This is a genomic window from Dactylosporangium sucinum, assembly GCF_014647515.1.
Taxonomy (GTDB): Bacteria; Actinomycetota; Actinomycetes; order Mycobacteriales; family Micromonosporaceae; genus Dactylosporangium; species Dactylosporangium sucinum.
In genome coordinates, this window is record NZ_BMPI01000017.1 from 115,344 (window position 1) to 171,908 (window position 56,565).

A 56,565-nucleotide genomic window follows, 5' to 3' on the forward strand; every position below is an offset into this window, starting at 1 on the left:
GCGCCGGGTCGGCGACCAGCGGCCCGAGCAGCTCGTTGAGCGACGCGGAGCCCGACAGCGGCGGCAGCCAGACCTGGTGCGCCGGCGCGCCCCGGCCGGCCAGCCGCTCGACGATGATGTCGAGCAGGCTGTCGCCCGCCGGCGCCTCGACCGGCGGCGGGTCGGCGACCGCCTGCGGCGGGGGAGGGACGAACCGGGTGCCGAACTCCCGCACGCGCAGCTCCCCGCCCGAGCTGAGCGGCGCGGACGCCTCGCCGGCCCGGCGGTGGCGCCCCGACACATATGCCGCCTTGAAGCGCGTCAGCGGCTCGGTGCCCGCCTTCAGGTAGCCGTGACCGGGCGTGCGCGGCAGCTCATACGCATCGGGCACGCCGAGCACGGTGCGCGACTCCAGCGACGAGAACGTGCGCAGGCCGAGCCGATATGAGAGGTGGGTGTCGAGCCCGCGCAGCCGCCCCTCCTCGAGCCGCTGCGAGGCCAGCAGCAGGTGCATGCCCAGCGACCGGCCGACCCGGCCGATCTGCACGAACAGGTCGATGAAGTCGGGCTTGGCCTCCAGCAGCTCGCTGAACTCGTCGCAGACGATGAGCAGGGTCGGGAGCGGGGCGAGGGCCGCGCCGCCGGCCCGGGCGCGCTCGTAGTCGAGGACGGAGTCGAAGTCGCCCGCCCGCCGCAGCACCTCCTGCCGGCGGACGACCTCGCCGTTGATGGCGTCGGTCATCCGGTCGACGAGCGGCAGCTCCTTGCGCAGGTTGGTGATGAACGCGGCCACGTGCGGCAGCCGGTCCATCCGGGCGAACGTCGCCCCGCCCTTGAAGTCGATCAGCACGAAGTTGAGCGTCTCGGACGAGTGGGTCGCGGCGAGCCCGAGCACGAGCGTGCGCAGCAGCTCGGACTTGCCCGAGCCGGTGGCGCCGATGAGCAGGCCGTGCGGGCCCATGCCGTCCTGCGCCGACTCCTTGAGGTCGACGTCGACCGGCTGTCCCTGCTGGCCGATGCCGATCGTGACCCGCAGGCGGTCGCGGTGCGGGCGCGGCGCCCAAGCGGTGGCGACGTCGAACGCCCGCGGGTCGCCCAGGCCAAGCAGCTCGGCGAGGTCGACCGTCGCGCTGAGGTCGCGCGCGCCGGCCTTGTCCTTGTCGCCCGCCGGCGCCGCCAGCCGCACCGGCGCGAGCCGGCGGGCGATCGCCTCCACCTCGGCGAACTCCAGCTGGTCGGGCACGCCGACCGAGGTCCGCACGTCGGCCGGCTCCGAGTCGGCGGAAACTGTCGTCAGCCGGCCGCCGGACGGCTCCAGCACGATCGCCGAACGGTCGAGCAGCCGCGGCGGCGGCCCGTCGAGGTCGATCACCGTCACGCCGGCGAGCCCGCCCGGCGTGACGAGGTGGCGACTGCCGGACAGGTCGCCGCCGTCGAGCACGACGACGATGTGCGGACCGGCCGCGCGGTCGCCGCTCGGCTCCCCGTCGAACCGGCCCCGGCTGCCGAGCAGGTCGTCGAGGCGCTCCTCCAGCTCCTTGGCGGACTCCGCGAACAGCCGGACCGGCCCGAGCGCGTCGGTGCGGGCCGGGTGCTGCGCGTGGGGCAGCCACTTCGTCCACTCCCACTGCGCTCGCCGGCGTGGCGCCGCACAGACCGCGATCAGGAGATCCTCGGCGGCGTGGAAGGCGATGAGCTGCGCGACCATCGCCCGCACCAAAGCGCGTCCCGGATCCTGAAAACTCGTCACTCCCGTCGGATCGACCAGGTCGACGGCCACGTTGAGCACGTGGATCCGGGCGAAGCTGCGCAGCGAGATCGCCACCGGCAGGTCGGGCACGACCGAGTAGGCATCGAGGAACCGGCGCAGCGCGGCCGCGGTCGTCGGCTCCAGCTCCTCCGGCGGCCGGGCCGGCGGCGGGATCAGGGGCGTGGCCAGGGTCTGCGGGCCGGCCGCCACGCGCACGACCGCGAAGTCACCGTCGGACGGGCGCCGCTCCCACAGCCGATAGCTGTCCACTGTGGACCACAGCGAGTGCGGGTCGGGATGGCGGTAGTGCAGGCCGGTGCGCTGCTTCGTCGCCGTCTCGCGGACGCGGTCGCGCAGGGCGGCGAGCTGTCGCAGGTAGGCGCGGCGGGCGGCCGTCATCTCGGACTTGCGCGGCCCGCCGGTGCCGCCGGTCAGGAGCATGCCGAGTGTGGAGAAGCCGAAGATCGCGCCCACCACATATGCATAGGTGCCGCCGTCGCGGCCCGCGAACAGGAACGCCGTCGCGATCGTGCCGGTGAGCATCGGCACCACCTGGATCAGCTGCTGCCAGCGCGAAGCCGGCGCCTGCGGGACCTCCGGAGGCGCGGGCACCGGCAGCTCGCCGCTCGGGATCTCCGGGGCGGGGCGCCGTGGCGATCGATTGATGACGACCGTGTTCACGCGGGGAACTCTATGGGCCGGGTCCGACAGTTTTTGGACCCGGTTCTCAGATGGTGATGATTTGGCTACTTGACGTGAGATAGATGGGGGTCGGGACGACGCGGATCGGATCGGCGTGGTACCTCTAGGCCATGACCGCGGCGGCCGGCCTGGCCCGCGTGACGATCAACGCCCCGCACCGGCGCGTCGACGTCACGCTCCCCGATGCTGTTCCGCTGGCCGAGCTGCTTCCCGACCTGCTCCAACACGCGGGCCCCGGCCTCGCCGACGAAGGGGAGCGGCACGGCGGATGGCTGCTGCGCCGCGCCGACGGCACCACCCTTTCGGCGGCCGTGGGACTGGCCACGCAGGGCATCCGCGACGGCACCGTCCTGCATCTCGTGCCGGCCCGGACCGGATGGCCCGAGCTCGAGTTCGACGACATGGTCGAGGCCATCACGGCCGCCGCCCGTCGGCAGGGCGCGCCGTGGAGCCCGGCGGCGACCAGGGTCACCGCGCTCGCGGCGGGCGGCGTGGCCTTGAGCGTCGCGCTGCTCGCGACGCTGCGCTTCGGCGTTCCCGCGGTCGGCGCCGTCGCGGCGGTGGTGCTCGTCCTGGCGGGCGCGCTCGCGTCCCGGGCGTATGGCGACGCGGAGGTCGGCGCGGTCGTCGCCGCGTACGGGATGCCGTTCGCGGCGGTCGCCGGCTGGCTGTCGACGCCCGACCGGGCCACCGGCGCCGAGCGGGCGCTCGTCGGCGGCGCCGCACTGCTGCTGGCCGCGGTCGCCGGAGCGATCGCGGCCGCGCACTTCCTGAGACTCTTCGCCGCGGGAGCGGCGGCCGGCGTCCTCGGCACCGCCGGGGCGGGGCTTGCGATGCTGACCCGCCCCGCCGCGGGCGCCGCCGTCGTGCTGGCGGTGCTCGTCCCGGGGGTCGCCGCGGTGCCGCTGCTGGCCATCCGGCTCGGCAGGCTGCCCGTTCCGATCGCCGCGCTGCCGGCCGACCTGGCCAGCGGCGGGCGGGCCGCGGGTGGGCCGGAGCGGGCGCGGGTGTTCGCCGCGGTGGCCCGGGCCGACGAGATGCTCGCCGGACTGCTGATCGGATGGGCGGTCGCGACCGGCGGGGCGGCGTTCGTGCTGGCCCGGTCCGGTGACGTGTCGGGGATGGTCCTGGCCGGCGTCGTGGCCGTCGCCATGCTCCTGCGGGTGCGGACGTTCGTGACGGTCCGGCACCGATTACCGCTGATCGGTGCGGGGCTGGCCGGGTTCGTCGCGCTGGCCGTGTTCGGGCCGGGGCCGCTCGGCGGCGGGCTGACGTTCGCCGCGGGGGTCGCGGTGGCCGGGCTCGTGATCGTCGTCGCGGGGACGCGGGCGGCGGTCAGGCAACCGTCGCCGTACGTCAGCCGGGCCGCGGACGTGCTCGACATCCTCTGCGTCGTGTCCGTGGTGCCGCTGGCCTGCGCGGTGCTCGGCCTCTACGGGCTGCTGTCCTGACCGCACCGGGAGGGGGAGGGTTCAGGGACAGAGAACAACCAGGAACCGGCCCAGAACCGGAAGGGAAGGCCAGGCGCCGGAAACGAACGCCCGGAAACGAACGCCCGGAAACGAGGGGCCCGGAAACGAGGGGCCCGGAACGAACGGGCCGAACAGTGGGCGGCCGACGAGCGGCCGCGGGTGACCAGGGCCGCGGTCGGGTCGCGGTGCAGGTCGCCCACGGCGGGAGTTGGCGGACAAAGCGGACCGGAGTCCGTGCGCGGCCGGGCCGCGAAACGGCCCGGCCGGCTCGTAGGTAACGGTGGGTTACTCCGTCGGGCGGGCGTTGGGAGCGACGCCCGGGTCGTGGTACGTGCCGTCGGCGATCGCCTGCTGGTAGCGGCGCCGGGACTCGACGATCTCCGCCTCGGCCTCGACGCGGCCGACCCAGGTGGCGCCCTCGACGCTCTTGCCGGGCTCCAGGTCCTTGTATACCTCGAAGAAGTGCTGGATCTCCAGCCGGTCGAACTCGCCGAGGTGGTGGATGTCGCGGAGGTGTTCCAGCCGCGGGTCGTCGGCCGGGACGCACAGGACCTTGTCGTCGCCGCCCTTCTCGTCGGTCATGCGGAACATGCCGATGGCCCGGGAGCGGATCAGGCAGCCGGGGAAGGTCGGGGACTGGACCAGCACCAGCGCGTCCAAGGGGTCCTCGTCCTGACCCAGTGTGCCCTCGATGTAGCCGTAGTCGGCCGGGTACTGCGTGGAGGTGAACAGCGTCCGGTCCAGCCGGATGCGGCCTGTGGCATGGTCAACCTCGTACTTGTTGCGTTGACCCTTCGGGATTTCGACCGTGACGTCGAAGTCCATCTGATGACTCCTCACCCTCGCACCGCTGCGCCGACCATTAGTCTCGCGTACAGCAACTCGGCGTGGAACGGGGAGGGTCGGGTGGGGAGGGAAACACCACAGGGCGGCGGCCGCGGCGGCAGGATCGCCGGTGTCGTCGCGGTGGTCGTCGCGCTCGTCGCGGCGCTGAGCGCTGTCCTCGCCGGGCCCGGCATCGTCCGGGCGTTCGGGGCGGGCGGCGGCCAGTCGACGGCGTGGCAGGCGGGAAAACCGCCCGAGGCGCCTCTCGCGGTGCTGCCGGCGATGGACACCCAGGCGCCCATGCCGGCCGAGGCGGCCCTCGCGGCGGCGCTCGGTCCGCTGCTGGCGGTGCCGGCGCTGGGCCCGCACATCACCGCGTCGGTGGTCGACGTCGCCACGGGTCAGGTGTTGTACTCGTCCGAGCCCGACGCCGCCATGACCCCCGCGTCCACGACGAAGGTCGTCACCGCAGCGGCGGCGCTGGGCGCGCGAGGCCCGGCGTACCGGATCACCACCCGCGTCGTCCAGGGCGCCCAACCCGGCGAGGTCGTGATCATCGGGGCGGGCGATCCGACGCTGGGCGTGTTCCCGACGGCGTACTACCCCGGCGCGCCCCGGCTGGACGCCCTCGCGGCGCAGGTCAAGGAGGCGCTGGGGGGCACGCCGCCGACCCGGGTGATCTACGACCAGTCGGTGTACACCGGGCCCGGCGTGGGGCCGGCCTGGGACGACGACTCGATCACCAACGGCTCGGGCGCGGTGATCACGGCGCTGATGACCGAGGGTGGCCGGACCAAGCCGGAGAAGTACAGCGGCCGGTATCCACAGCCGGACGTGCAGGCCGCGCAGCAGTTCGCGCGACTGCTCGGGCTGCCGAACAGCGCGATCGCCGCTGGCACCGCCCCGCAGGGCGCCAAGGAGCTGGGCAAGGTCGAGTCGCCGCCGATGGTGCGGATGGTCGAGTTCATGCTGCAGGAGAGCGACAACGTGCTCGCCGACGCGCTCGCCCGCCAGGTGGCGATCGCGAAGGGGCAGCCGGCGTCGTTCGAGGGCGGCGCCGCCGCGATGAAGATGGTCCTGGAGGAGCTCAACCTCCCCGTCACCGGCTACGGCCTGGTGGACGGCAGCGGCTTCTCGCGCAACGACCGCCTCTCCCCGGCGCTGCTGACCAGCATCCTGGCGATGGCCGCGCGGGCCGACCACGCCGACCTGCGCGGCATCTTCAGCGGCCTGCCCGTCGCGGGGTACAGCGGCACCCTCGCCTCCCGTTATGTCAAGGCCCAGGAAGGCGCCGCGGCGGCCGGGCTGGTCCGCGCGAAGACCGGAACCCTGACGGGGGTCAACTCGCTCACCGGGATCGTCGTGGACGCCGACGGCCGCACGCTTGCGTTCGCGTTCATGGCGGACCAGACGACCAACGGCAACCAGGCCGTGATCGCCCTCGACCGGGTGGCCGCTGCCCTCGCGGCCTGCGGTTGTAGATGACACGACCGCGGAGCGTCATCAGGGTTTACTCGGGGTAGCGGAGTCCGCCGCCGGTGGTCGGACGCGGGTACGGTTGGTTCATGGCGCAGTTCGTCGATTGGGATCTGGCCGCAGCGACCGCAGCGGCGTTGGGCAAGAGCGGCCCCGCCGTTTCCTACGAAGAAGCCGCCGCTGCCGTCGCCGACCTGCGGGGTCTGGCGGACGAGGCGGCCGACCACGTCACGGCCTTCACGGGTCTCCGCGCCATGGTCCAAGGGCCGCCGGTGCGGGTCGTCGACCGGCGCGACTGGGCCGCCACCAACATCGAGGGTCTCCGGCAGGTCATCCAGCCCCTCGCCGAGCGGCTGGCGGGCGGCAAGCAGCCGGGCGCCGTCGTCAGCGCCATCGGCTCGCGGTTCACCGGCGTGCAGGCGGGCACCGTGCTGGCCTACCTGTCGGGGAAGGTCCTCGGGCAATATGAGGTGTTTGCCGCCGACCCCGGGCAGTTGCTGCTCGTCGCGCCGAACATCGTCGAGGCCGAGCGCCGGCTGAACGCCGACTCCCGTGACTTCCGGCTGTGGGTGTGCCTGCACGAGGTGACCCACCGGGTGCAGTTCACCGCCGTGCCGTGGATGCGGGGTTACTTCCTGGGTGAGGTGGGCGCCTTCGTCGACGCCTCGCAGCTCAATCAGGACCAGCTCGCCGAGCGCGTCCGCCGCGGCATCGGAGCGCTCGCCGACGTGGTCCGCGACCCCAACAGCCGGGTGTCCGTCCTCGACCTCGTGCAGACCCCCGGGCAGAAGGCCGTGCTCGACCGGCTGACCGCGCTCATGACGGTGCTGGAGGGGCACGCCGAGTTCGTCATGGACGGCGTCGGCCCCGAGGTGATCCCGAGCGTCGAGGAGATCCGCGCCAAGTTCAACCGCCGCCGCGAGGCCGGCAACCCGCTCGACCGCGTCCTGCGCAAGCTGCTGGGTGTCGACGTCAAGCTCCGCCAATACGCGGAGGGCCGCAAGTTCGTCCACGCCGTGGTCGAGCGGGTCGGCATGGACGGGTTCAACAAGCTCTGGCAGTCGCCGCTGACCATTCCGCGCCTCGACGAGCTGGGCGATCCGGAGGCCTGGATCGTCCGGGTGCTGGGTTCGCGCGCCCTGACCCGGCCGGTGCCGATGCCGCCCGCGCCCGTGTCGGCCGCCGCGCCGGCCACCGAGGTGCCGCCCGCGCCGGTGCCGACCGTGCCCGATCCGGTCGACGAGGCCCCCGCGGAGGCCGGCGTCGCCGAGACGACCGAGGTGGCGGGCCTGTCGCCCGCCGAGTCCGCCGCCGCCCCGATCACGCCGGCCACCACGGAGGTGGTCGCCGACGTCGAGCCAGCCGCCGACGCGCCGGCGCCGGTCGACGTGGAGCCGGCCGGCCCGCCGGTCGCCGAGGACCCTCCGGCGGAGGTCGAGCCGCTGGCCGAGCCCGCCGCTGCCCCCGGTGCCACTGACGGGAAGGTCGTCGTCGAGCCGGCCGTGGAGGCGGCCGCGGCGGATGCCGGGGAGGTGCCGGAGCCTGTCGGGGCGTTCGACGAGGGCGTTTCGGCGCAGGCCGGGCACGCGACCGACGGCGAGGGCGGGGACGGCGAGCGGCCGGACAAGCCGGCCGGCACCGGCTGATCCCGGCCGGACGAGGCCGGGAATGGCAGCGTTGGCGCCCGCCGTGGCGGCCGTGCGCAACGCCGTCCGGCGGAGCCTGGGCGCGGCCGAGCCGAGGCTCGATCCGGGTGACGTCGTGCTCGTCGCCTGCTCCGGCGGAGCCGACTCGCTGGCGCTGGCGGTTGCGGCGCGGTTCGTGACGCACCGGATGCGCGTGCGGTGCGGTCTGGTGACCGTCGACCACGGGCTGCAGGACGGCTCCGCCGACCGGGCGGCGCGGCTGGCCGGGTGGGCGCGCGAGCGCGAGTTCGCGCCGGTGGACGTGCGGAGCGTGACGGTGTCCGGGCCGGGCGGGCCGGAGGCGTCGGCGCGCGATGCGCGGTATGCGGCGCTGGTCGCCTCGGCCAAGGCCCACCGGGCGGCGCTGGTGCTGCTCGGCCACACCCGCGACGACCAGGCGGAGACCGTGCTGCTCGCCCTCACCCGCGGCTCCGGGCCGCGCGGCCTGTCGGGCATGCCGCCACAACGGGCGTGGCACGGCGTGACGTTCGTGCGCCCGCTGCTCGACGTCAGCCGGGCCGTCACCCGGCTGGCCTGCGAGGCCGACGGCCTGACCTGGTGGGAGGACCCGCACAACAGCGACCCGGCGTATGCCCGCTCGCGCCTCCGCCCGGTGGTCGACGCCCTCGGCGAACGGGTCGTCGACAACCTCGCCCGCACGGCGCGGCTGGTGGCGGCCGACACGGAGTATCTCGACGAGCTGGCCGCCGACGCCCTGGAGAAGGCCCTCGACGGCCCGGCGGCGCTGTCGGTCGCGGAGCTGGAGCGCTTACCCGGGCCGGTGCGCACCCGGGTCCTGCACGCCTGGGCGCGGCGCCTCGGCGTGCCGGGCGGCCTGCTGTCGCACCGGCACGTGGCCGCGCTCGACGCGCTCGTCACCGACTGGCACGGCCAGGGACCGGCCGCCCTGCCCGGCGGCGTGAGCATCGCGCGGTCCGCGGGCCGCCTCCGCCACGACCACTGACCAGGGCCGGGCCACGAACAACGGGCAGGCGGCTACCGGAGGCTCGCGATCCCGGCCAGGATGAGGTCGACGCCGGCGAGGAACTGGGCCCGGTCGTCGTGGTCGCGCAGCTGGGCGGCGACGTTGCGGATGAACGGGTAATCCTCGGGGTCGAGGTTCGCCCACACGGCCGACTCGGCGCTGAGGACGTCGGCGCGGCTTGTGCCCGGTGGCTGGGTGCGGGCGTTCGCCGCGTTCTGGCCCGCTACCCCCAGGATGTAGTTCAGCAGCGCCGACGCCGAGTCGAACTGGGCGTTCTCCGGGACGCCGAGCGCCTGGACCTGCCGTCCGATGCATTCGAAGAGCCGCAGCGTCGTCGACATGGACGCGACCCGGGCCAGCTGCGCGCCGAGCCACGGGTGGGCATCGATCGCGTCGAACACGCCGAGTGCCACCGCCCTGACCGCGTTCTCCGGCGTCCCGGGGGCGTCGCCCGCGAGCGCGGCGGTGTCAGCCGTCAACGCATCGGTCAGGACCGCGTCCGTGGCGGCGGCCAGCAGCTCGTCCTTGTTCGCCACGTGCCAGTAGATCGCGCCGGGGCCGGTCCGCAACTGCGCGCTGAGCGCCCGGAAGGTCAAACCCCCCTCGCCCGCGACGTCGAGCAGCTCGACGGCGGCCTCGGCGATGCGCTCCCGGGACAGAGCCTCCTCGCGTCGCTCTGTGTGCCGCGTCCTGGTTGTCATGCACCCATCTTGACATGTCTGGAACGTCATTCCAAACTAATCATGGAACGCCATTCCAGAGATATGTCCAACAAGACGGTAAAGCGGCGAAAGGGGGGCCCGATGAGTGCCGACGTACTGGACGTGCGCGAGCAGGCGCGCGCCACCTCGCTGCGGGCCGTGTGGCCCGCGATCCTCGGGCTGTCGGTCGTCTTCCTGGTGGAGATGCTCGACAACTCCGTGCTGAACGTCGCCCTGCCGACCATCGCCCGCGACCTGAACGCGTCGGCCTCGGACCTGCAGTGGATCGCCTCCGGGTACTCGCTGCTCTTCGGCGGCCTGATGATCGCGTTCGGCGCCGTCGCCGACCGCTACGGGACGCGCCGGGTGATGCTGATCGGGCTGAGCCTGTTCGCGCTGGCCAGCCTCGCCGTCCTCGCGGTGCGGACGCCGGGCGGGCTCGTCGCCGTCCGGGCCGCGATCGGCGTCGCCGCCGCCATGACCGCGCCCGGGACCATGGCCCTGTGCTTCCGGCTGTTCGACGCCGACAACCTGCTGATGCGCGCGACCGCCCTGATCTCCACGGTCGGCCTCGTCGGCCTGGCCGTGGGGCCGACCCTGGGCGGCCTGGTCCTCCAGGTCCTGCCCTGGCAGGCGCTCCTGGTGCTCAACGTGCCCGTCGCCGCGCTCGCGGCGATGTGCATCCGCTTCGGCATCCCGGCCGACGACCCGGCGCACCGCAACCGCGCACCGCTCGACCTGCCCGGCGCCCTGCTCGGAACGGCGACGATCATCCTGGCCCTGTGGACGGCCACCCTGGTCGTCGAGGACGGCTGGAGCCGGGCCACGCCGTGGCTGGCCGGCGCCGCCGCCGTCGTCAGCGCCGTCGGCTTCGTCGTGCGCGAGCGGCGCACGGCCCACCCGATGTTCGACTTCGCCCTGATCAAGCGCCCGCGGGTCGCGGCCAGCCTCGCGTACCAGGCCGCGCTCGGCCTCGGCATGGCCGCCCTCGCCTACAGCGTCTCGCTCCAGCTGCAGCTCGTCTGGGGCTGGTCGCCGGCCGAGGCCGCGCTCGGCAACCTCCCGCAGGTCATCACCATGATCGCGATCGGGCCGTTCGTGGAGAAGTTCGTGGAGCGGTTCGGCGCCGGCCGCGCCGGCCCGATCGGCGCGGCCGCGGTCATCGCCGGCCTGCTCAGCTACGCCCTCCTCGGCCGGTACCACTACGCGTGGATCGCCGTCGCCCTCGTCCTCGCCTCCGCCGGCATGCGCGTCGTCATGATCATCGCGACGGTGGGCGTCATGCGCGGCCTGCCCGAGGACCGGACCGCCATCGGCGCCGCCCTCACCGACACCAGCCAGGAGGTCGCCACCAGCGTCGGCATGGCCGTCACCGGCACCATCGTCGCCGCCGCGCTCACCGGCTCGCTCGCGAACGTCGGCGCCAGCGCGGCCGGCGTCCGCACCTTCGAGAACGCCGTCACCGTCGCGACCCTGGCGCTCACCGTCGTCTGCGCCGCACTCGTCGCCTGGGCCGCCCGCCGAAGCGCCAAAGCCGAATAAGTATCGACAACTGCGGATGCGCAGCGCCCGCGGTACACCTAAGATCATTCGGTGTCGAAAGATGCTCATCCGCGCCAGGCGCTGTTCGCTCCGCGCGGCGCCGTGGCCACCACGCAGCCGCTGGCCGCGTCCGCCGGGCTGGCCGTGCTGCGCCGCGGCGGGAACGCCATCGATGCGGCGATCGCCACGGCCGTCGCCCTGACCGTCCTCCAGCCGGGGTCGAACGACATCGGCAGCGACCTGTTCGCCCTGGTCTGGGACGGTTCCAGGCTGCACGGCCTGAACGCGTCCGGCCGCTCGCCGGCCCTGCTCACGCGCGAGCTCGTCCTCGAACGCGCGCCGGAAGCGCGGGCCACGGGCGCGCTCGGCGGCGCGCAGGCCACCGCGGAACGGGTCATGCCGGCCCGCGGCTGGCTGCCCGTGACCGTCCCGGGCGCCCCGGCCGGCTGGCGTGACCTGCACGAACGCTTCGGCAACCTGCCCTTCGCCGACCTGTTCGAGGACGCGATCGCCTACGCCGAGCACGGGTACCCGGTCTCGCCGATCGTCGCGCATCACTGGAGCCGGGCCGCCGACGTCGTGCACGCGGCGCTCGACGGGCCGGAGTTCACCGAGTGGACCCGCGTCTTCACGCCCGGTGGCCGAGCGCCACGCGCCGGCGAACGCTTCCGCAACCCGGACGCCGCCCGCTCGTTGCGCTCCATCAGCGGTACCGCCGGATCCTCCTTCTACTCGGGAGAGCTGGCGGAGGCGCTCGTCCGCCACGCCGAGCGCACCGGCGGGCTGCTCAGGGAGGCCGACCTGACCGGCCACGAATCGACCTGGGTCGAGCCGATTTCCATGTCGTACCGCGGGCACGAGGCCTGGGAGCTGCCGCCGAACGGGCAGGGCATCGCGGCGCTGATCGCCCTCGGCCTGCTCGACGGGCTCGACGGGCCGGCGGGCCTCCACCAGCGGATCGAGGCGATCAAGCTTGGATTCGCCGACGCGCACGCGTACGTGGCCGACCCGGCGTTCCACCCGGTGCCGGAACTGCTCGACCCGCGGTACATGAGCATCCGCCGCCAGCTCATCGGCGAGACGGCCGGCGAGCACCCGGCCGGGCGGCCGCAGCGGGGCGGCACGGTCTATTTGTGCACGGCCGACGCCGACGGGCGCATGGTCAGCCTCATCCAGTCCAACTACATGGGATTCGGCTCCCACGTCGTGGTCCCGGGCACCGGCTTCTCGCTGCAGAACCGAGGCGCCGGGTTCGTGCTCGACGCCGGCCACCCGAACGTGGTCGCGCCCGGCAAGCGGCCGTTCCACACGATCATCCCGGGCTTCCTGACCCGCGGCGGGGCGCCGGTCGGGCCGTTCGGCGTGATGGGCGGCCACATGCAGCCCCAGGGGCACCTCCAGGTCGTGCTGTCGACCGTCGACGACGGGCTGGACCCGCAGGCCGCCCTCGACCGGCCGCGCTGGTACTGGCACACGGGCCGGCAGGTGCAGGTCGAGCCGGGGCTGGCCGGCGAGATCGACGAGCTGCGGCGGCGCGGGCACGAGGTCACCGTCGTCGACGCTCCGGGGGCGTTCGGTTACGGACAGGCTATCTGGCGGACGGATGTCGGATATGTGGCTGGTTCGGAGCCGCGGGCCGACGGCGCCGCGCTCGGGTATTAGGCCACAGTCGGGCGACCCGGCGTCGATCCGGTTCCGCCGATGCGGCAGGCTAACGGCATGGCCGACGGCACCACCTGGCACTCGTCCGACATCGACCACATCATCGTCACCGAGGAGCAGATCCGGGAGAAGACGGCGGACCTCGCGAAGCAGGTCGCCGCCGACTACGCCGATGCCGATTCCGTGCTGCTGGTGGGGGTCCTGAAGGGCGCCGTCATGTTCATGGCGGACTTCGCCCGGGCGCTCGGGCGGGTCGGGCCGCCGGTGGAGCTCGAGTTCATGGCCGTCTCGTCGTACGGGCAGGGCACGACCTCGTCGGGTGTGGTGCGGATCCTCAAGGACCTCGACCGGGACATCGCCGGACGCCACGTGGTCGTCGTCGAGGACATCGTCGACTCGGGGCTCACGCTGTCCTGGCTGCTGAAGTACCTCGAGAGCCGCTCGGCGGCGCGGGTCGACGTCGTCGCGCTCCTGCGCAAGCCCGACGCCCTGCGCGTGTCCATTCCGGTGCGGTATGTCGGATTCGACATTCCCAGCGAGTTCGTGGTCGGATACGGCTTGGACTACGCAGAGCGGTACCGCGAACTGCCCTTCGTCGGAGTGCTCAAACCCTCTGTGTACGGGCGCGGTTGACCGGGTTTTTCCTGAGAGTCTGCTGAGAGCCCTTCCTGGCGGCCCGACGCCGATCCGCGACTGTCGGTGCCACGGTGTACCGTCAAATGGTCGCGAGCGTCTTCGCGGACGCTTTTCGGCATCGCGTCGGCACAGTGGGTCCGGCGCGGTTGACGGCCTTACGGATGGAGGGGCCGGGCGCCGCGTGCGCCCGACGACAACATGGAACGTACCCGTTTGTTCCGGCGGCCGGTGGTCTGGATCCTCCTGGTGATCATCGGTGCCATCGTGCTGAGTTCCTTCTTCACGTCCGGCCCGAGCTACACGAAGGCGGACACGTCTCGCGTCATGCAGGAATTGCAGTCGGGCAACGCCACCAAGGCTGTGATCCAGGACAAGGAACAGACGCTCAACCTCGATCTGAAGAACAAGATCGACATCAAGGGCACCAAGACGAACAAGATCCAGGGGCAGTTCTCCGCCCAGAGCGCCGACGAGCTGCAGAACGAGCTCGCCCGGCTCAAGGCGGACGGCAAGCTCCAGGATTACAACGTCAACGTCACCCAGGACAACATCTTCATCAGCCTGCTGATCAACCTGTTGCCCATCGCGGTGCTCGTGGTGCTGTTGCTGCTGTTCATGTCCCAGATGCAGGGCGGCGGCTCCCGCGTGCTCAACTTCGGCAAGTCCAAGGCGAAACTCATCTCCAAGGACACGCCCAAGACGACGTTCGCCGACGTCGCCGGCTCGGACGAGGCCGTCGAGGAGCTCCACGAGATCAAGGACTTCCTGCAGGCGCCCGCGAAGTACCAGGCGCTCGGCGCGAAGATCCCGAAGGGCGTCCTGCTCTACGGCCCGCCCGGCACCGGTAAGACGCTGCTGGCCCGCGCCGTCGCCGGTGAGGCCGGCGTGCCGTTCTACTCGATCTCCGGCTCCGACTTCGTCGAGATGTTCGTCGGTGTCGGCGCCTCCCGGGTCCGCGACCTGTTCGAGCAGGCCAAGGCCAACGCGCCCGCCATCGTCTTCGTCGACGAGATCGACGCCGTCGGCCGTCACCGCGGCGCCGGCATGGGCGGCGGTCACGACGAGCGCGAGCAGACGCTCAACCAGTTGCTCGTCGAGATGGACGGCTTCGACACCAAGGGCGGCGTCATCCTGATCGCGGCCACCAACCGGCCCGACATCCTCGACCCCGCGCTGCTGCGCCCCGGCCGCTTCGACCGGCAGATCGCCGTCGACCGGCCGGACATGGAGGGCCGCAAGGCGATCCTGCGGGTCCACGCGAAGGGTAAGCCGTTCACGCCCGACGTCGACCTCGACGCGGTCGCCCGCCGCACGCCAGGCTTCACGGGTGCCGACCTGGCCAACGTGATCAACGAGTCGGCGCTGCTGGCCGCGCGCAACGACAAGCGCGCGATCACCAACGACTACCTCGAAGAGGCCATCGACCGGGTCATCGCCGGCCCGGAGCGCCGCACGCGCGTCATGAGCGAGCACGAGAAGAAGGTCACCGCTTACCACGAGGGTGGCCACGCGCTGGTCGCCTGGGCGCTGCCCCACTCGGCGCCCGTCCACAAGGTGACCATCCTTTCCCGCGGTCGTTCGCTCGGGCACACGCTGGTGCTGCCGACCGAGGACAAGTACACGCAGACCCGCTCCGAGATGATCGACACGCTGGCCTACGCGCTGGGCGGCCGGGCAGCCGAGGAACTGGTGTTCCACGAGCCGACCACGGGCGCCGGCAACGACATCGAGAAGGCGACCGCCCTCGCCCGCGCGATGATCACGGAGTACGGCATGAGCGCCAAGCTGGGCGCCGTCAAGTACGGCACCGGCGAGGGCGAGCCGTTCCTCGGCCGCACCATGGGCCACGAGCGCGACTACTCCGAGAAGGTCGCCGCCGAGATCGACGCCGAGATGCGCTCGCTGATCGAGATCGCGCACGACGAAGCCTGGGAGATCCTGGTCGAGTATCGGGACGTCCTCGACAACATCGTCGACGAGCTGATGGAGAAGGAGACCATCTCCCAGAACGACATGGCCCGGATCTGCGCCCGCGTCGTGAAGCGGCCGCCGATGGCGCCGTACAGCGGCAACGGCCGCCGCCGGCGCGGCGAGCCCGGCGCGAACGGCTCCGAGGTCACCCAGCCGGTCAGCCTTGCCGGCGAGGCCGAAGCCGTGCGCATCGTGAGCGGCGGCGACAACCCGGACGGCAACCGCTGAGCGAGATCAGCAGCACCGAGCCCGACGCCGAAGATCTTGGCGCCGGGCTCGGTGCTGAACTGGACCATGTCGCCGCCCGCCTGGTCAGCGGAAAGCTCGGCGGCGTCGAGGTCGAGCGCAACGTCGACCTGAAGCGGATCGAGGCCGCCGTCCGCGAGATCCTGCTCGCCGTCGGCGAGGATCCCGACCGCGACGGCCTGCGCAAGACGCCCTCCCGGGTGGCCCGCGCCTACGCCGAGCTGTTCGCCGGCCTGCGGGTCGACCCGGCGCACGTGCTGCTCACGACCTTCGAGGCCGACCACGAGGAGCTCGTGCTCGTCCGCGACATCGAGGTCATGTCGATGTGCGAGCACCACTTGCTGCCGTTCCACGGGGTGGCCCACATCGGGTACATCCCCGGGCACGACGGGCGGATCACCGGGCTGTCGAAGCTGGCCCGGCTGGTCGAGGTGTATGCGCGGCGGCCACAGGTGCAGGAGCGGCTCACCTCCCAGATCGCCGACCTGCTGATGTCGCAGCTCAACCCGCGCGGCGTCATCGTGGTGATCGAGTGTGAGCACCTGTGCATGTCCATGCGGGGCATCCAGAAGGGCGGCTCGCGCACCATCACGTCGGCTGTCCGCGGGCTGCTTCGCGACGACGCGAAGTCGCGCGCCGAGGCGATGTCGCTGATCCTGCGCGGCTGACGCCGCTGCTCGCGGGTGGCGTCCTGCCTCGGCTCCGGGTTTGTCAGGCCAGGAGCAGGACGCCCCCGAACACCAGGAGCGGGATCAGCGCGAGCAGGCTGATCACCAGCCCCAGGACCGGTGTTCGCGAGGTGGTGCGCCGGGTCATCGCGCCGATCGTGAGCCAGCCGAGGCCGAAGGCGATCGCCGGCAGTACCAGCGCGCACGGCAGAGCGATGATGCTGATCTCGCTGAAGCGTTCCCCGGCGAGCAGGGTCGGGATCTGCACGATCGCGGCCAGGAGCGCGAAGCCGAAGTAGATCGCGGCGTTCACCCAGATCCGCCGGGTCGACGCCGCCTGCCGGCCGGGCGCCGAGAGAGCGGCCTGAGACTGCTTGAGACCGACTGCGGCGACGCGGAGGGCAGTCGATGTCCTGCCGGGCACCGATTCGGGCGCTGGGGCGATTACAGGGCTCACGACGCCGGTCCCGACGGCTCCGGCTCCGACGGTGGCGGGCATTCCGCTGACGGGGGGCCGGGGCGGGGCGCCGCTGACCGGCACGCGCGGGATGTTGCCGGTCGTGTGCGCGTTGGGCGCGCCGACTCGCATGGCGGCCGGGGTGCCGGGCATGGCGCTGGTCGGGTGCGGCGGTCCCGACTGCGGTGCGGCGTGGCGCGGGGCGGCGCCGGGGAGCACCCCCGTGTGCTGGCCGCCGCCGGTCAGGATGGCGCCGGTGTGCGGCGGCGCAGACACCCTGGGCACGGCCGGGGTGCCTGGGGGCAGCGGCGGCGCGCTGATCGGCGGGGCGTTGACCGGCCCGCGGCCCGGCGCCCAGGCGCCCTGCGGGATACCGCTCGACGGCGCCGGGGGCGGCGCCATCGGGATGCCCCGGGGACGGACGGGCGGCCGCGGAGGGCCGGTCAGGGCGGCGTGCGCGGCCTGGATCTCCTGCCACGACGGGGTGCAGTCGACGGGCCGGCCGCCGGCCTCGCCCGCGATGTCGGTCAGAAATGCCTGGTGCTGCGCGAGCTTCGCCCGTATCGCCACCAGATCGTCCTTGGCGGCCTTCAAGGCGGCCTTGTGCTCGGCGACGACCGCGATGACCTCGCGCCGGACGGCGTCGAGGCGCTGCGCGGCCCCTACGTACTCCAGCCAGGCCGTGCGGCTCGGCTCCCCGACGGCGGTCGGCGGCGCCGTCCACGGCCCGCTGAGTTGGGCGCAGACCTGCCGGACGAGCTCGGCCGGGGGATCGGCGTCGAGGTACACGGGCGCGTTGAGCCGAGCGGGCCCGACGCCCGTGCCGGAGAACGTGGTGCCGGGCGGGTCGCCGACCCAGGCGTGCGGGTTGCGGATCGCGATCTGGGTCGCGTGCGGCAGCGGCGCCTGCGTGGTCTCCGCGGTCAGCGGGGGCGGTGGCCACCCGGCCGCGATGAGGTGCAGCCGCCCCGCCGGCCCCGCGTGGGCGAGCCCGGCGATCCGCGCCAGGTCCCGCCCCTCGGTCAGCTCGGGCAGCGACGCGATGACGATGAGCAGCGTCGGCCCCGGCCCGTCAGCCCGCGCGGCCAGCCACCGCTCTCCCTCGCCGAGCACCGCCCGCAGCCCGTCAGCGTCGGTGACCGGCGGCGGCATGATCGTCTCGATGCCGGTGAACCGCCCGAACGTCGCCCCTTCGGCATCCACGGCCCTGATCCGGACCGACCCGGGCGGCGACGACGCCAGCAGCCGCAGGACAAGGCTCCGCAACAGCCCGGCCACGCGATCATCCCGAGCGTCGGCGTCGACGGCGATGTGCCCGGCCCGCAGCAGCGGCACGATGACGGGGAACCGGGCATCGTCGAGCGGGTGCGCCTGCCCCACCCTGACAAAGGTCGGCGGCAACGGCCCCCCGAGCGGCGTGGCAGGCGTAAGAGCGTCAAGCTGCGCCCCGAGCCACCCGGGCGCGAGCATGGCAGCATCGGACCGAAGGCTGGCGGCAAGATCGTGCTGCTCGGCATACTGTTCGACGGGCGCGGCGGTAGGCGAGTAGGCGTCGAGGATCGGCCCAGCGGCGGCAACCAGCGCAGCGGTATGCCGATGCTGCGCAGCCGCCCGCTCGATCCGTGCCCGAAGGCGTGCCACCGACGTGCCCCTTCCCTTCCAAGCCAGATGCGGGAACGGTAACGCAGACGCGAGACACAGTCAGCAACCACACTGCCGCTCTCACGTTCCCGCAGGTGATTGCCCTCGCTCGTAGCTCCTCCACTGGCTTCGCTAGCCCTCGCCCCCTCATCGACCGCCTCCAGGTGGCGACGGTCGGCTCGGTTTCGGCTCGGGGAGCCGGTGTGGGAGTATGGCGGATTAGCTTCGGGCGGATAGCCTCAGGAGCGTGGACCCTTCGAAGCCGAACGACTCCGAAATCGATCAGTCTAGGTCGATTCCACGATCACGCCAGGACGGCGGCGAGGTCCTTGAAGGCGAGGTCATTGGCAAGGATGTTCCCCTCCGGCGGGTCCCATCAACTCCTCGCCCGACAACCCCACCAAAGCCGCCATCCAACACTCGGAGGATGGTGCTGCTCGCAGTCGTAAGCGCAGCGGCGTTGGTCTGTCTAGCCGGCTCGCTGATCGCCTATGTGATTTACGACCAAGCCACAACTCCGGACCGAAGCACGCCAGAGGGCGTGCTTGAGCAGTACATTGAAGCCAAATTCAACATGAGGAATGAATCCCGAGCGAAGCTTTTCGAGTGCCCGTCGGCCGATCTCGCTGCTGTTGAGCAGACCCTGAAGGACGCGAAGGACCTGGAAGCGCGTTTTTCGACGTCGGTATCGATCACACCGGCAAGCTTCGATGTATCTGTCCACGGTGATGACGCTAATGTCCAGGCCGTCCTCAACTTTATTGTTCCGGAAACGAGCGGTCGAAAAACTACGTCTCGACAGAATTGGGACTTTCGGCTTAGACATGGGGGCAGTTGGTTGATCTGCAGTGCGACGAGGGTTCCGTAATTACTCTACCCACAACAGGTGGGTCGGGACCTCCATAGTCTTCGGGATCTGCCCGCTCCACCCCCACCGATACCACTCCACCTCCCGACAAACACGCACGCAAATATCCCCCTCAGCCGAGTTGTAAGGCTCGGTAACTGCCCGCAGATCCCGCTCATCCCGCCCGGCTTTGTCATCAGGCCCAGGCACCCGGACCACCCGCAGCCCAGTAACCCCCGAAACGTCCCGAACCCGCCGCGGTGGCCGACTCGGCGGCGCATCCAACGAGACGAGCCGCGACACGATATCCGCATCTTCAGGCGGTCGAACCGTCGGAGACGTCCGCTCCACCCAAACCCGCTCCAGCGGTACCAGCGGCGCGAAAACCTCCGTCTGCTCCGCCTCGGCCCGATACCATTCCTGCTCCGGCAATACCGGCACGTACGTCCGGCTTGCCTGCACCACCGGATTATCGACCCTGAGGTCTCGCCGCCATCCCACGCCCGGCATGCCGATCACGGCACGGCGGCCACGTAGTTCCCGAACAATCCCCGCAGCCACCAACTCGATTCCCGCCGGCACGCGCTCGACACTACCGGCGAGGAGATCCCAATCCGGCAGATCGTCGGGCGAGAATTCGGTCATGGCTCGATTCCCAGCGGCGCACCCATGCGCTGCATGAACTGAACGGGGTCCACTGCACCGTTCTTGCTCGAATCGTTGTTGATATGCGTCTCGAAGTGAACGTGCGGCCCCGACGAGTGTCCCGTCGAGCCGGAGAACCCGATCTCCTGCCCAGGCGCCACGCTCTGGCCGACCACCACACTCGGCTGTTTCACCATGTGGCAGTACCGCGTGATAATGCCATTCGCGTGCCGAATGTCGACGTACCATCCACACCCGCGAACCGACGGCGAACCGTCCCGCCAGCAGCCCCAGTCCGACCCGTTCGGCGCCACCGCATTGCAGCGGGCCTTGATGACGATGCCGGCGGCCGCGGCCCGAATGAGCGTGCCTTTCGGAACGATGAGGTCGACGCCCTGGTGGTCCGGCCGGGAAGCGGTCCGGAATCCCGAGCCGACCTTTCCCTTGACCGGCGCGGTCCAACCGGAAGCGGCCATCTGCCCAGCAGCGGCGCACTGCATTTCCAACTGATTGCCCACGGCCCGCCCGGCGCCACCGGTCAGCGAGTTCACGATCGTCGTCGCGGTTTCCTCATGCTTCGCATATGCATTCGGGTACGCACTGCGCTGCACGCGCTGGGCGGCCCTGGTCAGCGCCATCGATTCCCAGCCCGGAATGGTCAACAGTTTTTCATAGAATTTCCGGGAGGCGTACTGCGGATCCATAATTTGCGCCGGCGTACCCCAGCCCGTGCTGGGCCGCTGCTGGAACAGCCCGAGCGAATCGTGGTCATTGCGAGCACCGAGATTCGGCAGGTTGCGCAGATTCGACTCCTGCATGGCAGTCGCGACCGCAATAATCCATCCCCGCGGCGGCACCTTCATGTCCTGCCCGACACGAACGATGATCGCGGCGTTGCGGACCTGCTCGGGGCCGTAGGACCGATGCGAGGGCAGCTTCCCGGCGGCGTCCACCAGCTGCCCGTTGCCGCACCCGGCCGCGTAGTCGACCGCCTTGTCGGCAGCATCCATGAACAGCGATACCACCCCACCGCCGCAGCACACGAGGATGAGCACTGTGGCGAGCGCGACCACCAACGCGGGGCGAATCCTCCGCCGTTCGCCACCCTCCAGGCCCTCCATGGCCTCCGGATCGCTCACGCTGCCTCCCAGTCGAGCGACGTGATCTGCCACCGTCCGTTGATGACCTGCAGCCCGAGGACGATGGTCCCTCCGTCGGCGGGGAAGCGCGCGCGAGTATCCGCTCCGAAGTTCTCCAGCGCGACAGGACCGGTGATCGTCGATGCCGGTACATCGTCGGGATCGGTCTCCGCGAGCTCGGCCATGAGCTCAGTCGATGCGTCAGCCTTCAGCCCGGCCCGCCACTGCTCCCCGGTCAGTCCCGTTTTACGCAACCACGCATTGGCGAATCGAGCGGCGACGGTATTGGCATCAGCCGCCCCCTTGCTCAAGGAAGGAGCGGCACTGGGCTCGACAACACTGTCGTCCCCGAGTGAATTGTATGGATCAGGCGTAGTCTCAACGGGCGCGACGGTCGGCCCGAAGGCGTCGTTGGCCGACCGCGATTCCCGATCCCGAAAAACGGTCCGCCCAAACGCCACAACGGCAACGACCACAACCACCAGGACCAACGCGATACCGTATCGCGTACCAAGCAGTCGCAGGACCGTCCGCATCGCCCGTCACCCCGGCAGACTGGCCGACTCCGGCCGTCGCGCAGGCGCCTGATCTCGACTGCTCCGATCCGAATCAGGCCGGTAAATCGAATACGACGGTGCATTCTCGGCAGGCACATCGGCCTCTTCCCAAACCGGGTCCCGCTGCCGCCGCTGCCGCGGCTGACTAGCCCCAGTCTCAGGCCGCCCAGTGCTCTCCTGCCCGCCGCCGACTCCATTCGCCGCAACAACGACAGAGTCTTCGGTGCGCGACTCAGGCCGCACCTGCGTCTGCACGGACTCTTTCCCGCGAGAATTCTTGGGCTCATTAGTACCGCCGGCGTCAACAATCTTCAGCGCCGCGGCCTGCCGCACATCCCGCAGGAAGAGCCGATGCCAACTACCAGCCGAGGTGATGGCCCGAGTGGAGTCCTTACCCCCGAGCTGGGTGATCCGCCGATAGGGCCGCAGCAGCAGCCACCCGACGACCCCAGTAAGCCAGATCAGCACGACCTTCAACCATCCCGCGAGCGAGGCAGTGCCGAGAATGAGCGTTACGGCGAGCAAGTAGATTGCTGATCCGGTCCCGAAAATAATGATATTGAAGATTGCTGCAATTACCGCATTTCCGAGGCGTTTAAGGCCAGCGTTGGCTGGACGTAGAAGCCCGACGGTCCCTAGGATCGGCGCCGCAATTACTGCCCACCTGAAGATGAGGAATCCGAGAATAACCATGATTGACGCGGTGATGTCGAAGAGGGCGAAGAATAGTGCTGACAGGATCGCGAGGAATCCAGCCCCGATTCGATCCATCCCCCGACTGCCCTGAAGATGCTCGTAGGCTTCGGGGTCTTCCTTCCGAATCTGTTCCGCGATTCGCATCCAACGCTGCTGCTTCTGCTCGGTCAGAACCTTACGTTCATTGGACTCAATCGGCGGGCCCGGCTGGTTCAGGCGAATTCGTTCCTCTTCAGCCTTCTGGGCCCGCTGTTCTGCCGTGCGGATGCGCTGGATTTCCTCCCAGCTGAATGACTTTGCGTCGTACAGCGCTGGACCGTATTTCCTGGCGGTCTCGCTGTCTGCTGATCCCAGTGTGCCTCGCAGCCAGTTCTGATAGAGCAGACCCTCGACGACGGTGTCACTGGCACGCACTGCAGGAGGACGGTTGTCGACGCATGCGGTAGGGTCGAGGTTGCGACACTGGTCGGCGGGGATGGTCTCGTCGGGCGGCCCAACAGCGCTATGGATGACCCCTAGACTGCTGATCAAAGTTCTATCCGCCAAACTGGCTGACCACTTGGGCCAGTACGCGATTGCTGTAACCAGCACCATGACGAAGATGGCCCAACCTGCAGTCGTTACGGCGTTCGACAGGTCTGATTGCCTTGAACGCCATAGGAGGTAAAGCCCAACAACGACGAGTGTGATCGCGCCGAATGCAGTAAATACTTTGTCGTACACCGCCCTGGTGGCAGTCCCTACAAGTGGATCTGCCCAGCCCCACATATAAGACGGATCCCAGGCGCGCTCTCGAAGTGCGTTGGACGCGCCCGTGATCGACGTTGCAAGAAGGAACTCGCCGTTGGCGACGGTATTCTCAAACTCGGCGCTCGGGTTGGTTACTACCGAGGCGCACTTGAGGTCGTAGGTTGCGAAGTCGTATCCCGCGTAGCCGTACTCGCTGTACGTATAGAGAACCCGCGAGCCGCGGTCCTCAGGCGGCTCTTGAGCGAACCACCCCGCCATGCCTGAGTCTGGGGCGCTTGGGGTTGGGGCGTTCAAACAGCTGATCCGCGACTGAACGTCCACCTGCAGTCGATTGGCGCAGTTCTGGAAGTTCGTCGGCACCCGCCACTCTTCGACAGTGCACAGCGGATCCCCCGGAGCCCGTGCCACCGGAGCCGCTGCAGAAGGGTTTGCGAACCCGCCGAACAGCGTTGCCATCGCCGTCACGATGAGCACGGCCGTGTACACGGGCAAGCGTCTCACCGATCATCCTCCGGGTCGTCGTCGTGGAGGTCCACGACCTCGCCGCCGACGGTGCCGCCGGTCGGTACACCCCCCGGTGTGGTGTCCAGGTAGCGGAGCAGGTCCTGGACGTAGGAGACGTCGACGCGGACTTTCTGCACGCGGCCGTCGACGTCGCGCATCACGAACTCTCGGAAGCCCAGCCGGGCTGAGGAAGCGGTGTCCACCTGGGACAGTGCGGCCAGGGTCTGCTCGTAGCCGACGTCGGTGGGCACGCGAAGGAGACGCAGCGCCTCGGCCGCGATCTCGGAGTCCTCGGCGATCCGGCCCACGAAGACCGTGGAGACCAGGTTCTGCACGTCGAGGCCGAGGATGTCCTTCGGGTTCTGGGAGGCGACCAGCGCCGCGAGGTTCCACTTGCGGGAGTCGCGGGCCAGGCGGACCAGGAAGGAGCGGCCCGAGCGCCAGCCCTCCATGAAGTGGGCCTCGTCCAGGCCGACCAGCTTGCGCTGGGACATGTCCCCGCCGTAGCAGCGGCGCACGGCGAGCCGGTGGGCGGTGTGCAGCATCGGCAGGGCGAGGGCCTCCTCGGCCGACCAGTACTCGCGCTCGATCTTCAGGTCGGGCAGCCGGAGGCCGGCCATGGTGATGACCGTCAGGGCGGCGTCGGCGCCGAGCAGGTGGGCGGGCGGGGAGCCGAAGAACAGCATCGCCAGCGGCATCTCGGCGGTGTCGAGGAGCAGGTTGCCGAGCTCCAGGGCGTCGTGGTCGCCGGTGTCGCGCAGCGCCCGGATGACGTCCTCCAGCGTCGAGGACTCCTCGGCGGGGACCTGCCGGACGGCGTGGCGGAGCATCGTCGCGGTTGACGCCTCGCGGGCGACCTGGGGCGGGACCAGCATCATGCAGATGTCCTGGACCAGCATGCGGCGCTCGGCGCGGGCGTTGGAGACGGCGATCTCGAACTCGCGGTCGCCGGCCGGGCCGGCGGCGTAGTGGCCGCGCTGCGGGGTGGGGATCAGCGCATACGGGGCCAGGGTGCCCTGCTCGGAGCCGGTCAGGTTGAGCACCCGGGAGAAGGGTGCGAGCTCGGGCATGGAGCACAGGCGGGCCAGGGGCCCGGACGGGTCGAGCAGCGTGACCTGGACGCCGCGGCGGGAGGCGAGGTAGCCGAGCGCGCCCATGAGCGTCGACTTGCCACCGCCGGGCTCGGCGACGAAGACCGCCAGGCCCGACCGCTCGCGGACCTCCATCGGGAAGTGTAGATCGAGGAAGACCGGGCGGCGGGAGGTGCCCGCGGTACGCCCGATGAGATCGCCGCGTCGGTCACCGACCGTGGACGCGGCCTGCGGCAGGGCGGCCGCGAACAGCTTGACGGGCATCCGCCGGACGTAGCCGGTGTTGGCCAGCGGCTCGCCGGGGATGAACTCGCGGGCCAGCCAGTCCTGGTTCTTGGGGTGCTGCAGGGCGAGCCGCATCTCGCGCGAGTACATCTGGGTGACCCGGCGGGCCCGCTCCAGGCACTCCTCGCGGGTGCGGCCGCTGACCGCGACGCGGTGCCAGCCGTGGGCGCGGGACGAGTCGACCGGCAGGCCGGTGCTGATCTCGTCGCCGATCGTCAGGGCCCGCTTGGCCAGGCGCTCCAGCTCGGGCGGCGCGTCGATGCCGTGCTCGGAGTAGTCGGCCTGCTGGGAGCGGATCAGGCGGAGCCGGTGCTCGAGGTTGCGGAAGGAGTCGCCTGGGCCGAGGATGTCGATCCGCGACGAGATCTCCATCGGCCACGGCAGGCGCTCATGGAAGTGCAGCCACGGCTCGTGCCGCTCGGGGATCTCCAGCGGCTCCATGCGGCCGACGGTGAGGACGGCGACGTGCCGCTCCTCGCCGCTGTTCCGGTTGACCAGCTTGACCGTCGAGCCGTACGGCGTGCGGTACCGCTCGATCTGCTCGGTGAGCGCGAGCAGGTCGCCGCGGTCCCAGCCGCCCTCCAGGGTGGTGATCCCGACCGGCGGCGCCATGCCGAGCGCGACCGAGCGGTACAGCAGCCACTCCAGCTCGAACGCGGTGACCCGGCGGCCACGCATGCCGAAGGCGCCGAGGACCTCGTCGAACTGCTCGACGGTGCGGGCCATGCGGCGCCGCTCGGCGTCGGCGACGCCCCGCTTGAACATGGAGCCGATCCGCTCCATGAACGTATCGCCGAGCGTGCGCCGGGCGAAGGCGATCCCGAGGTACGTCTGACCCTCGGCGTGGTTGATCGACAGCAGGTGCTTCTGCGCGGCCACCAGGTGGTCGGACCAGGAGGGGGCGTGCGGCACCGGCGGCAGCGGGTGTGGCGTGTTGCCGTCGACCACCCGCGCCCACTGGTCGGCCGGGAACGGCCGGGTGGTGCGCCGCAGGTGTAGCCGGAAGCCGGCCAGGCCCGCATACTGCTCGGAGATCGCCGACAGCAGCGCCTCGCGCTCGGCGTCGGGCCGGAACGCCCAGCGCACCTCGGGCAGCCAATACCACGCGGTGACCGTGTTCGTCGTGAACGTCAGGTGCCCGGCGATCTCGGTGATCGCCAGGTCGACGGCGGCCGAGCGGTCCTTGTACCTCGGCTTGTCGACCCGATCGAGCGGCGTCTTCCTCCCGCGCGCGGGCGGCGGCGACTGAATCCGCGGCGGCCGGGGCGGCGGCGGGGAGGTGCGCCGAGCGGGCGGGACGAGGTCGCGTCCGGGTGCCGTGCGAGCGGATTTCGCAGGTGTACCTGCTGTGCCGCCATCGATCGGCCGGGCCGCCTGCCGCCGGTCGTCAGCAACCCGCCGGTCGTCGACAACGCGCCGTTCGTCAGCAACCCGCCGGTCGTCGGCGATCCGCCCGACGGGACGCGACGGCTGCCGCACGGCCCGCTCGGCGGCCGGCCCGGCCCCGAGCGCCGGCCGCGAGCCGGCGCCGTTGGTGCGGACACCCTCCGTGATCGGCGCCCGCGGCGGCGCGATGCGCTTCGGCGCTCGCAGGTCCTCGGGCGCGCGGGGCGGCCCGGAGGCCGGTGCCGCGGAGATGGGGACGCCGGAGATCGGCCGCTCGACCGGCGCGCCGGTGCGCTCGTCGAACAGCCCCAGGAACGGCGAGTCGACGTCGGCCTGGCGCCCGCCGCGGCCGGAACCGTTGCCGGGGGTGCCGCCGGTGCCGCGGAACATGGCGACGCGCCCGCCCTCGGCCGCGGCGCGCAGCCCGCCATCGTAGTCGGTTGACTGCGCAGCGTCGTCATCGAGGTCGGGCCGGTCGGAGTATCCGCCGGTCCGCGGCGGGTTATTGCTCATGCGAGATCACCGGTGACTTCCGGGCGGATGCGGATCCGGGTCGCGACGAGGCGCGCGTCGCGCTGCTCGCTGCTCGGCTCCCGCGTGTGGCGCCAGTCGGTCAGGGCCGTGCGAACGACCATCCGCGCCGGACGGTCGGGGTCCACGTACCGGAAGATCAGCGACGTCGCGACGATGGCGAGCGCGATCTCGTAGGCCGGGAAGAAGTCGACGTGCCCGGTGACCAGGAAGCGGATCAGCATGAACAGCAGGACGACCAGCACGAAGACGCCATACTGCGCGTATGGCAACTGGATCGGCAGCGTGTAGCCGGGCGGGCCCAGGTAGACCAGGCGGGCCCGGTAGATGTCGTCGTCTGTCCGCAGCCGCATGCAGGCCTACTTGAAGAGCAGGTCGACGAGCGATCCACCGAAGAAGAACAGCGAGGCGGCGCCGGCCACGAAGGCCAGCCCGATGATCGCGATCGCCGAGCTGGTGAGGACCCGGGACACTTCACCCTTGCTGGCGCGGCCGATGAAGATCACGCCCAGCGCCGCGAGCAGGATCGGAACGATCTTGGTCGCGAGGAAGGTCACGATGCCGTCGGTGTTGATCTCCTTCGGAGCCGGCGTCGGTGTCGGCGCGTAGGCGATCGCATCCACGGCGCGTGTGGCATCGCCCCACATCGCCTGGCCGATCTCCAACAACATCATCAGACCTCCCCGGAGGCGCGACGGGCGCGTTGCACGCCGCGCGTTAAGCCTCGCCGAAAAGACGACCCGGTGGTACAACCCCGGCTGCTGTGTCGCTCTCCGGCGGAACCTTATCCGGGCGTTTGCCCTGGTAATTGCCCATTGTCGGGTTTAACGGTCCGAATAACGTTCACTTGCAGAGAGTACGGCTCGGCCCGCTCTCCAACAAGCTGACCGCTTCGGGGTCAGTGTGCACAGTGTGACTGCTGTGGCGGTCCGGCCGCGACCCCGCAGGTCGCTCCGGTGCACCCGGACTGAGTTGAGTACCTTCATTCAAGTGATGCTGCTGCGACGTCCCTCTCCGGTGGTCATGGGCGTGCTCAACGTGACCCCCGACAGCTTCAGCGACGGGGGCCGCTACGCCGACCTCGACGCGGCCGTGGCGCACGCCCTCCAGATGCGGGACGAGGGCGCGGACGTGATCGACATCGGGGGCGAGAGCACCCGGCCCGGAGCCGACCGGGTCGACGCCGAGACGGAGGGCGCTCGGGTGCTGCCGGTGATCGCCGCACTGGCCGACGAAGGCGTGACGATGAGCATCGACACGACGCGCGCGGCCGTCGCCGCCGCCGCGCTCGGCGCCGGTGCGGCGATCGTCAACGACGTGTCCGGCGGCCTGGCCGACCCCGACATGGCCCGGGTCGTCGCCGACGCCGGCTGCCCCTGGGTGCTCATGCACTGGCGCGGCCACTCGCGCCGGATGGCCGACCTGGCCGTCTACGCCGACGTGGTCAAGGAGGTCGGCGCCGAGCTGCTGGAACGCGTCGACGCGGCGGTCTCCGCCGGGGTGTCGCCCGACCGGCTGATCCTCGACCCGGGCCTCGGCTTCGCCAAGACCCCGGAGCACACCTGGCGCCTCGCCGCCCACCTGCCCGACCTGGTCGGGCTGGGGTATCCGGTGCTGGTCGGCTCCAGCCGCAAGTCCCACCTGGGCCGGCTGCTCGCCGACCCCGACGGCACCCCCCGCCCGACCGCGCAGCGCGAGGCGGCCACGATCGCCACCACCGTGCTGTCCGTCGCCGCCGGCGCCTGGGGCGTGCGGGTCCACGACGTCCGTGGCAACGTGGACGCGATCAAGGTGTGGCAGGCGACGAGGGCGGCGACATGACCGATCGGATCTCGCTCACGGGGCTGACCGTCCGCGGGCACCACGGCGTCTTCGACTTCGAGCGCCGCGACGGGCAGGACTTCGTGATCGACGTGGTCCTGGAGCTGGACCTCGCCCCGGCCGCCGCCTCGGACGACGTCGCGGACACCGTTCACTACGGTGAGCTGGCCGAAGGGCTCGCGGCCGTGGTCGCCGGCGAGCCCGTCGATCTCATCGAGACCCTCGCTCAGCGGCTCGCCGACGTGTGCCTGGCCGACGGTCGGGTACACACGGCCATCGTGACCGTCCACAAGCCCCAGGCCCCGATCCCGCTGCAGTTCGCCGACGTCGCCGTCACGATCCGCCGGTCCCGTCCGTGAGCCGGGCGGTGCTGTCGCTCGGCAGCAACCTCGGCGACCGGGAGGCCCACCTCCGCGGCGCCCTGGCGGGGCTCGGGCCCAGCGTCCGCGTGGTCTCCGGGGTGTACGAGACGCCGCCGTGGGGCGATCCGGACCAGCCGCACTACCTCAACGCCGTCGTGCTGGCCGAGGACCCCGGCGCGGGTCCCGGGGACTGGCTGGCGGCCTGCCGGCGGCTGGAGGATGCCGCCGGGCGCGTGCGGGACCCGGACCGCCGGTTCGGCCCGCGTACCCTTGACGTTGACGTGATCGCCGTTTGGGACGCCGATGGCCAGCCGGTGACCACCGACGACCCAGAGCTGACCCTGCCGCACCCGCGGGCCCACCTGCGGGCCTTCGTGCTCCGGCCGTGGCTCGACATCGAGCCGTACGGGCAGCTGCCGGGTCACGGCTGGCTCACCGACCTGCTGCGCGCCGCCCCGGTCGCCGATGACGTCGGCGACCTGCGACCGCGCGAAGACGTCCACCTCGAATCCTGATCTGGAGCGAAGACGATGGCCACGCCGCCGCCTGACGATCCCAACGCGAACGGTCCGAAGGGCCGGATGGAGCCGACGCGGCCCGCCACGCTCGCCATTGCGGCGCTCGCCATGACGGCCGTGTCCTGGATCGTGATCAGCAACTTCTGGAACAGCATGCCCACGCTGCCGTGGCTGCCCCCGCTCACGCTGATCGGCCTGGCCATCTTCGAGGGCTTCGAGGCGTACTCCACGCGCGCCCGAATCCTGCGCAAGGAGGGCGCCGGTCCGCTGAACCCGCTGGTCACCGCCCGGTATGCGGTGCTCGGCAAGGCCTCGGCGCTGGTCGCCGCCCTGTTCGGCGGGGTCTACATCGGTATGTCCACCTGGTTGCTCACGCAGCGTGGCGTCCTGGCCAAGGTTTCCGAGAACCTGCCCCAGGCGCTGCTCGGCGTCGCGGCCTCGATCGTGCTGGTCGCGGCGGCCCTCTGGCTGGAGCGCGCGTGCCGCGTGCCACCCGGCCCGCGGGACGGTGAGCAGCCCAGACAGGGCCGCCAGGAGCCGCTCGACCGGGCGGAGGACGACCAGGTCGCCTGACGCCCCATGGATCGACAGGCGTAACAAGAGTGTCGCCTTCCGAGCCAAGGGACTGTCGCTGGTCACCATCCGCGGTTACTGTGCGACCCGTACCGGTCGGTTAGCAGGAGGCGCACGCGATGGCGTACGACGACTCGCGGTTCCGCGGCGAGCCCGGGTTCCGGGAGGAGCCAGATTTCCGCTCCGGCGGCGTGCCGGAGGACGCGCCGACGCTCGGCGTGTCGAACCAGTCCGTGTACACGCCCGGCAGCTACCCGGCGTCATCCGACTACAGCGTGCCACCGACCGAGACCACCCTCGGCCTCGGCCGCCGCACCACGCCCAGCGCCGCCCAGCTCGACGACGTCTTCGACGACCCGGAGCACGGTGACCCCGGCCGCGACCGGATGGCCGTGCACGCGCTGTGGGAGATGGTCCTGCTGCTGGCGACCGCGTCCCTGCTGTACCTGCTGCGCGACGCCCGTCCGGAGGCGCTGCGCGGCGCCGAGCTCGACACGCTGCTGCTCGGCATCGCGGAGCTCGGCCTCGTCGCGGCCGCGGTCGGCCTGACCCTGCGCGCGGGCGCCGTCAACCTGGCCGTCGGGCCGATCGCCTACGCGTCCTCGCTGTTCTTCGCCGACAACTCCGACCGCGGGCTGCTCACGACCGCCGGCATCACCGCGCTCATCGCGCTGGGCGTCGGCGTGGTCGTCGCCGTGCTGGTCGTCGGCTTCCACGTGCCCGGCTGGGCGGCCAGCCTGGGCGTGGCGCTCGCCCTGATGGCGTGGATCGCCGACCAGAACAACGAGCAGGTCGTCAACGGCGCCTACAACCCGCACGACGACGCCCTCTGGTGGCTGATCGGAGTGGCCGTGATCGCGGTCGGCGGCGGCGCGCTCGGCCTGATCCGGCCGCTGCGCCGCTCGCTGGGCCGGTTCCGCCCGGTCCACGACCCGGCCCGCCGCCGCGGCGGGGGCGCCGCCACGATCGCCGGCCTCGCAATCGCCGGCTCGGCGCTGCTCGCGGCCGCCGCGGGCGTGCTCACCGCGCTCGACGTCCGCCAGGTCACCACGACCGAGAACGGCATGGCCGCCGCCGGGCTGGCGATGAGCGGCCTGGCCCTCGGCGCCGCGCTGCTCGGCGGCACCTCCGCCTACGGCCGGCGCGGGGGCGTCTTCGGCACGATGCTCGCCGCCGCCGCGATGGTGCTGCTCTTCCACTACTCGACCGCCGAGAACTGGAATATCGCTCCGCTCGCGGTCGCCGGCGGCGCGATCGTCATCGGCCTGGTCGTCACCCGCCTGGTGGAAACGTTCGGCCGGCCGCGCTCCACCACCGAGCCGGCCGACGGGGACTCCTGGACCCCGCCGAGCCCGCTGGTCGGCCCGGCCGCCGACGACGACGAGTGGTCGCCGTCGTCGCGCACCAGCGGCTGGACCAGCCAGCTGCCGGCCCGCACCACCGACGACGGCTGGGGGGTCGAGGAGCGCTGGGGCACCCGGTAGGCCGGGGCCGTAGGCGCTACGCTGATGTTCATGAGCGACACCCGCCTGGCTGAGTTCGACGCGCTGCCCACGGAGGAGCTGCGGGAGCGCGCCTTCGCCCTGGCCCGCCAGCGGCGGGACGTGAAGTTCTTCTGGGACGTGTTCAGCCACGTCACGCGCAGCAACGGCGACACCCAGGACGGTTGGCTGGGCTCGCTCGACGCGACCATCGACGACGTGGTGGCGCTGTGGCGCGAGGCCACCGACGACGACCATGAGTACGGTGACGCCGAGCCGCTGGTCCGGGCGGCGTTCATCGACTACCTGATGTCGCATTCATAGCTGCACCTGCGTCTGTTTAGTTTTTTCGCCGGCCGGGCCTAATCCGGGCATGGCAATCAGACGATCGCGCTACCGCACCGCGACAGGCGCCGGCACCCTGGTGGCCTTCCTGTTGGTGCTGATCTTCGGCAGCCCGTGGTACGTCGACTGGGTCCAGGCCGGGAACCGAGGCATCTTCCTGGAGACCCTGGCCTGGCCGGCTTGGAGCTTCGACACCGACGCGTCGGTGCGCGACCTGCTCGCCGCCGACCTGAAGGCGATCCTTCTCGTCGTCTTCACGGCGCTGTTCATCACACTGCTCGCCGGCGCGCAGCTCGCCAGCGCGCGCGGCACCATCTCGGCGATCCTGACCGGTTGGGCCGCATACATCTTCGCAGCGGCGCTGGCCGCCCTGCTCACCGCGTTTCTGCTGGCCAACGCGTCGGTCGGCTCCGCCGTCGTGGCCGCCACCGCAGGCGCCTCCTACGGCCTGATCGTCGGCTGGATCATCGGCCTCGCCACGATGGCAGGCCGCCGGCCCTGAGGCACGAACCCCCGGAGCACCCAGGGCGGCGTACCCCCCGCGTCGCCCTGGGGACCGCGGTTTTCAGGCAGCCGGATCGACGGCCGCCAGCGCCACCTGCACGTCCGCCGCGGTCAGCGCCCCGATCGGGGAGCCGCCGTCGAGCACGACCACCGCGCCGTGGCCCGTCGCCAGCATCGCGCCGAACGCCTCCCGCAGCGTCGCCGTCACCGGCACGGTCGGTGCGCCTCCGTCGGCCCCGCCGGCCTCGCCGACCGGCCGCAGCCCGTCGCGCGGGATCGGGGTCACCGACAGCCGCATGATGCCGCGGTCCTCGCCCACGAAGCGCTCGACGAACTCGTTCGCCGGCTTGGCCAGCAGCTCGGCCGGCGTCGCGTACTGCTCCAGATGGGCGTGATCCGACAGTACCGCGATCCGGTCGCCCAGCTTGACCGCCTCCTGCAGGTCGTGCGTCACCAGGATGGTGGTCTTGCGGACCGCCTGGTGCAGCCGGCGGAACTCGTCCTGCAGCCGCCCCCGGTTGATCGGGTCGACCGCCGAGAACGGCTCGTCCATGAGCAGCACCACCGGGTCCGCGGCCAGCGCCCGGGCGAACCCGACCCGCTGCCGCTGCCCGCCGGACAGCTCGTGCGGATACCGCTGCGCGTAGCGGTCCGGCTCCAGCCCGACCAGCTCCAGCAGCTCGTCGGTGCGGGCCGCGATCCGCGCCTTGTCCCAGCCCAGCATGCGCGGCACGGTGCCGACGTTGGCCCGGACGGTCTGGTGCGGGAAGAGCCCGACGTTCTGGATGACGTAGCCGATGGTCCGGCGCAGCCGCACGGGGTCGGCCTCCGTGACGTCCTCGCCGTCGACGAGCACGCGCCCGCCCGACGGCTCGATCAGCCGGTTCACCATCCGCAGCACCGTCGACTTGCCGCAGCCGGAGGGGCCGATGAGGACGGTCACCTCGCCGCCCTCGACGTCGAGGCTGAGCTCGTCGACGGCGACGGTGCCGTCCGGGTACACCTTCCGGAGCCGATCGAGGGAGATCGGCGCCGCGCCGGGGTTCGCGGTACGGTCCACGCATGTCCTTCCTGGCTCGCGGTGAGGCCGGTAACCCCTGGTTCTCGTGGTCGTACGTCCGGGACAACCTCGAGACCATCCAGGACGCGCTCGTCGACCACGTGGTCATCACCGTCTGGTCGGTCGCGATCGCGGTGGCCATCGCGATCCCGCTGGCGGTGCTGGCGTACTGGGTGCGCCCGCTCGCCACGCCGATTCTGACATCAGCCGGCGTGGTTTACACGATTCCCTCCCTGGCCCTGCTGGCCTTCCTGGCGCCGTTCCTGGGCACCGGCCGCAGCCCGGTCATCGTGGCGCTGGTGCTGTACGCGCTGATCATCCTCATCCGCAACGCGCTCACCGGTTTGCTGCAGGTCCCCGGTGACGTGCGGGAAGCCGCGACCGCGATGGGCTACAGCCGGTTCGCCCGGCTGGTGCGGGTCGAGTTGCCGCTCGCGCTGCCGGGCATCCTCACCGGGCTGCGCCTGGCGACGGTCTCGACAGTGGCGTTGGTCACGGTCGGCGCGATCGTCGGGTCGCAGGGCGGCCTCGGCGGGCTGATCCTCAGCGGCTTCCGCAACAACTACTACAAGGCCCAGATCGCGACCGCGGCCGTGCTGTGCGTCGCGCTCGCCCTCGTGTTCGACCTGCTGCTGATCGGCCTCAGCCGGTTGCTGACGCCGTGGACGAGGAGCCGCGCGTGAACACCATCGAGGACATGTTCGTCTGGTTCAACGACCCGCTGAACTGGACGAACCCGGGCGGCATCCTGGAGCGGCTGCGCGAGCACATCGAGATCTCGGTGCTCGCCGTGCTCTTCGGCTGCCTGGTCGCGTGGCCGCTCGGGATAACGCTGGGCCGGCGCGGCACCGCGTCCGGCGTCATCGTGCTGCTGTCCAACCTCACCCAGGCGGTGCCGGTGATGGCGCTGCTCACGATCCTGTCGATCAGCCCGCTCGGCCTCGGCAAGCCGTCGGTCGTCGTGTCGCTGGCCGTCTTCACGCTGCCCGCACTGCTCGCCAACGCGTACACCGGGATGCGCCAGATCGACGCCGAGGTGCGCGACGCGGCCCGGGGGATGGGCATGACCTCGGCGCAGCGGCTGTGGCGGGTCGAGCTGCCGCTCGCGGTGCCGTACCTGGCGACCGGCCTGCGGATCGCGACCACGCAGGTGGTGGCCACGGCCACCCTGGCGACCGCGGTCAACGGCGGCGGGCTGGGCATGATCATCTCGGCCGCCTTCGGCCTCGGCCCGGGCCACGGCGGCCAGATCCTCGCCGGCGCCGTCCTGGTCGCCGGCCTCGCGCTGCTCATCGACGGGCTCATGGCACTGGTGGAGCGGAAGATCACACCGAAGGTCCTTCGCCAGGCCACCGGCCGTTCCTGAGCTCCCAAACCACGGGTTGTTACGAAAACGTGCCTGCTTGGAGTTGCCGAATTTCCATCGGCGGAGTTGCGTATTGAGGAGCGGGCGGGCTTCATGCCGATAGCGCCGTCCGTCGGACACGCGGCCGGTCATCGTGATCGCGCCGGGACACGGAAGGCGGGCCATTTTGCGAACAGCCATGCGCGCAACCCTCGGACTCCTGCTCGGCCTCTCGGCCGTCGGCCTCGCCGCATGCGGCGAGGAGGGCTCCTCGGGCACGCAAGCGCCGGCGAGCGTCAGCGGGACCGGGTGCGCCCCGGTCGCCGGAGAGAAACTGGTCGTCCTCGACGATGACAAGAAGCTCCAGAATGCTGACAACATCATTGCGGCGATCAACACGAAGGCCGCCGACCCGGCCCTCGTCGCCGCCCTGGACAAGGTCTCCGACGCCCTGACGACGGAGAAGCTCGTCCAGCTCAACAAGGCGGTCGACGTCGACCGCAAGACCTCGAAGGTGGCGGCCGAGGACTTCGCCAAGGCGGAGAACCTCACGGCCGGCATCGAGAAGACGAAGAGCGGTCCGATCAAGATCGGTGCCGCCGACTTCTCGGAAAGCGCCACGCTCGGCGCCCTCTACGAAATCGTCCTCGACGCCGCCGGCTACGACGCATCGGTCCAGACCATCGGCAAGCGCGAGGTCTACTACGGCCAGCTGACCAAGGGCGACCTGCAGGTCGTCCCCGAGTACGCGGCGACGCTGGTCGACTTCATCAACGGCGCGGTCAACGGCAAGGACGCCAAGTCGCTGGCCTCGGGCGACGTCGACGCGACCGTCACGGCGCTGAAGGACATCGGCGGCAAGCAGGGCCTGTCGTTCAGCAAGGCGTCGAAGGCGTTCGACGGCAACGCGTTCGCGGTGACCTCCGAGTTCGCCACCAAGCACGGCGTCAAGACGCTGAGTGACTTCGCCACCAAGTGCTCCGGCAAGGACACCGTCCTGGGCGGTCCCGCAGAGTGCCCGCAGCGGCCGTACTGCCAGCCGGGTCTGGAGAAGACCTATGGCATCCAGTTCGGCAAGGTGCTCAGCCTCGACGCCGGCGGTCCCCAGAGCAAGGACGCCGTGAAGAAGGGCAACGCCTCGCTCGTGCTCGTGTTCTCGTCCGACGGCTCGCTCGGCTAGGTCTGACTGCCCGCCCATCCCTGGCCGGAGCCGGGGATGGGCGGGCATTTCGCTTGTGATGAAGACCGCGTAAGGTCTGTGCTCATGCCGGCCACGGAATCCCCCGGGGGTCTGCGGAGCGCCAAGCTCCTCCAGATCCTCTTCTGGTCAGGGGTCGGCCTCACTCCGCTGGCTGCATTGTTGCTGCTGATCGGGGACGGTTTCGTCCTGCAGGTGGCGGCGGTGCTGGCCGTCCTTGTCGTGCTGCTCATCGGGCTGTCGATCGCGCTGCGCCGCGAGGGCGACGGCGCGCGCGGCGAGGTCGAGGAGTTCGTCTACGACGAGCTCGACCAGCTGCGCGACGACATCCGCGGCGACATCACCCACGCGGCCCGGCAGACCCACGGCCAGCTCAACGAGCGCATCGGCGCGCTGCACGAGACCGTCGACGCGCTGCGCAACCAGGTCGACATGATGCGCGGGCAGCTGGATCGCGCCCAGGCGCAGGCCCACCAGGCGGTCCCGCCGCAGCACCACACCGGCTCGGCCGCCGTGCCGCCGGGCGTCCTGCGGCACACCGAGACCGTGGTCACCACCAAGACGATGGTCGTCGACCCGACCGACCAGCGCGGCGGCACCGTCTACGGCGCCCGCCCGGAGATACCCCAGCAGCGCCGCCCCGACCGCTCGGAGCGGATCTCGGAGCGGGTCGCCGACCGGATGCCCGCCGACCGCCCCGAGCCCGGCCCGCCGCCGCAGCGCGGCCGCGAGGAGCGGGTCAGCCGCACCGAGCGGTCGGAGTGGACCGAGCGCTCCGAGCGGTCCGAGCGGTCCGAGCGGTCCGAGCGCTCGGAATGGGTCGAGCGCGCCGAGCCGCCCCGCCAGGAGTCCCGTCAGGAGTCCCGCCAGGAGTCTCGTCCGGAGCCGGGCCAGGAGTCCTGGACCGAGCATCTGCTGCGGGAGCGGATGTCCGGCGGCGAGCCCGACGGCTCGCGGGGCGGTGGACGGCGGCGTGCGTATGACCCGGATGACGAGGGCAACGTGACCGGCGTCCGCACGACGGACCGCTGGGCGTCGGTCCACGGCGACGAGCGGGGCGGCCGCGAGCTGCGCATGGGCGAGCGCCGCGCCTCGGTGCACGCCGACGAGACCGGCACCCACGTGCGCATCGAGGACCGGTGGGCGACGGTCCGCCACGAGGAGTACTACCCCAACGAGGACGCCGACGCCCGCCGCGACGGCGGCCCGCGCCGCTCGGCTGCCCGCCGCGAGCGCGAGCGCGACTGGGCCTCCGGCGAGACCCCGCGCCCGGACTGGTCCGACCGCGAGCCGGCCGAGGACCGCCCCGGCCGCCGCCGCGCCGACCGGTCCGCGGAAAGCAGCGACGACTGGCGGGACCGCACGGGCCGCGCCGCGGAAAGCAGCGACGACTGGCGGGACCGCACCGGCCGTGCCGCGGAAGGCAACGACGACTGGCGGGACCGCACCGGCCGCGCCGCACCGGGCGATGACCGGAGCGAGCGCGTCGGCCGCCGCCGCGCCGCGGACGGCGACGATTGGAACGACCACCCGGGCCGCGCCGACGCCGCCGACTGGGCCGAGCGCACCGCCCGCGAGCTGGCCCGCAGCGCAGACCGGGACCACGATCGGGCCGCCGACCGCGGCAACGGCTGGGACCGGGCCCGCGACGAGGGCCGCCCGGCCGCCCACTGGTCGGAGAGCAGCTACGAGGAGGCCCGCCGCGACGAGAGCGGCGGCACCCGCTGGTCCGAGGTCCGCCGCGACCGCCAAGGACTGCCCGGCGGACCGGCCGCACTGCCCGCCGCGCCGGCCGAGCCCGCGTCGCGCTGGACCCCCGACCTGTCCAGCCCGGCCCGTGACGAGGAGCGCGTCTCGCGCCGCGCCCGGGACGACGACGAGGAGTACGGCTGGAACGGCGCCCGCGACGAGCCGCGCGGCCGCGCGGCCCGGCAGATCGTCGACTTCGAGGGAAGCGACGACCGCTGGCGCTGAGCGGCGGCTACTTGTCGATGTCGCCGACGACGAAGAACATCGATCCCAGGATGGCGATCAGGTCGGGCACCAGCGTGCCCGGGAGCAGCGTCGACAGGGCCTGGACGTTGGAATACGACGCCGTGCGCAGCTTCAGCCGCCACGGGGTCTTCTCGCCGTGCGACACCAGGTAGTAGCCGTTGATGCCCAGCGGGTTCTCGGTCCAGGCGTAGGTGTGGCCCTCCGGCGCCTTGACCACCTTCGGCAGCCGGACGTTGACGGGGCCGGTGAGGGTGTCGACCCGGTCGAGGCAGGCCTGCGCCAGGTCCAGCGACACGTACACCTGGTCGAGCAGCACCTCGAAGCGCGAGTGGCAGTCGCCGGCGGTGCGCGTGACGACGGGGACGTCCAGCTCGCCGTAGGCCAGGTACGGCTCGTCGCGGCGCAGGTCGAAGTCGAGGCCCGAGGCGCGGCCGACCGGGCCGGAGGCGCCGTAGGCGGCCGCCTCGGCGGCGGTGAGCACGCCGACGCCGACCGTGCGGGCCAGGAAGATCTCGTTGCGCCGGATCAGGTTGTCGAGGTCGGGCATGCGGCGGCGGACCTGGTCGATCGCGACCCGGGCCCGGTCGGTCCAGCCCGCCGGGACCTCCTCCTTCAGCCCGCCGACGCGGTTGTACATGTAGTGCATGCGCCCGCCGGACGCCTCTTCGAGGACGGCCTGGATCGTCTCGCGCTCCCGGAACGCGTAGAACATCGGCGTGATCGCGCCGATCTCCAGCGGGTAGGAGCCGAGGAACATCAGGTGGTTGAGCACCCGGTTGAGCTCGGCCAGCGCCGTGCGCAGCCAGACCGCCCGCTCCGGCACCTCGATGCCCATCATCCGCTCGACGGCCAGCACCACGCCGAGCTCGTTGCAGAACGCCGACAGCCAGTCGTGCCGGTTGGCCAGCATGATGATCTGCCGGTAGTCGCGGACCTCGAAGAGCTTCTCCGCGCCGCGGTGCATGTACCCGATGATCGGCTCGGCGCTGACCACCCGCTCGCCGTCCAGGACCAGTCGCAGCCGCAGCACGCCGTGGGTCGACGGGTGCTGGGGGCCGATGTTGAGCACCATGTCGGCCGTGTCGAGCCCGGTGCCCGTCCCGACCGTCAGCTCAGTGGTCATGCTGCCGAGCCTACAAGTCCGGCTACAGATCCTGGAGGATCCGCAGCGCCCGCGAGACGTTGTGCATCGTGCTGGTGTCCGCCACCGCGACCCGCTCGACGAACCACCGCTTCAGCGGCGACGAGAGCCGGTCGGGCATGACGACGAGGTCGTCGAGCTCGACCGCCAGCGGGGAGTCGCGCAGCTCCTCCTGGTCGGTGACCTCGGCGACGATGACCACCGGCACATCGGTGCTGTTGAACACGTCGGAGCTGATGATCAGACCGAGCCGCTCGCGGGCGCCCCTGATGAGCCAGACCTCACCGCGCTGCACGACGGCGACCGCGGAAGACCTCGGCGTCAACGATCGCGATCTCCTCTTCGTCGGCCAGCGCGGCCGCCTCAAGGTCGAGCTTGGCCCGCCGCACCGCCTCGGCGTGGGCGGTGAAGATCGACCGCAGGGCGCGCTCCTGGGCCGCCCGGTCGATCCATGCGCTGAGCGAGACGCCGTCACGCTCCGCCCAGTGGCGGGCGTCGGCGATGGTCTGGTCCGAGAAGGACAGGGTCACCTTGGCCGTCATGGATCCCACGGTACCGCCGGTATGACCGATTGTCACACCCAGCGCATGACCCACCGGTGCCCACCGAGCCCGGCCGGGTCGGTCAGCTCCGCCGCGGCACCGGCCCGGGCCAGCGCGCGCACGTAGCCGGCGGGGTCGGACGAGGCCAGGGCGAGCGGCGGCCGCCGGCCGTCGACGCCCAGCAGGTGCAGCGCCTGCCGCTGGTCGAGCAGCAGGTCGTGCTCCAGGGAGTCCAGCGCGACGGAGACCGTCAGGTCGCAGCTCCCGTCGGCGACCGGCGCCACCTCCCGGCCGTCCCGGAACCCGGTCAGCGTGCCGAGTAACGGCCGCGCGCCCAGCACGTGCCCGTAGTCCACGGCGAGGGCCAGCCCGCGCTGCACTCCGGCGACGGCGGACGACCAGGCGAGGTCGCGCGGCCGCCCGATCTCGGCCCGCGCGCCCGGCGGCAGGCCGTCCAGCGGCCACCAGCGCGCCAGCCAGGCGGCGTCGTCCGGTTCGAGCGGCTCGCCGGACGGCGTCAGGTCCTCCAGCAGGTACCGCGGCCGGCCCAGCGAATCCACCTCGACGATGTCCACCGGTACGTTGTCGAGCCACTCCGTCGCCACGAGCAGGCCGACGATCCCGGCGGGAGGCTCCGCGACCCAGGCGACGGAGGCCGGCAGCCCCGACGGCCGGGGCGCCGTCTCGACGGCGGTCGCCGCGACCCGTGCGGCGACGCCGGCCGGCAGTGCGGCCAGGATCCCCAGCAGCAGCTCACCGCGGCCGGCGCCCACGTCGACCAGGTCGAGCCGGGCCGGGTGCTCCAGCGCCTCGTCCAGCCGGCCCAGCAGCGTGGCCAGCGCGCCGGCGAACAGCGGCGAGGCGAGCGCGCTGGTCCGGAAGTGCTCGGCCGGGGCGGAGCGGACGAAGAAGCCGGACGGGCCGTAGAGCGCCGACGCCATCGCCTGCCGCCACCGGATCACAGGAACACTCTGCCCTCACCGCGGTAGGTCGGCACCACGTCCACGATCGTGTCGCCCGAGACGAGATGCACCTCGTTGACGTGCTCGCAGAGCTCGCCCGCCTTGCTGTGGCGGAAGTACACCCGGTCGCCGATCCGCAAGCCGGCCGCGCCCGGGCCGGTCAGCGGCGTCTGCACCTCGCCGGCGCCCTCGGTGCCGATGAGCCGCAGGCCCTCCGGGAGCCAGGGCAGCGGCTGGCGGGTCGGCGACGTCTCGCCCGAGGCGATCCAGCCGCCGCCGAGCGTGGTCGCGTGCCGCGGGTCGGGCCGGCGCACCACCGAGAGCGCGAAGAACGCGGCCGGCTCGGGGCGCCACCGGCGGTACCCGTCGAACAGCCAGGGGCCGAGCAGACCGGACCCGGCGGCCACCTCGGTGACCGCGGGGTCGCCGGCGGTGGCCGCCACGCTGCCGGTCCCGCCGCCGTTGACGAACTCGAGGTCGGCGTGCTTCCGCACCGCGGCGACGACCGCGCCGCGGCGCGCCACCAGCTCGGGGAACGACCGGGACTGGATGAGCCGGATGAGCGCGCCGCGCACCGGGCGCCCGGGCGGCGCGTCGCCGAGCCCGGCGATCTGCGCCTCGTAGGACATCACGCCGACCAGCCGGAACCCGGGCCGGGCGGCGATCGCCGCGGCCAGCTCGCCGGCCTGCCGGGCGCTGTGGACGGGGGAGCGGCGCACGCCGACGTGCACCCCGCGGGCCGGTCGCCAGGAGGCGTCGAGGTCGATGCACAGCCGAACCGGCGCGGCCCGCCGGCCGGCCGGCACCACGGCGTCGACGAGGTCGAGCTGGGCGGTGCTGTCCACCATCACGGTGACGCTCGCGGCGAGCTTCTCGTCGCCGGCCAGGCGGCGCAGCGCGCCGCGGTCGGCCGTCGGGTAGGCGACCAGGACGTCGTCGTGCCCGCTCTCGGCCAGCCAGATGGCCTCCGGCAGGGTGAACGCCATGATGCCCCGCCAGCCCGGCTGGCCCAGCGCCCGGTCGATGAGCGCGCGCACCCGCACCGACTTGCTGGGCACCCGCAGCGGCTTGCCCGCCGCCCGCCCGACGAGCGCGGCGCTGTTGGCGTCGAAGGCGTCGAGGTCGACGATGGCGAAGGGCGGATCGAGGTCGGCCGTGGCCCGGTCGTAGCGGGCCCGCTGGGCGGCACGGGAGCTGGACACGACTCACCGTACCGAGCGGTGGGTAAAAGTGAAAGAACCTCGCGTCCCTCGGCGTGCCTGGCCGGGTGAGGCGGTACGGGGGACCTGTAGCGTGATTACCGTAGGAACCACGGAGGAGGTGCGTCATCGCCAGCAGTGACCTGTCCGGGCTGGGGGAGCTGAAGGCGGTCCTACGCATCCGGCCCTTCCGCCGGCTGTGGGCCGTGCTGGGCCTGTCGTCCCTCGGCGACTGGCTCGGTCTACTCGCCGCCTCCACGTTCGCGGCGGCCCAGGTGTCCAACACCACCGCCCAGGGTGTGGCCTTCGGCACGGTCATCGCCGTCCGGCTGCTGCCGGCCCTCGTCCTCGGCCCGGTGGCGGGCGTGTTCGCCGATCGGTTCGACCGGCGCCTCACCATGGTCATCTGCGACGTGCTGCGGTTCGTCTTCTTCGCCTCGATCCCGGCCGCGGCGCTCGTCGTCGACGACGGCGCCCTGGTGGTCGCCTGGACGGCGATCGCGACCTTCATCATCGAGACGGTCGCGATGATCTGGACGCCGGCCAAGGAGGCGGCGGTGCCCAACCTGCTGCCCCGGGCCCGCCTGGAGACGGCCAACCAGCTGACGCTCGCCACGACCTACGGCATCACCCCGGTCGCCGCCGCGCTCGTCCTGCTTTCCCTCCAGTGGCTGGTCGTGGGGCTCTTCGGCCCCGACGAGCCGCGCTGGGCGGCGGCGAGCAGCCTGGCGCTGTGGTTCAACGCGCTGACCTTCGCGGCGACCGCGCTGACCGTGTTCTTCGGCATCAAGGAGATCAGTGGCCGGCGCACCGCCGGGGTCGAGCGCAAGGCCGGCATGCTCAAGGAGTTCACCCAGGGCTGGGCGTTCGTCAGCCGCACCCCGCTGGTGCGCGGCCTGGTCCTGGGCATCTTCGGCGCCTTCGCCGGCGGCGGCGTGGTGGTCGGCACCGCGCCCTTCTACGCGGTCTCGCTGAGCGCCGGCGACGCCGCCTTCTACCTGCTCTTCGGCGTGCTCTTCCTCGGTCTCGGGATCGGCATCGCGGCCGGTCCGCGGCTCATCGGCGCGCTGTCCCGCCGCCGCTGGTTCGGCCTGTCGATCATCCTGGCCGCCGGATCGGTGCTGATCCTCGCCCTGGCCACCCACCTGTCGGTCGCGGTCGCCGGGGCGCTGCTGGTCGGGGTCGGCGCCGGCATGGCGTTCCTGTCCGGCACCACGCTGCTCGGCGGCGAGGTCGCCGACGACATGCGCGGCCGGGCGTTCGCGTTCGTCCAGATGGGCACCCGCGTGGTGCTCATGCTTGCCGTGTCGCTGTCGAGCGTCATCGTCGGCGCCGGCGGCACGTTCAAGATCGACCTGGGCGTGTCCGAATACGACATCTCCAGCACCCGCCCGCTGCTCGCGATCGCCGGCGTGCTCGGCGTGATGGCCGGCGTGTTCGCCCTGCGCCAGATGGACGACAAGAAGGGCGTGCCGATCCTGGCCGACCTCATCGGCTCGGTGCGCGGCCGTCCGCTGAGCCCGGCCGAGCCGAAGGCCGCGCAGGGGCTGTTCATCGTGTTCGAGGGCGGCGAGGGCGCCGGCAAGTCGACCCAGGTCCAGCAGCTCGCCGACGCGCTGCGCAAGATCGGGCGGGACGTCGTGGTCACCCACGAGCCGGGCGCCACCCCGGTCGGCTCGCGCATCCGCAGCCTGGTGCTCGACCGCCCGCAGGAGTCCGGCGAGGTGGTCACGCCGAAGGCCGAGGCGCTGCTCTACGCGGCCGACCGCGCGCACCACGTGGCGTCGGTGGTCCGCCCGGCGCTCAACCGCGGCGCCGTGGTGATCAGCGACCGCTATGTCGACTCGTCCCTCGCCTACCAGGGGGCCGGCCGGACGCTGCCGGTCGAGGAGGTCTCCTGGCTGTCGAAGTGGGCGACCGGCGGGCTGAAGCCGGACCTGGTGGTGCTGCTGGATCTCGAGCCGTCCGTCGGGCTGGCCCGGGCCGTGGATCGCGGCGACGCCGACCGGCTGGAGAGCGAGTCCCTCGCGTTCCACGAGCGGGTCCGCTACGCGTTCCTCGACCTCGCCTCGGCCGACCCGAGCCGCTACCTGGTCCTCGACGCCACCAACTCGGTCGACGCCCTGGCCGCCGGCGTGCTCCAGCGGGTGCGGCACCTCATGCCCGGCGAGGAGACCGAGCTCGAGGAGATCCTGGAGGACGTCGCCGAGACGGTGACCACGCTGACCGGCGACAAGGGATGACCCCACCCGTCTTCGCCGAGCTGGTCGGCCAGCCCGACGCGGTGGCGACGATGAGCCGGGCCGTCGCGGCGGCCGACGCCATCGTGCGCGGCGAGCCGCAGGACGGGCAGGGCATGACCCACGCCTGGCTGTTCACCGGCCCGCCCGGCTCCGGCCGGTCGGTCGCCGCCCGCACGTTCGCCGCCGCGCTGCAGTGCCCCAACGGCGGCTGCGGCGAGTGCCAGGCCTGCCACACGGCGCTCGCCGGCACCCACGCCGACGTGCGGTTCGTGGTGCCCGAGGGGCTGTCGATCGCGGTCGGCGAGATGCGCGCCCTGGTGCTGCGGGCGGCCAGCTCACCGACGCAGGGCCGCTGGCAGGTGCTGCTCGTCGAGGACGCCGACCGGCTCACCGAGGCGGCCGGCAACGCGCTGCTCAAGGCGGTCGAGGAGCCCCCGGCCCGCACGGTCTTCCTGCTGTGCACGCCGAGCACCCACCCCGACGACATCTCGGTCACGATCCGCTCCCGCTGCCGGGTGGTGCCGCTGCGGCAGCCCCCGGCCGACGCCATCGCCGAGGTGCTGCACCGCCGCGACGGCACCGACGAGCAGACCGCGGCCTGGGCGGCCGCGGCGGCCCAGGGCCACGTCGGCCGGGCTCGCCGGCTGGCCCGCGACCCGCAGGCCCGCACCCGGCGCGACGCGGTGCTGGCCGTGCCCCGCCGGCTCACCGGCATCGGCGCCGCGTTCGACGCCGCGAGCGCGCTCATCGAGGCGGCCGAGGCCGAGGCGGCCGCGTCGGTCGCCGAGACCGACGTCAAGGAGCGCCAGGCCCTGGAGACGGCCCTCGGCGCCGGCGGCACCGGCAAGGGCGCGGCGGGCGCCGCCCGCGGCTCGGCCGGCCAGCTGAAGGACCTGGAGCGCCGGCAGAAGTCCCGCGCGACCCGGGCCCAGCGCGACGCGCTCGACCGGGCCCTCGTCGACCTGGCCGGCTTCTACCGCGACGTGCTCGCCCACTCGTTCGGCGCGGCCGTCGCCCCGGTGCACGGCGACGCCGACGAGCTCGCCGCGGCGGCCGCCGAGAAGTGGGCGCCGGAGAGCGCCCTGCGCCGGCTGGAGGCCGTGCTCGAGTGCCGGACCGCGATCGAGGCCAACGTGAAGCCCCGCATCGCGGTCGAGGCCATGATGCTGTCCCTCTGGCGCGGCTGAGCACCGCCCGACCGGCAGCCACCCGACACCGATCGCTAACCCCGGCGTTCGTCGGCGCGGATGCGGGCGAGCAGCACCGGCACCCAGTGCTCGCCGTATCTGGACCGTAGCTCCGCCCGGCGCCGGTCCTCGCCGGTGACCACGCCCCGGCACAGCCGCGACGCGCACGCGCATGCCATCCGGAAGGCCGGCGAACCCGCGCTGGTGGCGTAGTCGTTGGTCAGCTCCTCGCCGGCGGCGATGTCGCGGCGGGCCGTCAACGAGTACGGGCCGGACCACCACAGGTTCGGGTCGCAGCCGTGGTTGCCGTAGCCGTTCGGGCGGCAGCCAGCAGTCCGGTTCGGGCTCACTCACCACCGGGTTCACCGCGCCAGGATGTCAGGCCCAGCGGTCCTCCGGGGGCGCTCCGGGCCGGGATCGCCGCCGCGCCGAACCCCGGACCGCGAAGGTGACCTTCCAGAGGAGGTCCCGGGTGATCTGCCCTTCCCCGCGCGCTCACCTGAGGGAGCGTGACAGGCGTGGCCAATGAACTGAGCGTGGCGTTCGGCGTCAACGGCGCGAGGACAGAGCTCACCCTCGATCCCCGGGAGTCGTTGCTCGACGTGCTCCGGGAGCGGCTTGCGTTGTTCGGCACCAAGAAGGGGTGTGATCAGGGGCAGTGCGGGGCCTGCACCGTCCACCTCGACGGGCGGCGGGTGGTGTCGTGCCTGACGCCGGCCGTGCAGGTCGCCGGGCACGAGGTGACCACGATCGAAGGGGTCTCGCACCCGTTGCAGCGGGCGTTCGTCGAGTACGACGCCATGCAGTGCGGCTACTGCACCCCCGGGCAGATCATGTCCGGGATCGCCTGCATCGCCGAAGGGCACGCCGGGGACGACGACAGCGCCCGGGAGTACATGAGCGGCAACATCTGCCGCTGTGGCGCCTACACCGGCATCCTCCGAGCCGTGCGGGAGGTGGCGTGAATGCGACCGTTCGCCTACCAGACGGCCACCACCGTCGACGAGGCCGTCGCCGCGCTCGACCGCGGGGCCCGGCCGATCGCCGGCGGCACCACCCTCTACGACCTCATGCGGCTGGAGGTCGAGTCCCCGGCCGCGGTCGTGGACATCCATGACATCGAGGAGATCCAGCACATCAGCCGGACCGATTCCCAGGTGGTACTGGGAGCAGGCGCCCGCATGGCCGACGCGGGCGAGCACCCGGTGGTGCGGGAGGCGTGTCCCGCCCTCGCCGAGTCGCTCCGGCTGGCGGCGTCGCAGCAGTTGCGCAACATGGCGACGCTGGGCGGGAACCTGCTGCAGCGGACGCGCTGCTGGTACTTCCGCGGCGGCCCGCAGTACCGCTGCAACAAACGCGAACCGGGGAGCGGCTGCGACGCCATCGGAGGCGTCGACACCGCGCACGCCGTCCTGGGCGGCAGCGACGCCTGCATCGCCACCTACCCCGGCGACATGGCCGTCGCGCTCATCGCCTTCGACGCCCTGGTGGACGTGGTCGGGCCGCGGGGCGAGCGCGTGGTGCCGATCGCGGACCTGCACGTGACGCCGGGCGACGAGCCGGCGCGCGAGCACACGCTGGAGCCCGACGAGCTGATCCGCCGCATCCGGGTACCGCTGACGCCCGCGATGCGCGCCTCGACGTACCTGAAGATCAGGCCCCGCGAGTCGTACGCGTTCGCGCTCGCCTCGGCCGCCGTGGGCGTGACCCGCGACGCCGACGGCGCGGTGCTGGACTGCCGGATCGGGCTCGGCGGGGTGGCGACCCGGCCCTGGCGCGCCGAAGAGGCCGAGCGCTCGCTGGTCGGCGCCCCGCTCACCGCCGAGGGCGTGCGGCGGGCCGGCGAGCTGGCGTTCGCCGGCGCGCGGCCGGGCAGCCGGAACGGCTTCAAGATCGAGCTGGGCGTCCGCACCGTCGCCGACGCGGTGCGGATCGCCGCCGAGCGGGAGGAGCCGGCATGAGCACTCCGGAGCGCAGCGGAGACGACCTGACCAAGACGCGGGTGGACGCGGTCGCCAAGGTGACCGGCGCGGCGCGGTACGGCACCGACCGGCCGGCCCAGGCGCACGCGGCGCTGGCCGGCGCGACCATCGGGCGCGGCCGGGTGGTGCGCGTGGACACCGACCGGGCGTCGGCGGTACCGGGCGTGCTGCTCGTACTGACGCAGGTGGACGTCGAGCCGCCCGGGTTCATCATGGGCGGCGGCTTCTCGTTCCAGAGCATCCAGCCGCTGGTCGGCGACCGGATCGCGTACCGCGGCCAGCCCGTCGCGCTGGTCGTCGCCGAGACCCCGCATGCGGCGGCGGAGGCGGCCAACCTGGTCACCGCCGACTACGAGGAGGAGCCCGTCGAGGTCACGCTCGACGCCCCCGAACGGGTGCGGCAGCCGGAGGAGCCGAGCGTCGGCGACCCCGAGGCCGCGCTCGCCGCCAGCGCCGTGACGGTCGACGGCGTGTACTCGCACCCGGCGCAGAACGCGGTGCCGATGGAGCTGTTCGGCAGCACCGTCGAGTGGACCAGCAACGAGCTGCTGGTGCACGAGGGCACCCAGAACGCCGGGGCGGTCCGCGGCGGCCTGGCCCGCCAGCTCGGCCTCGACCAGAGCCGGATCCGGGTGGTCGCCACGGTGACCGGCGGCGGGTTCGGCCAGAAGAACTCGCTGCAGTCGCACATCGCACCGCTCGCCGTCGCCGCCCGGCGGCTCGGCCGGCCGGTCAAGCTGACCCTGACCCGCCAGCAGGGCTTCCACCAGTGCAGCTTCCGCCCGGCGACCCGGCACCGGGTGCGCCTCGGGGCCGACGCGTCGGGGAAGCTCACCGCGGCGATCCACGAGGTGGAGCAGCAGACGTCGCGCCACGACCTGTTCCCGGCGGGCTACACCGAGCTGACCGCGCGGCTCTACGGCGTGCCGGCCTTCCGCGGCCCGCAGTGGCTGGTGCGCAACGACACGCAGACGCCGGGGTACATGCGGGCGCCGTACGAGTCGCCGGCCGCGTTCGCGTTCGAGGTGGCGATCGACGAGCTGGCCGAGCGGCTGGGCCGCGACCCGGTCGAGTTCCGGCTCGCCAACGACACCGCGACCGACCCGCTCACCGGGCAGCCGTTCTCGTCCCGGCACGTCGGCACCTGCCTGCGCCGCGGGGCCGAGCGGTTCGGCTGGGACCGCCGACCGGCGCAGCCGGGCACCGGGGTCGGGTTCGGCGTGGCGATCGGCGCGTACCCGGGGCACATCTCGCCGGCCGTCGCCCACGTGCGGGCCGGCGCCGACGGCGGGGTCACGGTCGCCGTCGACGGGCACGAGATGGGCCAGGGCATCCGCTCGGCGATCGCATACCTCGTCGCGGAGGACCTGGACGTGCCCGTCGAGCGGGTCACGGTGGTCATCGGCGACACCGCGGTCGCGCCGCAGCACCTCACGGCCGGCTCGTGGGGCACGGCGAGCGCGCTGCCGGCGGTGCAGCACGCGCTGCAGGAGCTGCGCAAGAAGCTCGGCACGGCCGGCGTCGGGCCGGTCGACGTGGCCGCCGCCGTCGCGCACAGCGGGCGCGCGTCGGTCGAGGTGGAGGCCGTGGGCCTGGGGCCCGGGCAGCCGCCCGGGGCGCTGGAGCGCAGCCGGGCCGGCCTTCCGGCACTGGTCGGGCCGGTGTACGACGGCTTCACCACGTACAGCTTCGCCGCCCACTTCGTCGAGGTGCGGGTCGAGCCGACGACCTGCCGGGTCAGGGTGCCGCGCGTGGTGAGCGTCGCCGACTGCGGGCGGGTCGCCAGCCCGGTGACGGCGGCCAGCCAGGTGCGCGGCGGCGTCGTGTGGGGGCTCGGCGCCGCGCTGCGGGAGGCGGTGGAGGTGGATCCGCGCTACGGCGGGTTCGTCACCTCGACGCTGGAGGACTACCCGGTGACCGTGAACGCCGACGTGGGCTCGATCGACGTGGACTTCGTCGGGGAGCCGGACCCGCTGCTCAACGAGGTCGGCGTGAAGGGGCTCGGGGAGGTGGCGCTGGTCGGCGTGGTTCCCGCGGTGTTGAACGCGATCCACCACGCGACCGGCCGGCGGTTCCGGCACGTGCCGGTGACGGTCGCGGACCTGCTCTAGAACGAGGGCGCCGCCCGGGCAGCCGATGGGGGTGGCTGCACGGGCGGCGAAGGGGTTGGGGGTGTCCTAGGGAGGCTGGTCAGGCCGCGGTGCGCCGGCGCGAGACCACCAGGAAGAAGCGCCCGGCGACCAGCAGGAGCAGGCCCGCGCCCACGATCAGTGCCGCCTTCGAGCCCGTCACCGGCAGCTCACCGCCGCCGCCCTCGCCGTCGTCGCCGCCACCGCCGCCACCGACGCCGCCGTAGCCGTCGCCCTTCGGCGCGGCCGCGGCCGCCTCCAGCGAGCAGAGGCCCAGGTCGAAGATGGTCTTCTGGTCGTACTTCGGGTGGTCGCCGGACGAGCCGCCGTAGCCGTCGTCGGAGGCGTGGCCCTTCCACTTCGTCCGGACGATCAGCTTGACGCGGACCGCGGCGGCCTTGGCGTAGACGCCCGTCGGGCTGGTCTGCTGCTCGACCGTGCCCAGCTCGACCCGCAGCACCACGACCTTCGCCGGGTGCTTCGGGTAGCCCTCCGCGGGAGGCTGGACCGACGAGCCGCCGCCGAGGACTCCGGTCAGCTTCCCGACCTCGGGCAGGCCGGGCAGGATCAGGCCGAGGTCCGGGGTCGTGCCGCCGCCCGTCAGGCCGCCCGTGAGCGCGCCGGTGATGCCGGTGAGCAGGTCGAGGAGCGGGAGGCTCGACAGTACCGGCAGACCCTCGGCTCGACCGAGCTCCTCGGCCTCCGTACGGGCCGCGGCGCCGACCGGCACGACGACGTCGACGTGCGAGCCGGCGGAGGAGATCCGCAGCGGCTCGCGGCCGGGGACCCTCACCTCCAGGCGCGCCGGCGAGTAGTCCACGGTCTTCTTCGAGCCGGCCACGACCGTGAGGGTGGGCGGGCTGACCACACGCACGCCGATCGCGGACTGGCCGCCCGCGAGCAGCTGGAAGTCGGCGATGCTGCCGGTCGCCGCGGCCGACGCGCCGCGCTTGTCGACAGCGGTCTCCGTCGAGCTCCGCAGCGCGCCCAACCTCAACAGCGCCCGGTCGCCGCGGCCCGGCAGGACCGCCAAGCCGGCCAGGCGGGCCGAGGAGGTCGCGCGCGGGCCGGACCTCGGGTCGCACTTGCCGGCATCGTCGAAGGTGGCGTGGGCCGACAGCTCGCCCACACCGACGGACAGCGCGCCCAGGTTCACCCCCGCCACCGACACCGCGGACGGGCGGTCGTTCCGCGGCGGCGCCTGCTGGTAGGCGACCGGGCCGAGCATGCCGGGCGGCAGGACGCCGCTGCTCTGGATGTACCGCGCGTCGGCCGCGGCGCGGGCCGGCCCACCAGCGAAGCCGGAGTGCGTGGTCGCGACCCGCAGTTCGGGCAGCGGCGGGGCATTGAGGCCGATGCCCCGCAGGTCGACACCGCCGAGCGCAAGCGTGTTGGCCGCGGCGGTGGCGCCGAACCCTTCCGGGCATCCCGCGCTGGAGGGTGCCGCCGCTGCGGGTGCCGCGAAAGCGACCGGGCTCAGTGCGCCGAGAATCCCCGTGGCGGCGAGGGCGGCGATCTTCCGGGCTGTTTTTGGGCGCGCGAAGGCAAAGTCCGTCATTGCGTGAGGTCCTCCGAGACCGGGGAGTGCGGGGTGGGCCAGCCGTTGGGCATGCCACTGCTGCCCCCAACGAGGCTTTTCCGGCCGGAGTTACGCCCACGTTTGCGGGCTCATCCGCACTAGTAACGACGAAAACGACGGAATGGCTACGGGCTCCCCCAAAAGTGTCTAGTCGGACTTATTGGTGCATCTGGGGCGGGCCATATGGAACTGCCGCGCGGCGCGTTAAGGTGATCAGCCATGGGCATGCTGTGCGCGGTGAGCTTCAACCGCTACGGCCGGCTGTTCTACTTCGACCCCGGTGACCTGCGCCCCCAGGTGGGCGACCGGGTGCTGGTGCCCACCGACGACGGCCCCGAGGTGGCCGAGTGCGTGTGGGCGGCCCAGTGGGTCACCGAGGAGACCGAGGGCTTCCCGCGGCTGGTGGCGATGGCCGCCGACGACGACCTGCGCCGCGACGAGCTGCTGCGCAAGCGCAAGGCCGAGGCCAAGGTCGCCGCGAAGAAGCTCATCCGCGAGCACGAGCTGCCCATGAAGGTCGTCGCAGTGGACCACGTGCTCGACTCCGCCGGCGGCCAGGGCGCGCGGACGACGATCTACTTCACCGCACCCCATCGGGTGGACTTCCGCTCGCTGGTCCGCGACCTCGGCGCGACCCTGCACTGCCGGGTGGAGCTACGCCAGCTCAGCGCCCGCGACTCGGCCCGCGTCCAGGGCGGCATCGGCTCCTGCGGGCGTGACCTGTGCTGCGCGACGTTCCTCAACGACTTCGAGCCGGTCACCATCCGGATGGCGAAGGACCAGGACCTCCCGCTCAACCCGCTGCGCATCTCGGGCGCCTGCGGCCGGCTGATGTGCTGCCTCAAATACGAACATCCCCTGTACGCCGCATATCAGGCAACTGCTCCGGCCGTTGGAAGCCGCGTGACGACGCCTGAGGGCGATGGCCGGGTGGTGGGGCACAGCGTGCCCAGAGATGAAGTGGTAGTCCGGCTCGACGCCGATGGGTCCCGGTGTTCATGCTCGCGGGCGTCTGTGTGCGGGCCGAGACAGGCTTACGACAGCCGTTGACCATTGCGGGCGAAAGCCTCCGCCGACCAGCCTGCCGTGAACTCAGTCTGTATGAGCTCCGCCTTCCAAGCAGACTCGCCCCGCCGTGGTCGGCCCTTGCCGCTTTTGCCAGCTTGCCCCAGGACGAGTCTGGCCTCTCCCGATCGGCGAGCTTGCGTTCCACTGCCCGCCAGGTCATTTCATCGACGATCGGCGACCATGCCCCCTCGACCATGATCGCTCCATATAGCGTCGACTTCGCCATGTTGCGCGGCGAGCGCAGCAAGAGCCGTACGGCCACATTCGTCCATTGACCTGAAGGGTCATAGCTCCGCTTGCGGTCGATCCGCGACCGGGCCGTCCCCGGATCCGGCGCCGACGTGGTGAAGCCAGCCTCGTTCCACTCGCGAGCGATCGTCGTGAGGGCCTTGCCGTCCAACACTGCGTGGTATGCCGTCAGCACGGCCGCTGCCTCATCCTCGCGTAGAGCGCCGTCCATCTCGTAGCCGAACGGTCGCCGGATCCACTGAGGCTTGCCAGCGGCTATCCGCTGGTCGTTGGCAAGGATCTGTCGCTCCGCCTTTCGTTCGGTCTCGGCGGATGCGACGGCCGCCAGAATCCGAGCGACCATGCGGCCAATGTCCGTGGTCAGGTCGATGTCCCCGGTGGCTGTTGCGAGTCCGATGTCCCGCTCCACTGCCAACTCGATCAGGGACTCCAGGTCCTTCATCGAACGGGTTACCCGATCAAGGTGCCAGGCGACGATCAAATCCGCCTCGCCCGCCTCAACCATCCGGACTACGCGTTGCCAACCTGCTCGATCGGCGAGCCGCGTGGTGGTTGCCGAAATCGTATCGTCAAGCACGGCAACCACTTCCCACCCTCGCGCCAGCGCCCGGCACGCCTGCTCCTGACGTTCCAGGCCCGCACCCTCACTCGTCCCATCCATGCTCATGCGCAGATACAGCACGGCTCGAAGCGCTGTTGCCGCGGGCGACGAAGCTTTCATGGCGCGGCGCCTGGCGAAGCTCTTGATACGGGTTGTGGTGGCCATAGGGCCATATTAATTCTTTGTGCTGCCCAACACAAAGTGAGAGCATCCGCCGCTCTACCAGCAATTTCAGGCCACGGCCCCGGCCGTCCGTGCGCGCGTGAGCACCCCCGAGGGCGACGGCCGCGTGGTCGGCCACAGCGTCCCGCGCGACTCGGTCATCGTGCGCATGGACGCCGACGGCTCCCGCTGCTCGTGCAGCCGGGCCTCGGTGTGCGGCTCCCGCCAGGCCTACGAGGAGCGCCACGGTTAGTCGATCTCGATCGGCTTCTCCATCAGGTGTACTTCGAGTGGCCGCCGCGGCTCGAACCAGGACGCGTCCGGGCGCGTCGCCGCTGAGGCGTGCCAGCGGCGGCCGGTCTGCCGGACGCCCACCGGGTAGATGGTGAGGCCGCCGTCGGCGCGGAAGTGCAGGCGCAGGAAGCCCTTGTAGCCGGTGATGCCCTGGCCCGCGAACAGCTCGTTGAGGTTCACGTCGAACTTCGCGGCGATCAGGAGGTACAGCGCGAACAGCTCGCCGGCCGCGACGGCGGACAACGGGAAGTACAACACGATCGCCAGCAACACGGGCAACGGCCAGGCCAGCTCGGCGAACGGAAGGCTGAGCCACGCCCAGGTGCCCAGCAGCGCCAGCCCCACGAACGCGGCCCCGTGCAGCAGGCCGAGTATCCAATGCCGGGGGCGGCGCTGGCCGGAGGTATGCGGCATGGCCAGCAGGCAGGTGCCCAGCACGTCGATCACGGTCATCAGCACGGCCGGCACGGTGACCAGGCGCTGCTCGACGCCGGAGATCACGCGGTCGGCCGCGTTGACGAAGGCGAGCATGGTCAGCGTCTGCAGCAGCCCCAGCAGCCCCAGGAACATCGCGTTGCGCCAGGGCAGGCGCCAGAACACGCCGAGCGCCAGCCCGCGCGACCGGGCCTTCGTCGGGTACGTGGCGGCGAGCCCGAACTCCTGCGTCGGCGAGGCGTTGCGGACCAGCGAGCGGCGGGGCGGCACCTCGATGGCCTCGGGCAGCTCGTGCGTCGGGTAGAGGTACGCGCCACCGCCGCCGCAGGTGATCAGCTGGCGGCCGGGGCGCTCGTACCGCGCGTAGTGGTGCAGGTCGCCGGAGATCATCAGCCGGACGTCGGCGCCGGTGGGGGCGATGACGGTGCGCACGAAGTAGTCGAGCGAGTCGTAGGCCTTCGGGTCGTCGGACGACTCGACCCAGCTCGGCGCCGGCGGGCAGATGATCACCTTGTCGCCCGGGCCCATGCGGGCGGCGACCCGGTTGAAGTACCTCAGCTGCGGATCGTCGATGTAGGCGCCCGGCTGCACGTCCGTGCCGAGCAGCCACCAGCGGTTGGGCAGTTGGACGGCGAAGTAGGAGCGCGTCTGCCGGGTGCGCCACCCGCCGACCGCCCCCTCGTTGCCGCGGACGAAGAGCCGCAGGAACGCCGTGAGCCCGTCGTACCAGTCGTGGTTCCCCGGCACGGCGTACATGCGCGGCTGCTGCTTCGGGGCCACCGGCAGGGCGGCGCGGAACGGCCCCTTGAAGCGGTCCTCGTACTGCTGGCCGCTCGCGGTCGGGTACACCTGGTCGCCGCCGAGCACGAGCACCTCGCCCCGCGGCAGCTCCTGGCCCTCGACGGTCAGGCTCGGCTGGGCGACCAGGTAGGCCACGGAGTAGGTCGCGTTGAACCCGTCCCCGGTGTCGGCGACGTAGTCGACCCACAGCTCCCCGGTGTCCGGCCAGTCGTCGCCGCCGTCGGCGTCGCCGCTGAACCCCTGCGCCTCGCGCAGGATGCGGCCCGGGAGGGCGTCCTGGAGCTCGCGCTTGTCGAGGTAGGCGCCGAAGAGGTCGGCGAGCACCACCCGCACCGCGGTGCCGCTCAGCAACACGGGACTCAGCCACGGCACCGCCCGGCGGGGCGTGAACCCCATCTGGTCCGGGTCGAGCCCGCTGGGCCGCCGGTCGACCGTCGGCACGTCCCCCTCGTCGGGCAGCGGCAGCAGCGGCTCCCCCGGCTGTGCCGTCAACTCCCCGGGCGCGGCCGGCATATCGTCGGGCATCACGCGCCGGACGTTACCCTCGCCACCCGGGAACGGGAATCCCCTCGCGCACCCCCGGGGTCCGTGCCGTACACTGATGAACCGTTGCCGCCTTAGCTCAGTCGGCAGAGCGATTCACTCGTAATGAATAGGTCGACGGTTCGATTCCGTCAGGCGGCTCAACAGGGCAGGCGCCCTCCACCCCCGGGTGGAGGGCGTCTCTCGTTTTCCGGGCCTGCGGGCATCCGGCCTGATGGCCGGCTCAGAGCTGGACGCGGGTGACGCCGCCCACCGGGCCCGACGGGACCGCCGGCGGGGTGTAGCGCAGCTCGGACAGCCGGCTCGACCAGCGGGCGCGCAGGTCGTCCGCCGCCGTGAAGGCGTCCGCGGCCGGCTGGAGGAAGCGGGTGCCGACGCGGGCCGCGGCCTCCACCAGGGCCGTCGAGGACCGGCCGGTGAGCGGGGACCGCAGCGTCACCGCCTCCGCCGAGGTCGCGACCCGGGCGATCGCCTCGGCGAGCTCGTGGCGCAGGACGGCCACCCAGTCGGCCAGCGCGTCCACATAGGACCCCGTTGCCATGAGGCGGCCGCACATGGTGGCCGGGTCGTCCGTGGTGCCGAGGTGGCCCGTCAGCGAGCGCCACACCGTCGTGAAGGCCTCGGCGCCAGTGCCCTCCCAGGCGCCCGCGTCGACGTCGCCGGTCAGGAGGCGGTGCTCGTGGGCGAAGCGGTCGGCCACGGCGCGCACCTCGCCGGCCGCCGCCCGCAGCGCGCGCTCGTCCAGCCGCAGGCCGAAGCGGAGGACGTCGCCGGGGAGGGCGCCCACCTGCCGGAGCAGCGGCCAGACGGGGTCGCCCGGCGGGGCGCCGCGGTCGGTCAGCGTGCCGTCCACGCGCTGCAGGAGGTCGTGGCCCACCTCGGCGAGCCGGTCGAGAGCGTCCGCCATCAGTCGTCGGCCTCGCGGTAGTTGGCGGCCACCAGACGGAGGGTGTGGGCGGTGTCGGCCAGCCGGGCGCCGTGGGCGGCCGACTCGCGGCCGCGGGCGACCAGGGCCGTGGTCAGGTCGCGGTGCAGGTCGCGGGCCAGGTCGCCCAGGCCGCCCGGGGCGTCGGCCGCCAGCACCGCGGCGCCGGGGTCGATCAGGCCCATCGTGGTGCTCGTCGCGGCCAGCTCGTCGCCGGCGGCCTCCAGGCGCGCGGCCAGGTCGTCGAGTCTCATGCCGGACCCCCGTGCAGTGCGCGGTAGTCGCCGAACGTCTCGGCGTGCAGCTTCTGGCGGGCCCAGGCGGCCGCGTCCCCGGCGGAGGCGACGGCCTCGCGGACCGAGCGGGAGACGTCCGCCGCCGTCCGGGCCTGCAGCCGCGGCTCGATGTGCAGGTCGCGGATCGTGCCGTCGGCCGTGACCACGACCTCGACCAGGCCGTCGGCCGAGCGGACGGTGACCTCGACGGTCCGGA

Annotated in this window: 48 protein-coding genes, 1 tRNA gene and 4 pseudogenes (2 of these 53 running past the window's edge); 29 read left to right on the forward strand and 24 right to left on the reverse strand. The window is 72.1% G+C overall.

What is annotated here, in order from left to right:
• A protein-coding gene (gene eccCa / locus IEZ31_RS19325) for a type VII secretion protein EccCa (RefSeq protein WP_190251289.1) crosses the window boundary here: on the reverse strand, positions 1-2,410 show its 5' portion. The gene continues 1,607 nt to the left of window position 1, outside the view; only the first 2,410 of its 4,017 coding nucleotides appear in the window; the start codon lies at positions 2,408-2,410; its stop codon lies off the left edge, out of view.
• A gap of 131 nt (positions 2,411-2,541) precedes the next feature.
• Between eccCa and eccD the strand changes: the two genes are divergently transcribed.
• The gene (gene eccD / locus IEZ31_RS19330; RefSeq protein WP_190251290.1) at positions 2,542-3,882 is read left to right on the forward strand and encodes a type VII secretion integral membrane protein EccD; all 1,341 of its coding nucleotides are present in this window, start codon (positions 2,542-2,544) and stop codon (positions 3,880-3,882) included.
• A gap of 306 nt (positions 3,883-4,188) precedes the next feature.
• On the opposite strand, the gene IEZ31_RS19335 is transcribed toward eccD, so the two are convergent.
• The gene (locus tag IEZ31_RS19335; protein WP_190251291.1) at positions 4,189-4,728 is read right to left on the reverse strand and encodes an inorganic diphosphatase; all 540 of its coding nucleotides are present in this window, start codon (positions 4,726-4,728) and stop codon (positions 4,189-4,191) included.
• A gap of 81 nt (positions 4,729-4,809) precedes the next feature.
• On the opposite strand from IEZ31_RS19335, the gene dacB reads away from it, so the two are divergent.
• The 3 genes and pseudogenes from dacB (at position 4,810) to tilS (ending at position 8,853) form a co-directional block, all read left to right on the forward strand.
• Positions 4,810-6,213: a D-alanyl-D-alanine carboxypeptidase/D-alanyl-D-alanine endopeptidase gene (gene dacB, locus IEZ31_RS19340; protein WP_229835519.1), complete on the forward strand. Its 1,404-nt coding sequence runs from the start codon at positions 4,810-4,812 to the stop codon at positions 6,211-6,213.
• 80 nt (positions 6,214-6,293) lie between these two features.
• A pseudogene (locus IEZ31_RS19345) lies at positions 6,294-7,334 on the forward strand (Rv3626c family coenzyme F420 biosynthesis-associated protein); the annotation flags it as partial.
• Positions 7,335-7,872: 538 nt separating this feature from the next.
• Complete coding sequence (gene tilS, locus IEZ31_RS19350; RefSeq protein WP_190251293.1) at positions 7,873-8,853, forward strand: tRNA lysidine(34) synthetase TilS; 981 nt, start codon at positions 7,873-7,875, stop codon at positions 8,851-8,853.
• Positions 8,854-8,885: 32 nt separating this feature from the next.
• Here the strand turns inward: tilS and IEZ31_RS19355 are convergent, their stop codons facing one another.
• The gene (locus IEZ31_RS19355; protein ID WP_190251294.1) at positions 8,886-9,575 is read right to left on the reverse strand and encodes a TetR/AcrR family transcriptional regulator; all 690 of its coding nucleotides are present in this window, start codon (positions 9,573-9,575) and stop codon (positions 8,886-8,888) included.
• A gap of 102 nt (positions 9,576-9,677) precedes the next feature.
• Between IEZ31_RS19355 and IEZ31_RS19360 the strand changes: the two genes are divergently transcribed.
• The 5 genes and pseudogenes from IEZ31_RS19360 (at position 9,678) to folE (ending at position 16,300) form a co-directional block, all read left to right on the forward strand.
• Entirely contained in the window at positions 9,678-11,117 is a 1,440-nt protein-coding gene (locus tag IEZ31_RS19360) for an MFS transporter (protein ID WP_190251295.1), read from the forward strand.
• 51 nt (positions 11,118-11,168) lie between these two features.
• On the forward strand, positions 11,169-12,779 hold the full coding sequence (locus IEZ31_RS19365; RefSeq protein ID WP_229835521.1) for a gamma-glutamyltransferase family protein: 1,611 nt from the start codon (positions 11,169-11,171) through the stop codon (positions 12,777-12,779).
• Positions 12,780-12,836: 57 nt separating this feature from the next.
• A complete protein-coding gene (hpt, locus tag IEZ31_RS19370) occupies positions 12,837-13,412 on the forward strand; it encodes a hypoxanthine phosphoribosyltransferase (protein WP_190251348.1) in 576 nt (191 codons plus the stop codon).
• Positions 13,413-13,613: 201 nt separating this feature from the next.
• A pseudogene (gene ftsH, locus IEZ31_RS19375) lies at positions 13,614-15,498 on the forward strand (ATP-dependent zinc metalloprotease FtsH); the annotation flags it as partial.
• Positions 15,499-15,673: 175 nt separating this feature from the next.
• Positions 15,674-16,300, forward strand: coding sequence for a GTP cyclohydrolase I FolE (folE, locus tag IEZ31_RS19380; RefSeq protein ID WP_190251349.1), 627 nt, complete (start codon positions 15,674-15,676; stop codon positions 16,298-16,300).
• 43 nt (positions 16,301-16,343) lie between these two features.
• Here the strand turns inward: folE and IEZ31_RS19385 are convergent, their stop codons facing one another.
• Entirely contained in the window at positions 16,344-18,137 is a 1,794-nt protein-coding gene (locus IEZ31_RS19385) for a hypothetical protein (protein WP_190251297.1), read from the reverse strand.
• Positions 18,138-18,825: 688 nt separating this feature from the next.
• Here IEZ31_RS19385 and IEZ31_RS19390 point away from each other — a divergent pair.
• Entirely contained in the window at positions 18,826-19,266 is a 441-nt protein-coding gene (locus IEZ31_RS19390; protein ID WP_190251298.1) for a hypothetical protein, read from the forward strand.
• On the opposite strand, the gene IEZ31_RS19395 is transcribed toward IEZ31_RS19390, so the two are convergent.
• Genes IEZ31_RS19395 through IEZ31_RS19425 form a run of 7 tightly spaced genes read right to left on the reverse strand, consistent with a single transcriptional unit; the run spans position 19,267 to position 27,476 of the window.
• Positions 19,267-19,890, reverse strand: coding sequence for a hypothetical protein (locus IEZ31_RS19395; protein WP_190251299.1), 624 nt, complete (start codon positions 19,888-19,890; stop codon positions 19,267-19,269).
• The gene (locus IEZ31_RS19400; protein WP_190251350.1) at positions 19,887-21,011 is read right to left on the reverse strand and encodes a M23 family metallopeptidase; all 1,125 of its coding nucleotides are present in this window, start codon (positions 21,009-21,011) and stop codon (positions 19,887-19,889) included. Before IEZ31_RS19400 ends, IEZ31_RS19395 begins: the two co-directional genes overlap by 4 nt.
• Positions 21,012-21,025: 14 nt before the next feature.
• The gene (locus IEZ31_RS19405; protein WP_190251300.1) at positions 21,026-21,520 is read right to left on the reverse strand and encodes a hypothetical protein; all 495 of its coding nucleotides are present in this window, start codon (positions 21,518-21,520) and stop codon (positions 21,026-21,028) included.
• Positions 21,521-21,571: 51 nt separating this feature from the next.
• Positions 21,572-23,488 (reverse strand): MFS transporter, encoded by a 1,917-nt coding sequence (locus IEZ31_RS19410; protein ID WP_190251301.1) that lies wholly within the window; start codon positions 23,486-23,488, stop codon positions 21,572-21,574.
• A 41-nt stretch (positions 23,489-23,529) separates the two neighbouring features.
• Positions 23,530-26,811 (reverse strand): ATP-binding protein, encoded by a 3,282-nt coding sequence (locus IEZ31_RS19415; RefSeq protein WP_190251302.1) that lies wholly within the window; start codon positions 26,809-26,811, stop codon positions 23,530-23,532.
• Positions 26,808-27,182 (reverse strand): hypothetical protein, encoded by a 375-nt coding sequence (locus IEZ31_RS19420; protein WP_190251303.1) that lies wholly within the window; start codon positions 27,180-27,182, stop codon positions 26,808-26,810. The genes IEZ31_RS19415 and IEZ31_RS19420 overlap by 4 nt, the downstream gene beginning before the upstream one ends.
• Before the next feature lie 6 nt (positions 27,183-27,188).
• Complete coding sequence (locus tag IEZ31_RS19425) at positions 27,189-27,476, reverse strand: hypothetical protein (RefSeq protein WP_373294635.1); 288 nt, start codon at positions 27,474-27,476, stop codon at positions 27,189-27,191.
• A 346-nt stretch (positions 27,477-27,822) separates the two neighbouring features.
• Here IEZ31_RS19425 and folP point away from each other — a divergent pair, with 346 nt between their 5' ends.
• The 7 genes from folP to IEZ31_RS19460 all read left to right on the forward strand — a co-directional run bounded on the left by folP (position 27,823) and on the right by IEZ31_RS19460 (position 32,431).
• Positions 27,823-28,650, forward strand: coding sequence for a dihydropteroate synthase (folP, locus tag IEZ31_RS19430; RefSeq protein WP_190251352.1), 828 nt, complete (start codon positions 27,823-27,825; stop codon positions 28,648-28,650).
• Positions 28,647-29,009 carry a dihydroneopterin aldolase gene (gene folB / locus IEZ31_RS19435; protein ID WP_190251304.1) on the forward strand — a complete coding sequence of 121 codons (363 nt, stop codon included), beginning with the start codon at positions 28,647-28,649 and terminating at the stop codon, positions 29,007-29,009. The genes folP and folB overlap by 4 nt, the downstream gene beginning before the upstream one ends.
• Complete coding sequence (gene folK, locus IEZ31_RS19440) at positions 29,006-29,527, forward strand: 2-amino-4-hydroxy-6-hydroxymethyldihydropteridine diphosphokinase (protein WP_190251305.1); 522 nt, start codon at positions 29,006-29,008, stop codon at positions 29,525-29,527. The genes folB and folK overlap by 4 nt, the downstream gene beginning before the upstream one ends.
• 66 nt (positions 29,528-29,593) lie before the next feature.
• On the forward strand, positions 29,594-30,103 hold the full coding sequence (locus IEZ31_RS19445; RefSeq protein ID WP_190251306.1) for a DUF3180 domain-containing protein: 510 nt from the start codon (positions 29,594-29,596) through the stop codon (positions 30,101-30,103).
• A gap of 119 nt (positions 30,104-30,222) precedes the next feature.
• Positions 30,223-31,587: an ABC transporter permease gene (locus IEZ31_RS58195; protein ID WP_190251307.1), complete on the forward strand. Its 1,365-nt coding sequence runs from the start codon at positions 30,223-30,225 to the stop codon at positions 31,585-31,587.
• Positions 31,588-31,617: 30 nt separating this feature from the next.
• The gene (locus IEZ31_RS19455) at positions 31,618-31,908 is read left to right on the forward strand and encodes a hypothetical protein (protein WP_190251308.1); all 291 of its coding nucleotides are present in this window, start codon (positions 31,618-31,620) and stop codon (positions 31,906-31,908) included.
• A 49-nt stretch (positions 31,909-31,957) separates the two neighbouring features.
• Positions 31,958-32,431: a hypothetical protein gene (locus tag IEZ31_RS19460; RefSeq protein WP_190251309.1), complete on the forward strand. Its 474-nt coding sequence runs from the start codon at positions 31,958-31,960 to the stop codon at positions 32,429-32,431.
• Between the two features lie 63 nt (positions 32,432-32,494).
• Here the strand turns inward: IEZ31_RS19460 and IEZ31_RS19465 are convergent, their stop codons facing one another.
• Positions 32,495-33,493, reverse strand: coding sequence for an ABC transporter ATP-binding protein (locus IEZ31_RS19465; RefSeq protein WP_190251310.1), 999 nt, complete (start codon positions 33,491-33,493; stop codon positions 32,495-32,497).
• A gap of 2 nt (positions 33,494-33,495) precedes the next feature.
• On the opposite strand from IEZ31_RS19465, the gene IEZ31_RS19470 reads away from it, so the two are divergent.
• The 4 genes from IEZ31_RS19470 (at position 33,496) to IEZ31_RS19485 (ending at position 38,010) form a co-directional block, all read left to right on the forward strand.
• Entirely contained in the window at positions 33,496-34,176 is a 681-nt protein-coding gene (locus tag IEZ31_RS19470; RefSeq protein WP_190251311.1) for an ABC transporter permease, read from the forward strand.
• Positions 34,177-34,190: 14 nt separating this feature from the next.
• Complete coding sequence (locus IEZ31_RS19475; RefSeq protein ID WP_190251353.1) at positions 34,191-34,859, forward strand: ABC transporter permease; 669 nt, start codon at positions 34,191-34,193, stop codon at positions 34,857-34,859.
• 178 nt (positions 34,860-35,037) lie between these two features.
• Positions 35,038-36,018, forward strand: a complete 981-nt coding sequence (locus tag IEZ31_RS19480; RefSeq protein WP_190251312.1) for a glycine betaine ABC transporter substrate-binding protein — start codon at positions 35,038-35,040, stop codon at positions 36,016-36,018.
• An 84-nt stretch (positions 36,019-36,102) separates the two neighbouring features.
• Positions 36,103-38,010, forward strand: a complete 1,908-nt coding sequence (locus IEZ31_RS19485) for a hypothetical protein (RefSeq protein WP_190251313.1) — start codon at positions 36,103-36,105, stop codon at positions 38,008-38,010.
• A 7-nt stretch (positions 38,011-38,017) separates the two neighbouring features.
• Here the strand turns inward: IEZ31_RS19485 and IEZ31_RS19490 are convergent, their stop codons facing one another.
• Genes IEZ31_RS19490 through IEZ31_RS19510 form a run of 5 tightly spaced genes read right to left on the reverse strand, consistent with a single transcriptional unit; the run spans position 38,018 to position 41,878 of the window.
• Positions 38,018-39,154, reverse strand: a complete 1,137-nt coding sequence (locus tag IEZ31_RS19490; RefSeq protein WP_190251314.1) for an NADH-quinone oxidoreductase subunit D — start codon at positions 39,152-39,154, stop codon at positions 38,018-38,020.
• A 22-nt stretch (positions 39,155-39,176) separates the two neighbouring features.
• Positions 39,177-39,497 carry a type II toxin-antitoxin system PemK/MazF family toxin gene (locus IEZ31_RS19495; RefSeq protein ID WP_190251315.1) on the reverse strand — a complete coding sequence of 107 codons (321 nt, stop codon included), beginning with the start codon at positions 39,495-39,497 and terminating at the stop codon, positions 39,177-39,179.
• Positions 39,454-39,714, reverse strand: a complete 261-nt coding sequence (locus IEZ31_RS19500) for a DUF6364 family protein (protein ID WP_190251316.1) — start codon at positions 39,712-39,714, stop codon at positions 39,454-39,456. Before IEZ31_RS19500 ends, IEZ31_RS19495 begins: the two co-directional genes overlap by 44 nt.
• 32 nt (positions 39,715-39,746) lie before the next feature.
• Positions 39,747-40,655, reverse strand: a complete 909-nt coding sequence (locus IEZ31_RS19505) for an SAM-dependent methyltransferase (protein WP_190251354.1) — start codon at positions 40,653-40,655, stop codon at positions 39,747-39,749.
• 17 nt (positions 40,656-40,672) lie between these two features.
• Positions 40,673-41,878 (reverse strand): amino acid deaminase/aldolase, encoded by a 1,206-nt coding sequence (locus IEZ31_RS19510; protein ID WP_190251317.1) that lies wholly within the window; start codon positions 41,876-41,878, stop codon positions 40,673-40,675.
• 203 nt (positions 41,879-42,081) lie between these two features.
• Here IEZ31_RS19510 and tmk point away from each other — a divergent pair, with 203 nt between their 5' ends.
• Both tmk and IEZ31_RS19520 read left to right on the forward strand, forming a co-directional pair.
• Positions 42,082-44,118 (forward strand): dTMP kinase, encoded by a 2,037-nt coding sequence (tmk, locus tag IEZ31_RS19515; RefSeq protein WP_190251318.1) that lies wholly within the window; start codon positions 42,082-42,084, stop codon positions 44,116-44,118.
• Positions 44,115-45,305, forward strand: coding sequence for a DNA polymerase III subunit delta' (locus IEZ31_RS19520; RefSeq protein WP_190251319.1), 1,191 nt, complete (start codon positions 44,115-44,117; stop codon positions 45,303-45,305). The genes tmk and IEZ31_RS19520 overlap by 4 nt, the downstream gene beginning before the upstream one ends.
• 35 nt (positions 45,306-45,340) lie before the next feature.
• Here IEZ31_RS19520 and IEZ31_RS19525 read toward each other — a convergent pair whose 3' ends face one another.
• Positions 45,341-45,655: an SET domain-containing protein-lysine N-methyltransferase gene (locus IEZ31_RS19525; RefSeq protein ID WP_190251320.1), complete on the reverse strand. Its 315-nt coding sequence runs from the start codon at positions 45,653-45,655 to the stop codon at positions 45,341-45,343.
• 168 nt (positions 45,656-45,823) lie between these two features.
• Here IEZ31_RS19525 and IEZ31_RS19530 point away from each other — a divergent pair, with 168 nt between their 5' ends.
• From IEZ31_RS19530 to IEZ31_RS19540, 3 genes are read left to right on the forward strand one after another with little or no spacing between them, the layout of a single operon-like run.
• On the forward strand, positions 45,824-46,270 hold the full coding sequence (locus tag IEZ31_RS19530; RefSeq protein WP_190251321.1) for a (2Fe-2S)-binding protein: 447 nt from the start codon (positions 45,824-45,826) through the stop codon (positions 46,268-46,270).
• Positions 46,271-47,266, forward strand: a complete 996-nt coding sequence (locus IEZ31_RS19535; RefSeq protein WP_190251322.1) for an FAD binding domain-containing protein — start codon at positions 46,271-46,273, stop codon at positions 47,264-47,266. It begins immediately after the preceding gene.
• Positions 47,263-49,398 carry a xanthine dehydrogenase family protein molybdopterin-binding subunit gene (locus IEZ31_RS19540; protein WP_190251323.1) on the forward strand — a complete coding sequence of 712 codons (2,136 nt, stop codon included), beginning with the start codon at positions 47,263-47,265 and terminating at the stop codon, positions 49,396-49,398. Before IEZ31_RS19535 ends, IEZ31_RS19540 begins: the two co-directional genes overlap by 4 nt.
• 79 nt (positions 49,399-49,477) lie before the next feature.
• Here IEZ31_RS19540 and IEZ31_RS19545 read toward each other — a convergent pair whose 3' ends face one another.
• Positions 49,478-50,974, reverse strand: a complete 1,497-nt coding sequence (locus IEZ31_RS19545) for an LPXTG cell wall anchor domain-containing protein (RefSeq protein WP_190251324.1) — start codon at positions 50,972-50,974, stop codon at positions 49,478-49,480.
• Positions 50,975-51,214: 240 nt separating this feature from the next.
• Here IEZ31_RS19545 and IEZ31_RS56675 point away from each other — a divergent pair, with 240 nt between their 5' ends.
• On the forward strand, positions 51,215-52,045 hold the full coding sequence (locus IEZ31_RS56675; RefSeq protein ID WP_229835528.1) for a PSP1 domain-containing protein: 831 nt from the start codon (positions 51,215-51,217) through the stop codon (positions 52,043-52,045).
• Between the two features lie 151 nt (positions 52,046-52,196).
• Here the strand turns inward: IEZ31_RS56675 and IEZ31_RS59390 are convergent.
• Positions 52,197-53,078 (reverse strand): annotated as a pseudogene (locus IEZ31_RS59390) (recombinase family protein); the annotation flags it as partial.
• Between the two features lie 49 nt (positions 53,079-53,127).
• On the opposite strand from IEZ31_RS59390, the pseudogene IEZ31_RS19555 reads away from it, so the two are divergent.
• Positions 53,128-53,328: pseudogene (locus IEZ31_RS19555) on the forward strand (regulatory iron-sulfur-containing complex subunit RicT); the annotation flags it as partial.
• Here IEZ31_RS19555 and IEZ31_RS19560 read toward each other — a convergent pair.
• Positions 53,325-55,130: a glycosyltransferase family protein gene (locus IEZ31_RS19560; RefSeq protein WP_190251355.1), complete on the reverse strand. Its 1,806-nt coding sequence runs from the start codon at positions 55,128-55,130 to the stop codon at positions 53,325-53,327. The pseudogene IEZ31_RS19555 and the gene IEZ31_RS19560 sit on opposite strands and share 4 nt — an antisense overlap.
• Before the next feature lie 86 nt (positions 55,131-55,216).
• On the opposite strand from IEZ31_RS19560, the gene IEZ31_RS19565 reads away from it, so the two are divergent.
• Positions 55,217-55,289 (forward strand) — tRNA-Thr (locus tag IEZ31_RS19565).
• A gap of 82 nt (positions 55,290-55,371) precedes the next feature.
• On the opposite strand, the gene IEZ31_RS19570 is transcribed toward IEZ31_RS19565, so the two are convergent.
• The 3 genes in view from IEZ31_RS19570 to IEZ31_RS19580 are tightly spaced (each overlapping or abutting the next) and all read right to left on the reverse strand, a layout consistent with a single transcriptional unit that may run on beyond the window.
• Entirely contained in the window at positions 55,372-56,055 is a 684-nt protein-coding gene (locus IEZ31_RS19570; RefSeq protein ID WP_190251326.1) for a WXG100 family type VII secretion target, read from the reverse strand.
• On the reverse strand, positions 56,055-56,327 hold the full coding sequence (locus IEZ31_RS19575; protein ID WP_190251327.1) for a hypothetical protein: 273 nt from the start codon (positions 56,325-56,327) through the stop codon (positions 56,055-56,057). The genes IEZ31_RS19570 and IEZ31_RS19575 overlap by 1 nt, the downstream gene beginning before the upstream one ends.
• A protein-coding gene (locus tag IEZ31_RS19580; protein WP_190251328.1) for a YbaB/EbfC family nucleoid-associated protein crosses the window boundary here: on the reverse strand, positions 56,324-56,565 show its 3' portion. 91 nt of this gene lie beyond the right edge of the window; only the last 242 of its 333 coding nucleotides appear in the window; the start codon falls outside the window, past its right edge — the gene reads right to left on this strand; its stop codon occupies positions 56,324-56,326. The genes IEZ31_RS19575 and IEZ31_RS19580 overlap by 4 nt, the downstream gene beginning before the upstream one ends.

Coding starts and splice junctions, on each gene's coding strand:
- eccD (WP_190251290.1), top strand. CDS start 2,542: ATGACCGCGGCGGCCGGCCTGGCCCGCGTGACGATCAACGCCCCGCAC.
- IEZ31_RS19335 (WP_190251291.1), bottom strand. CDS start 4,728: ATGGACTTCGACGTCACGGTCGAAATCCCGAAGGGTCAACGCAACAAG.
- tilS (WP_190251293.1), top strand. CDS start 7,873: ATGGCAGCGTTGGCGCCCGCCGTGGCGGCCGTGCGCAACGCCGTCCGG.
- IEZ31_RS19355 (WP_190251294.1), bottom strand. CDS start 9,575: ATGACAACCAGGACGCGGCACACAGAGCGACGCGAGGAGGCTCTGTCC.
- IEZ31_RS19360 (WP_190251295.1), top strand. CDS start 9,678: ATGAGTGCCGACGTACTGGACGTGCGCGAGCAGGCGCGCGCCACCTCG.
- hpt (WP_190251348.1), top strand. CDS start 12,837: ATGGCCGACGGCACCACCTGGCACTCGTCCGACATCGACCACATCATC.
- IEZ31_RS19390 (WP_190251298.1), top strand. CDS start 18,826: ATGGTGCTGCTCGCAGTCGTAAGCGCAGCGGCGTTGGTCTGTCTAGCC.
- IEZ31_RS19395 (WP_190251299.1), bottom strand. CDS start 19,890: ATGACCGAATTCTCGCCCGACGATCTGCCGGATTGGGATCTCCTCGCC.
- IEZ31_RS19400 (WP_190251350.1), bottom strand. CDS start 21,011: ATGGAGGGCCTGGAGGGTGGCGAACGGCGGAGGATTCGCCCCGCGTTG.
- IEZ31_RS19410 (WP_190251301.1), bottom strand. CDS start 23,488: ATGGCAACGCTGTTCGGCGGGTTCGCAAACCCTTCTGCAGCGGCTCCG.
- IEZ31_RS19415 (WP_190251302.1), bottom strand. CDS start 26,811: ATGAGCAATAACCCGCCGCGGACCGGCGGATACTCCGACCGGCCCGAC.
- IEZ31_RS19420 (WP_190251303.1), bottom strand. CDS start 27,182: ATGCGGCTGCGGACAGACGACGACATCTACCGGGCCCGCCTGGTCTAC.
- IEZ31_RS19425 (WP_373294635.1), bottom strand. CDS start 27,476: ATGTGGGGCGATGCCACACGCGCCGTGGATGCGATCGCCTACGCGCCG.
- folP (WP_190251352.1), top strand. CDS start 27,823: ATGCTGCTGCGACGTCCCTCTCCGGTGGTCATGGGCGTGCTCAACGTG.
- folB (WP_190251304.1), top strand. CDS start 28,647: ATGACCGATCGGATCTCGCTCACGGGGCTGACCGTCCGCGGGCACCAC.
- IEZ31_RS19445 (WP_190251306.1), top strand. CDS start 29,594: ATGGAGCCGACGCGGCCCGCCACGCTCGCCATTGCGGCGCTCGCCATG.
- IEZ31_RS58195 (WP_190251307.1), top strand. CDS start 30,223: ATGGCGTACGACGACTCGCGGTTCCGCGGCGAGCCCGGGTTCCGGGAG.
- IEZ31_RS19455 (WP_190251308.1), top strand. CDS start 31,618: ATGAGCGACACCCGCCTGGCTGAGTTCGACGCGCTGCCCACGGAGGAG.
- IEZ31_RS19460 (WP_190251309.1), top strand. CDS start 31,958: ATGGCAATCAGACGATCGCGCTACCGCACCGCGACAGGCGCCGGCACC.
- IEZ31_RS19470 (WP_190251311.1), top strand. CDS start 33,496: ATGTCCTTCCTGGCTCGCGGTGAGGCCGGTAACCCCTGGTTCTCGTGG.
- IEZ31_RS19475 (WP_190251353.1), top strand. CDS start 34,191: ATGTTCGTCTGGTTCAACGACCCGCTGAACTGGACGAACCCGGGCGGC.
- IEZ31_RS19480 (WP_190251312.1), top strand. CDS start 35,038: ATGCGCGCAACCCTCGGACTCCTGCTCGGCCTCTCGGCCGTCGGCCTC.
- IEZ31_RS19485 (WP_190251313.1), top strand. CDS start 36,103: ATGCCGGCCACGGAATCCCCCGGGGGTCTGCGGAGCGCCAAGCTCCTC.
- IEZ31_RS19490 (WP_190251314.1), bottom strand. CDS start 39,154: ATGACCACTGAGCTGACGGTCGGGACGGGCACCGGGCTCGACACGGCC.
- IEZ31_RS19500 (WP_190251316.1), bottom strand. CDS start 39,714: ATGACGGCCAAGGTGACCCTGTCCTTCTCGGACCAGACCATCGCCGAC.
- IEZ31_RS19505 (WP_190251354.1), bottom strand. CDS start 40,655: ATGGCGTCGGCGCTCTACGGCCCGTCCGGCTTCTTCGTCCGCTCCGCC.
- IEZ31_RS19520 (WP_190251319.1), top strand. CDS start 44,115: ATGACCCCACCCGTCTTCGCCGAGCTGGTCGGCCAGCCCGACGCGGTG.
- IEZ31_RS19535 (WP_190251322.1), top strand. CDS start 46,271: ATGCGACCGTTCGCCTACCAGACGGCCACCACCGTCGACGAGGCCGTC.
- IEZ31_RS19540 (WP_190251323.1), top strand. CDS start 47,263: ATGAGCACTCCGGAGCGCAGCGGAGACGACCTGACCAAGACGCGGGTG.
- IEZ31_RS19545 (WP_190251324.1), bottom strand. CDS start 50,974: ATGACGGACTTTGCCTTCGCGCGCCCAAAAACAGCCCGGAAGATCGCC.
- IEZ31_RS56675 (WP_229835528.1), top strand. CDS start 51,215: ATGGGCATGCTGTGCGCGGTGAGCTTCAACCGCTACGGCCGGCTGTTC.
- IEZ31_RS19560 (WP_190251355.1), bottom strand. CDS start 55,130: ATGCCCGACGATATGCCGGCCGCGCCCGGGGAGTTGACGGCACAGCCG.
- IEZ31_RS19570 (WP_190251326.1), bottom strand. CDS start 56,055: ATGGCGGACGCTCTCGACCGGCTCGCCGAGGTGGGCCACGACCTCCTG.
- IEZ31_RS19575 (WP_190251327.1), bottom strand. CDS start 56,327: ATGAGACTCGACGACCTGGCCGCGCGCCTGGAGGCCGCCGGCGACGAG.